Below are 54,794 nucleotides of genomic sequence, written 5' to 3' on the forward strand. Positions count from 1 at the left end.
CTGGGGCTTCAAGCTGCCGAAGGCGGCGCTCCACCTTGCCGAATTTGCCGGCCTTGCCCGCGATCCGGTCGGCGTCATCATCTACCGCAATCCGCTCGCCGTCGGCCGCTCGATCGTCAATCGCGGGCCGAAATTCCCGCAAGGCTCGGAAGGGCTCCTGAAAGGTGTGGTCGTCGCGGCGGAGCGGATGCGGTCCGTGTCGGATCAGCTCCTCGCCGCGCGGCTGCCGGCGGTGCTGATCGATTTCGACCGGTTCCGGGACGATGCGCGCGGCAATCTCGCCGCGCTCATGGAGCTTCTGGCGCTCAAGGCCGATGCCGCCGATATCGATGCGATCGCCGCCGATATTGCCGAGCCGGGCTACAAGAAGATGCCGGGACAGCGCGAAAGCGCGGTTTAGCCTACCGGGCCCTTGGCGATCGGCGGCTGGAAGGCGAGGCCCATGTCCCAGGGGAAGTAGATCCAGGTGTCCTGGGAGACCTCGGTGATGAAGGTGTCGACCAGCGGCCGGCCCTTCGGCTTGGCGTAGACGGTGGCGAAATGGGCGTCCGGCAGGATCTCGCGGACGACGCCCGCGGTCTTGCCGGTATCGACCAGGTCGTCGACGACGAGAACGCCCGCGCCCTTGCCGCCGGCCTTGTCGACGACGTCCTTGGCGACCTGTTTCAGGATCATCAGTTCACCCTGGTCACGGTAATTGTGCCGCGAGGCGATGCAGATGGTCTCGATCAGGCGGATGCCGAGCTCGCGCGAGACGACGGCTGCGGGAACGAGCCCGCCGCGGGTGATGCAGACGATGGCCTCGAACGGTCCGTCGGCGGATATCCGCCAGGCGAGCGCGCGCGCGTCGCGGTGGAACTGGTCCCAGGATACCGGAAAGATCTTTTCGGGGCTCGTCGGTTCGGACATCGCTCAACTCGTCTTGTCGTTTTTCGCGAGCCCTTCCAGCATCTTTTGAACGTCTGCGGCGGCTTCCTCCAGGAGGTCGGCGTCGCGCGCGCGGATGACGATGCGGGTGGAGAAGATCTCGCCGTCGAAATAGGGGTAGGAGCCGATGGCGGTGCCGGGATGGGCATCCTGGATTTCGCCGAGCGGCGTGGCGACAATGCCTTCCGGGCGATGCGCCTCGATGGTTTTAGACAGCATCTTGCGGCCGGTGGCAAGGCGCGGCGCAAGGCCGTCGAACATCGCCTGCATGACGGAGGGCACGCCGGCCATGACGAAGACGTTGCCGATGTGAAAGCCGGGCAGGCCGGAGACGGGATTGTCGATGAGATCGGCGCCCTTCGGCACCCTCGCCATGCGCCGGCGGCCGGGGGTCAGGTCGCCCTCGGCGTAGCGCTCCTTCATCATGGCAAGGATGCGCTCGTCCTCCACGACGGGGGCCTCGAAGGCCGCCGCGACGGCGTCGGCGGTGACGTCGTCATGGGTCGGGCCGATGCCGCCGGTGGTGAAGACGTAGTCGCAGCGCAGGCGCAGGACGTTGATCGCCTCGACGATGCGCGGCAACTCGTCCGGCACGATGCGCACCTCGCGCAAATCGATGCCGATCGCCGTCATATAGTCGGCGAGGAAGCCGATGTTCTTGTCCTTGGTGCGGCCGGAGAGAATCTCATCGCCGATGACGATGACGGCCGCGGTGACGATCTCTTGTGCTGGCGAGGCAGACATGGTCCGCGTTCAGCCCCCGTTGTCGCAAGATTCGTGTCCGCGCGGCCCCTCCGGCAGTCTCGCCGAACGCGCAAGGGAAGGGTAAATCAGGCGGGCTGAGCGCTCAAGCGGGCATCTCGCGCATCTCATACATCTCATGCGGGGGCCGGGTGCGGCGGCTGCCAGCTATAGATCCAGTCGAAGCGCGACAGCAGCCTTTCGGAGGGAATGAGCTGCAGGGCGGTGTCGCGGGCGGCGGCCGAAAATCCGCGCAGGTGATAGATGCGGTCGTTCTTCAGGGCCGTTGCGATCACCCGTTCGACGCGCTTGCGGCGCAGGCCCTGGTATCGCTTCAGGACGTCGGCGATATCGTCGGAGCGGGACAGAAGGTCGCCGAGGACGGCGCCGTCCTCGATCGCCATCGCCGCGCCCTGGGCCATGAAGGGCAGCATGGCATGGGCCGAATCGCCGAGCAGGGCGATGCGGCCGCTGTACCACGGGCTGCCGGTCGGCATGCCGCAGAGCGCCCATTTCAGCCAAGTCTCCGGCAGCGACAGCAGATTGAGGACGCGGTCCGGCCAGCCGGAAAAGCGCGACAGCAGCACCTCGCGGTCGCCTTCGGCGTTCCAGCCTTCCTCGTTCCAGTCGTCGTTGACGATGGCGACGAGGTTGAATTCGTTGCCGGCGTGGATCGGGTAGTGGACGAGGTGGACGCCGTCGCCGAACCAGACGACGGAATCGCGCAGGAAATCGGCCGGGATGTCGCTTGCCGGAACGATGGCGCGCCAGGCGGTGCGGCCGGTAAATGCGGCGCCAGGCAGGCCGAGGCCGAGCCGGCGGACGCTCGACCAGACGCCGTCGGCACCGATCAGAAGGTCGCCCCGGTAGGTCTCCTCGTGATCGCCGACGGCGACCGTTGCCGAGGCGCCGGTGTCGTCCTGGTCGACGCCTTTAAGCGTGGCGCCGAGGTGGATCTCGATGCGGGGGTCGCGCTGGGCGGCCTGGTGGAGGGCGTCCTGCAGGTCGGCCCGGTGCACCACCCAGTAAGGCGATCCGTAGCGCGGCATCGCCCGCGTACCGAACTCGATGCGGTTCAGCTCGCCGCCGGTGCGGGCAGAACAGATGCGCAGCCGTTCCACGGCGACGGCATCGGAATGGAGCGGATTGCCGAGGCCGAGGTCAAGGAGAACGCGGCTGGCATTGGGCGAGATCTGCAGGCCGGCACCGACCTCGCGGACGATGCTGGCGCGTTCCAGGAGGGTGACGGAAAGCCCGGCACGGGCGATGCACAACGCAGCCGTCAGCCCGCCGATGCCGGCGCCGACGACAATGGCACTCTTTTCGGACATGGATTCTTGCGGTCTATTCCGCTGCTTCGGCGTGCCACACGCAGTCGGCCGGCTCGGCGCTGTCGGAGGCAACATCGGGATCATAGACGTAGCGGGCGCCGCAATAGGGGCAGAGCGCTTCTGAGTCGCCGCCCATGTCGAGGAAGACATGGGGATGGTCGAAGGGCGGCGAGGCCCCGATGCACATGAACTCCTTGACGCCGATGCGGATCGTCTCGACCCCGTGGTCGTTGCGGAAATGGGGGGTTACATGCTGCGCCATGGTGCCGTGTCCGACTTGTTGGATATCGGCGGGACACTAGAGCATTTGCGCCCCATATTGAAGTCATTCCGGGAAACGGATGAACGGGCGGTGCGGTCCGGAGCGACGCGGCGTTGAAAAGCCGCCGCCAGGGGCTATGTTGAGGCAGCCTCGGGGCCGCGCCCGTCCGGTGTGCCGGCCCGTTCCCAGAACCTGCAACGAGCCTCCATGACCCATTTCGATTCCGACGGCGTTTCCATCGCCTATTACGAAGAAGGCGAGGGGACGCCGATCCTCCTCATCCACGGCTTTGCCTCCAACGCCCACGTCAACTGGGTCTATCCCGGCTGGGTGCGCGATCTTTCGCGTGCCGGCCGGCGGGTGATCGCCGTCGACAATCGCGGCCACGGCGACAGCGAGAAGCTCTACGACACGGAGGCCTACGGCGCGCCGACCATGGCGGAGGACGCGAAGCGGCTGCTCGATCACCTCGACATCGAGCGGGCCGACGTCATGGGCTATTCCATGGGCGCGCGGATCACCGCGTTCCTCGGCCTCAACCATCCGGACCGGGTGCGCAGCGTCATCTTCGGCGGCCTCGGCTACGGCATGGTCACCGGGGTCGGGACGCCCGAGCCGATCGCCGCAGCGCTGGAGGCGCCGTCCCTCGACGATGTTCGCCACGCCACCGGGCGCACCTTCCGCCAGTTCGCCGAGCAGACCGGCTCGGATCTGAAGGCGCTCGCCGCCTGCATGCGCTCCTCGCGCCAGAAGATCGCGCCGGAGATGCTGTCGGAGCTGCAGCCGCCGGCGCTGGTTGCGGTCGGCACGCGCGACGCAATTGCCGGCTCGCCCCAGGCGCTCGCCGACCTCATCCCGAACGCCGAGGTGCTGCACATCCCCGACCGCGACCACATGCTTTCGGTCGGCGACAAGGTCTACAAGGCCGGCGTGATGGACTTTTTGGCGCGGCTGGACTGAGGCTTCTACCGGCCGGTGAATTGCGGCCGGCGCTTTTCCAGGAAGGCGGCGCGGCCTTCGGCAAAGTCGGCGCTATCGAAGCAGGCGTCGGTCATGGCGCGGATCGCCGCCATGTCGACGCTGCCCGGCTCGGCCGTCACCGCGTCGATGGCGGCCTTGGCCGCCTTCAGGGTCAGCGGCGCGTTTTCGGCGATGGTGGCGGCGAGCTTGCGGGTCCCGGCCTCCAGGTCGGCGGCGGCAAAGACGCCTTCCACGAGGCCGATCGCCAGCGCCTCGTCGTGGCCAACGCGGCGGGCGGTGAAGAACAGGTCCTTGGCGCGGGCTGGGCCCGTCAGCTTGACGACGTCGCGAACCGCATCGGGCGGGTAGCCGACGCCGAGCCGGCCGGCGGGGATCGAGAACAGGGCATCATCAGAAGCGATGCGCATGTCGGTGGCGACCGCAAGGCCGACGCCGCCGCCGAAGCAGAAGCCGCGGATCATGGCGAGCGTCGGTTTCGTTGCCTCGCGCAGCGCCGCGAACGCCTCGGCATTGGCCTCCTCATAGGCGCGGGCGGTGTCGGCGTCGCGCCGCACGGTCTCGAATTCGGAGATGTCGGCGCCGGAGACGAAGGCGGCCTCGCCGGCGCCGGCAACGACGATGAGGCGGACGTCGTCGTCGGCCTCCAGGGTGCGCACGGCGTCCGGGATCGCCTGCCACATGGCGAGGTTCACGGCGTTGCGGCGGCGGGCGTTGTCGACGATCAGCCAGCCGATCGGCGCCTCCACCCGGCAGACGATGCGCCCTTCGGCCTCGCCGTTTTCTTCCGCTTCCGTTGCCGTCGTCGTTGTGTCCTCGGTCATTTCCGTTGCCCTGTTCTTCCGTGTGCCGGTCCGGCCCGTCGCGCCCGCCATTGCGGTTTCGCAATCTAATGTGATGGGCCGGTGATGGTATGCTTTGTTTAAAGCTCTATGTTATGGGGAAGAAAATTCCAACGGGGACCGTCGACCATGGCGCAACCAAATGTCCGCATAGAGAACACGCTTGCCACCCACGATCCGGTCTGGACGCGGATTCGCGAAGAGGCCGAGGAGATCGTCGGGCGCGAGCCGCAGCTTGCCGGCTTTCTCTATGAAAGCATCCTCAACCATCCGACGCTCGAGGACGCGATCATCGCCCGTCTTGCCGCCCGGCTCGACCACGGTGCGGTTCCGGCCAGCCACATCCGCTCGGCCTATGACGACGCCCTTGGCGACGATCCGTCGCTGCGCGATGCGTTCCGCGTCGACATCGCGGCCGTCTTCGACCGCGATCCGGCCTGCAACCGCTATATCGACCCGGTGCTCTACTTCAAGGGCTTCCATGCCCTGCAGACCCAGCGGCTCGGCCACTGGCTGTGGAAGCACAATCGCGAGGACTTCGCGCTCTACCTGCAGAGCCGGTCCTCGGAGATTTTCCAGGTCGACATCCATCCGGCCGTGCCGATCGGGCGCAGCATCTTCCTCGACCACGCCACCGGCCTCGTCGTCGGCGGCACGGCTGTGATCGAGGACGAGGTGTCGATCCTGCAAGGGGTAACGCTCGGCGGCACCGGCAAGGAGACCGGTGACCGGCATCCGAAGATCCGCACGGGCGTCCTGATCGGCGCCGGCGCCAAGATCCTCGGCAACATCGAAATCGGCTGCTGCTCGCGGATTGCCGCGGGCTCCGTGGTCCTGCGCGACGTGCCTGCCGCTGTGACGGTCGCTGGCGTTCCTGCCAAAATCGTCGGCCGGGCGGGTTGCGCCGAGCCGTCAATCATGATGGACCAGACCCTTGCCGAGCGCGACGAGGCCGGCGATTCGGACTGAACCGCCGGAACCTTGCCTTCGCGCCAATCGTTTCACCGATACGTCCGTCCCAAGGGGCGTTCTTTTCAAAAGACCAGGGAGACGGCGCATTGAAGCGCGACGAAATCACCAAGCTTGAAGCCTATCTGCGGAAAAAATTCGAACTGCCGAAAATCGGCGTGCGGGCGCGGCCGCAAAAGGACGATTCCGCCGAGGTCTATATCGGCGACGAATTCATTGGCGTCCTGTTCCGCGACGAGGAGGACGGCGATCTGTCCTGGAACTTCCAGATGGCGATCCTGGAGTTCGACCTGGAGGAGTAGGGCGTCCGCCGCTACTTTCTTATCCGCATCCTGTCGATGAGCATCCGGATGGCCGGGTCGAGCCTTGCCCAATCCTTCAGCATCGGCTTGCGGAACCGGTAGGAGACCGCCAGCGCCTCGCCGATATGGATGGCGCGCAGGCAGGTCACCGGGACGATCCGCTCGCCGGTCTTGGAACAGCGGGCCGAGAACGGATCAGTCGAGCCGGGCTCGAAGAACACCTCTTCGGAATCGTAGCCGGAGCCGGGCTGCAGGTCGCGCGAGACGAGGCCTGCCGGCCCCGGCTTGTCGCCTTCCTCAAAGAACCGGGCGTAGAGCCCGATGAGCCGGGTCGTGGAATCGACCTGGTCGCGGCGCGGCTGCAGCGCCAGGAAGAGGAGCGGTGCGTTCGGCGTGACGTCGTCGAAGGCGCTGGCGTTCTTCGCCGAATAGCCGGTAAGGCTCGGCCAGTGGACGACGAGGTCGAGCCGGTCCCATCGGCCGTCCTGGCGCTGGTCGGCAAAGCGGATCATGTTGCCCGGAATGGCGAGTTTTTCGCCGGCGATCTCCACGGTCACCGGCGTCGGGTCGGCGGTGAAGCCGGCCATCTGGGCCTCGCCGCCGAGCCAGTAGACCGCGAAATTGGCAATGCCGATGAAGGCTGCGACGACGCCGGCGATGACGGCGGCGGGCAGCCAGACGCTGCGGGAAGAGGCCGGTTCTGATGCTGTGGCGGTGGTCACGTTGCCCCCGATTGCGGCGAGACGGGCCGGTTCGGCCGTCCCGATGCCGAAAAAATCCCCGGCCAGACGCTCCAAAACGGCACAGGCCGCATCATGATTTTCCCGACGATTGTCCCATTATGGTTAACGATCGCTTAAGGATTGGCGGAAAGGCGCCGATCCGGGGCGTCCGGTACGGCCCTTGCGAGTCCTTGTGCGAACGCCGGAACCTGTCCGGAATCGACACGCATGGTGAAGAAAGCGTGAAAGGGACCCCGATGATCGCCGGAGAACTCCTCGTCGTTGGCTATGCAATCGCCACCGGCTTCGTCGCCGCCGGAATGCTCGGCAGCTTCTACCAGCTCCTGACCCGGCGTCCGCCGAGCTTCGTGCTTTCGGTCGACACCTGGTGGACGATCATCTCCTCCACGGTGATGTGTGCGTTCGCCGGACCCTTCATCATCATGCGCAACGCCCTGCGCGGCCGGCGCATCGAGCATCGCCCGCTCGGCTGGCTGGCCGCCTCCACGGCGATTGCCGCCGGCTGGAGCCTGTGCTCGGGCATCGTCGTCCTGGAGATGACGCTGTCCGTGGTCTCGTAGGACCCTGCATTCCGTCAATGACGTCGGGCCGGATTTTTCCTAGGCTTTGCCCGCGAATCCCACCCGATGTCCGAGGAGTTTTCGATGCCCCTTTATGCGCTTGGAACCACCGGGCCGACGTTGCCGGAAGAGGGCGCCTACTGGGTCGCGCCCGATGCCCAGGTGATCGGCGCCGTGATCCTTGCCAAAGACGCCAGCGTCTGGTGGGGCGCGGTCCTGAGGGGCGACAACGAGCCGATCACGGTCGGCGAAGGCTCCAACATCCAGGATGGCTCGATCCTGCACACAGACATGGGCTATCCGTTGACGATCGGCCGCGACTGCACCGTCGGCCACGGGGTCATCCTGCACGGCTGCACCATCGGCAACAACAGCCTGATCGGCATGGGCGCGACGATCCTCAACGGCGCCGTCATCGGCGACAACTGCCTGATCGGTGCCAATGCGCTGGTCACCGAAGGCAAGGTGATCCCCGACAATTCGCTGGTGGTCGGGGCGCCGGCCAAGGTCGTGCGCGAACTCGACGACAAGGCGATCGCCGGCCTCAGCGAGTCCGCCCGCAGCTATGTGCGCAACTGGCAACGCTTTGCCGGCGAACTCCGCGAACTCTGATTTTTCCTGAACAAACCGCCGCTTGACACACGGCAAAAAAGTGAGCCGGCCCGGGGGTAACGGGCCGGCTCTTCAAGACCCGGTCTGGGTGGGGACGGGGAGGGTGGGGACACGACCGGGCCTGAAACTGTCGCTCACCAATTCCCGTTGTCGCGTCAGCGTTTGGCGAGACTGCCGACGGCTGTGACGCGGTTGTCCGTTATGCGCTTCCAGCGGGCACTGTCGGTCTCCGACTGGCGTTTCACGTAACGGTATTCGGTCTCGTTCCACGGCAGCACCGCGCCGACCTGATTGTCGAGCACGAAGTCGCCGCGGTCGGTGCGCACCGTCAGGACGGCGTGTCCGTCGCCGGCCGTATCGCGCACCACGGTGATCAGGAGGGCGCTTTTCGGCCACCCGCGATCGGCGAGAATCCGCGCCTTCAGCAGCACGTAGTCCTCGCAATCGCCCTCGGTCGTCGGATAGGTCCAGTATTCGGCGACCTTGTAGAGTTCCTGGTCCGTCACCGGCTTGATGCGGCCGTTGACGTAGTCGTTGATCTCGATCATCTCGTTCCAGCGCGACCGGGTGAGCTGCACGACCTTGGCCGTTTTCGACCGGCTGCTGCATTCACCCCGGTTGGCCTTGCAGAACTGCACATGACCGATGGGCGCGGTGGTGTTGCCCGCGGTTGGCATGAACCGTTCTGCGTGGAGCCGTGCGGCGGATGCAGTGCTTGTACCCAGAAGCAATGCCCCCACTGCCGCAAGAATAACTAAGTGTCCCTGTTGCCTGCTCGCCATGATGTTACCCTCCCTCATGGTGGTCACACTATGGCAGAGACGTTTTTATCTTGAGATAAGTTTTGTAATACTATTTGAGTTAAACTGTAATTGCATTTATATTAGATTTTTGTCTTGTTTTACGAAAATTAGAACTGCATTTGAGTCAACTTTGAACGATTTCCGAAAGGCTTTGGGAATGCTTCGATGCGCTTGGGTTTTTGGGCGATCGGCGGCTCAGACAGGCCGGTCCGATGCGTCGGCGGTGGCGCACCGAGGGCGGGGGACGGGAAGGGGAGCCTGAGGACATATGCGCGCTTTATTGCGCGCCTCCCGGCAGGCGGGGCCGGGCGCAGGTCGCCGCTCCGGTTCGCCGATCCGGCTCCCATTCGGCAGGCGCAAACGAAAAACGCCCGCGCGGCTCAGCCGGCGGGCGGTGTCGTCAGGCGCAGATCAAGGGCGCGCTGCAGCGCTACATGTTCTTTCGGAGGGAATCTTCGCTCTGCACGGAGGCGAATTCGACCGCGATGCCCTTTTCCAGGTGGCGCACGACGCGGGCGCGCATCTTGCCGAGGGTCACCGGGGTGCCGATGGCCGGCTTGACGCCGATCACCACGGCAGCGCCGGACAGCGACACGTCGATCGCCTGGCAGCGATAGGTGCGGCCGTCGTCGAGGGTGAGGTCGGTGATCGGATTGTCCGGGATGATGCGCTCGTGGCGGCGGTCTTCCGGCAGGTTGAGGATGTAGCGGTTGGCGAGCCAGGTGAGCTGGTCGGCGAGCTTTTCGCGCTTGCGCGGCGTCGCGTCGACGCTCATGGCAAACCCGCCCTCGGTGTAGCGGGTGATGTTGCCCTCGATGCGGCCGATATGGTCGATATAGGCGATCACGCGTTCGCCGATATTGCCGATGATCGGGGTGACGAGGCTGGCGCCGCCGGGCGACATGTCTGTCACCTGGCAGGGATATTCGGTGCGGTTCTCCAGCATGAAACGGCCGAGAAGGCTGACCTGAACCCGCTGGAACTGGCGGCGTTCGGCCTTGCGCATCGCTTCCAGGCGCTCGTGCGTTTCTATGGAGGCGATCTTCATTGACTGTCCGCGAACCCAACTGCCTCGTTGCGCGGCACGGGATCGGCCCCTGTCGCGTCGGAGGATGTTAGTGGCAAGAGGGTTAACAAGCGGTAAGACCGCCGCAGGATTCCGCCTTTTTGGGTTAAATGAATACGATGCTTACAACAAAGCGCTGTTCAATCTGGGATTATTGCCGGCCACCCTGGTAGAGCGTGAGATGTCCGAAGCGTCCGAGCATGCCGCCGACGGCCGGATTGATCACGATGTCGTTATCGTCGATGGCATCGGCCGCGCGCAGGAAATACGGCTTCTCGTCCGGCCAGATCAGGCGCACCGACACGATCTCCTGGGTCATGATCGGCTGGATGCCGAGCCAGTAGGGCTGCTCCACCGGCGTGCAGGTGCCGAGCACGCGGCTGTAGGTCCCCGTCTGCTCGCCGAAGCGCAGCGGCAGAAGCAAGAGCTCGAAATTGAGCGACTTGCCGGTCTCGGTAGACCCCTTGAAGCCGAAGACGGCGGCGGCGGCGTCTTCCGTGACGGCGGCCAGCATGGTGGCGACGGCCTCGCGATCGCGGCCCTGCCACAGGCGCAGGAACTCGCGTTCCTTCAATTCGCGGCAGAAGGCGGCGCACATGCGCGTGCCGGCGAGGCGGAACGGGTAGGTCTGGCTGCCGGCCGCCTCCAGGATAAAGGTGTCGCCGAGGATCTCGCGGATGTCGCTCGGCTCGATGTCGCGGCGTTCCGGTGCCGGCTGGTCCCCCCGGAGCCTGCTCCAGTAATCGTAGATCCGTCGTGTTGCGGCGAGTTTCATTTTGCCACCCCTGGTTCTCACTGTCCCAAATGGGCCCGTCGTGTCCCGTGGCGGAACATTGCGGGCGCGATTTCTCTTCCCCGCGGGCCTAGCAGCACGTCGCGTGCCAGTTCGGGCCGTGGAACCGGAATTAAGGATAACGGGGTGTTTTCGTTGAAAAATACCGGCGGCTTTGGCACCTTGCGGATATTCCATTGACGCCGCTCGGGGTGTCATTGCACCGGAATCGTACGATTCCCGAAAGGGAGTTGACCAGGAGGCACTGGTTACAACCCGCGCAATCAAGCGATTGCGCGGGTCTTTTTTTCACCCGGGCAAAGGCCAATGGTTAACGCCGAACGGCTATCTTCCTGATTTTTCGCGGCTTTTTCTACGGACAAACCCGTAGATCCGGGCCTGCGACGCCGTTTTCTCGCCCAACCGGGTTGACAGGGTGGTGGCGACGGGCACGACATGCGGCGCGGTCGCGAAAAGCGGGTCCCACGCCCCGGGACACACGCATCGGCGCGCCCGAGAACAAACTCCTCCGCAGGGCCGTTGAGGCCGCATGCGCAATGAAAGGCAAGACGTGACGCACCGTGAGGACGCGCCGTTCGGCGAGGCGCCGAAAGAGCCGATGTTCAACCTGCCGCCGGTGATCCTCTGGCTCAGCGGATTTATGGTCGTCATCCATGCGATCCGCGCCTTCCTGCTCGACCAGGTGCAGGATGTCGACGTCATGGTGCTGTTTGCCTTCCTGCCGATGCGCTACGACCCGGAGATCGCCGCGCGCACCATCTTCCCCGGCGGCGTTGCCGCCGACGTCTGGACCTTCGTCACCTATGGCCTCCTGCACGGCGACTTCATGCATCTCGCCGTCAACGTGTTCTGGCTGGCGGCCTTCGGCAGCGCCGTCGCCTGGCGCTTCGGCGTGGTGCGGTTCCTCCTGTTCTGTGCCGTGACGACGGTGTTCGGCGCGCTCGTCCATCTCGGTGCCCATTTCGGCGAGGCGGTGCCGATGATCGGCGCATCGGCCGCGGTCTCCGGTCTGATGGCGGCAGCGGCGCGGTTCGCCTTTTCCGGTCAGGGCAACATCGCCGGCGGGCGCGGCGACCGGCGCCGCTGGCATCGGCCGGCGCCGTCGCTGATGACGGCGCTCAGCGACCGGCGGGTGTTCGTGTTCCTGGCCGTCTGGTTCGGCCTCAACATCGTTATCGGGCTCAGCTCCGGCTCGTTCTTCGGCGACGGCACGACGATCGCCTGGGAGGCCCATATCGGCGGCTTCCTCGCCGGGCTCCTCCTGTTCCCGCTGTTCGACCCGGTGCCACGGGCGTCCGTGGTGTCCTGACCGCCGGCCGGCCCTGCATCTCCTGTATTCCACCGACGTTGCGGACGGCGGCTTGCGTTCGCCCATCGTTATGACATCATTGTGCGATATGCGTCCGTTTGCCGCACTCTGCCGTGCGCGATCGGGCGGGGCGTGCGCGACACACAATGAAAAACGGCGTCGGGGACCACATCGCGCGCAGCCTTCTTGCCACCGGCGCAAAGGAGGAAGGACTCAATGACCGTAGCCGCCATTCTATCGGACAAGGGACGCGAGGTGATCACCGCTTCGCCGGAGGCGACGCTGTCGGAGGTCTGCGAAACGCTCGCGGCGCGCAAGATCGGCGCCATCGTGCTGACGGGAGAGGGCGGCAGCATCGCCGGCATCGTCTCCGAACGCGACGTCGTGCGCGCCGTCGCCAACGGTGGTGCCGGGGCGCTGGAGACCGCGGCCGCCGACCACATGACGCGGTCGGTCGTCACCTGCAGCCCGCAGGAGACCATCAACGAGGTGATGGAGCGCATGACGCAAGGCCGGTTCCGGCACCTGCCGGTGATGGAGGGCGGCGCGCTCGTCGGCGTCATCTCGATCGGCGACGTGGTCAAGATCCGCATCGCCATGGCCGAGCAGGAAGCGGCCGAGATGCGCAGCTACATCACCACGGTCTGACGGGGCGAGGGACCGGAGGACGTCTGTCGGGCGTCCTCAGGATTTGTCCTTGTTGCCGTAGACGACGTCCGGATCGAACAGGGGCCCGTCCTCCACGACGGTGAGTTCGGTTGCGGGCGTCGGCGCGGTGCCGACAGGCACGGCGCGGAAAAAGCACGACCGGTAGCCGAGGTGGCAGGAGGCGCCGGAGCCTTCCACGTGGACGCGGACCAGGATGACGTCCTGATCGCAGTCGGTGCGCATCTCGACAAGCTTCTGGACCGAGCCGGAGGTGGCGCCCTTGTGCCAGCGCTCGGCGCGCGAGCGGCTCCAGTAGACCGCCTCGCCGATCTCAATCGTCTCGGCCAGGGTTTCCCGGCTCATATGCGCGAACATCAGCACCGCACCGCTGTCGGCATCGACTGTGATGCAGGGGATGAGGCCGTCGGCGTCGAATTTCGGCGCGAAGGTCGTTCCCTTTTCCACCGCGTCTTTCGAGGCTCTTTCGGCGAACGGGCTGGAGGTCTCGGTCATGTCGGATCCATCGGTTCTGCAATGCCGGGACCATAGAGGACACGGCCAAGGATTTGAATCACCTTCCGTGGGTATCCCGTTGGCGGCGAATCGGTTTCTGGCGGTGCGCTTAAGGGCGCGGGTTAGCGGGAAGTTCGGACAGGTCGATTCAATGCTTCGTCGTAACGCCCTCAGGCAGAATCGGAAATCGGGACGGGCAAGGGGGCGGTGGACCGGCCGGTCTTCACAAATCGATTCAAGCCGATTCAGGAAAGCATCCGAACGCCCTCGGCATACAGCGGATTTCCTCCGTGCCTAAAGGTCGGGAGTTGATTCAACGCAGGCGGCGAGCCGGCTGTCTCGGCTGACCTTTTTCCACTGGGGCCCGTGTTGGTCCGCCGTGGCGATCATCGGCGCGTTCCGCCGACCGCCTCCCGGCATGGGTCGTCGCGCGCCGGGCCGATGGCCCGGCGGCGCCTGTCCGCAGTGTCGGTGTTTCGGACGGCCTATTTGCCGGAGCGGACCAGGGTCAGGAACCGCACCTGTTCGGTCGGGTCGTCCTGGAAGACGCCGGTGAACTGGCTGGTGATCGTCGACACGCCCGGCTTCTGCACGCCGCGCAGGGACATGCACTGGTGCTCGGCCTCCAGCATCACGGCGACGCCGCGCGGCTTCAGGGTCTCGTCGATGGCGCCGATGATCTGGGCGGTGAGGTTTTCCTGGGTCTGCATGCGCCGGGCAAAGACGTCGACGACGCGGGCGAGCTTGGAGAGCCCGACGACCCCTTCGCTCGGATAGTAGGCGATGTGGGCCTTGCCGACGAAGGGCACCAGGTGGTGCTCGCAATGGGAATAGAACGGGATGTCGCGCACGAGGATGATGTCCTCGTAGCCGCCGACCTCGTCGAAGGTGCGCTCAAGGGCGTCTTCGGCATGCTCGTTGTAGCCGCGATAGAATTCCTCGAAGGCCTTGGCGACGCGCTTGGGCGTATCCACAAGACCCTCGCGGTCCGGGTTGTCGCCGGCCCAGGCAATGAGGGTGCGAACGGCGGCTTCGGCTTCCTCGCGGGTCGGGCGCCGGACCGGCTCCAGCGCGACTTCCTTCTCGTCCGCGGGGCGAAGCGACTTAACGATGGCGTCCATGGGCATGTCTCTGGGCTGACCTATCAGAACCTAGCTACGGGAGATGACGTCCATTGGACCTGTCGACGGCAGCGGTTTCATTGATATCGCTCCTTCCTCCCACATTTATATGGTCGGTGACCGGAGCGGCAACGACCACTATATTATGTTTCGGCATCGATGACGAATGCGCAATCCCGTCCGTCACCCCGAAACCGCTTCCGTTATATAGGACTTGCTAAAATAATTGGAAGCGCCGAACCGCTGCGAAACGGCATGCTTGATACTGTCTACAACGAAAAGATCCTCGAATTCGCCGGCAATATCCCGCGATTGGGGCGGCTTGACGACCCCGACGCCACGGCGACCGCCCATTCGCGCCTGTGCGGCTCGACCGTGACCGTCGATATCCGCATGACCGACGGCGCGGTCAGCGATTTCGCCCATGACGTGAAGGCCTGCGCGCTCGGCCAGGCCTCCAGCTCGATCATGGCGCGGCACGTGATCGGCGCCACCGGCGACGAGTTGCGCCAGGTGCGCGATGAGATGAAAGCGATGCTGAAGGAGAACGGCGCGCCGCCGTCCGGCAAATGGGCCGATCTCGCCTATCTGGAGCCGGTCCGCGACTACCGCGCCCGGCACACCTCCACGATGCTGACGTTCAATGCCGTCGTCGATGCGGTGGAGCAGATCGAGGCGGCAGAAGAAGCCAAAAAATCGTGATCGGAACGCTGCCGCGGCGCGGCGCGCGCGCGCTCATCCGCGTCTACCAGGTGACGCTTTCGGCGCTGATGGGCCGGCAATGCCGGCACCTGCCGACCTGCTCGTCCTATGCGGATACCGCGATCGACCGCTACGGCCTGTGGGCCGGCGGCTGGATGGCGCTCGCCCGCATCCTCAGGTGCAATCCCTGGGGCTCCAGCGGCTTCGATCCGGTGCCCGAACGCCTGCCGAATGCCGGGCGCTGGTACGCGCCCTGGCGCTATGCGCAGTGGACGGGAAAACATATCGACCCGGCGACGCGGCTTTGACCCGCTCGATTGCGGCTCCCGGCTAGATAAGCACGATGTCGTTGGGCAGGTGGGAGATTTTCGCGTCCTCGATGGTCAGCACGTTGCCGTCGCCGAAATCGATGGTGACGTCGCCACCGGACTCCGCCGCCATCGCGATGACGTCGTCGATGGTGGTGCCGTCGGCAACGTCGATGGCGATCGTGTCGGTGTTGTTCTGGAAGTCCCTGATGATGTCGCTGTCGCCGGTCTCGCTGTCATAGACGAAGCGGTCCGCGCCCCAGCCGCCCCACAGCGCATCGTCGCCGGCGCCGCCGTTGAGAACGTCGCTGTGGGCGCCGCCGGACAGCTTGTCGTCGCCGGTGCCGCCATAGAGCGTATCGGCGCCATTGTTGCCATCGAGGCGGTCGTTACCCTTGTTGCCGCTGAGGAAATCGCTGCCGCGGTGGCCGGCCAGCCGGTCGGCGCCGCCATGGCCGCGGATGTCGTCGTCGCCGCGAAGCCCGAAGAGGCGGTTGCGGCCGCTGTTGCCGATGAGGAGGTCGTCGCCGTCGGAGCCGGTGGCGTTCTCGATCGAGTGCAGGTCGTCATGGCCGCCCCAGCCGTCGATCGCCTCGCGGGACGACAGGTTCACGGTGACGCCGTCGGCCGAGGGATCGTCGCGGTAGCTGGCCATATCGAGGCCGAAGCCGCCATAGAGGTCGTCGTTGCCGGCACCGCCTTCCAGCCGGTCGGCGCCGGGGCCGCCGAAGAGGTCGTCCGAGGCGCCGAAGCCGAACAGCTTATCGTCGCCGAAAAGCCCGAACAGCCTGTCGGAATGGCTGGTGCCGTTGAGGGTGTTGTTGCCGAGATTGCCGACTTTGATGGTCACGGTCATCTCCTTGCGGTCGCCACGGTCAGGATCGGGACTCTAGCCCCGCCATGCGGCCGCACGATGGCGGCCGCGGGAGCGCGGGATCAGACCAGCACCAGATCGTTGGAGAGGTGCGAGATTTTGGTGTCCTCGATGGTCAGCACATTGCCGCTGCCGAAATCGATGACGACATCGCCGCCGGATTCCGTCGCCATCGCGATCACGTCGTCGATCGTGGTGCCGGCGTTGACATTGATCTCGATGGTGTCGGTGTTGTTCTGGAAGTCGTGAATGTCGTCGCGATCGCCGGAAAAGCTGTTGTAGACGAAGCGGTCGTTGCCGCTGCCGCCCCACATGTCGTCATTGCCGGTGCCGCCGTTCACGGTGTCCTTGTGGGCGCCGCCAAAGAGCGAGTCCTTGCCGTTGCCGCCATAGAGGGTGTCGCTGCCGCGTTCGCCTTCGAGGCGGTCGTTGCCCTTGTTGCCGTTGAGGAAGTCGTTGCCGCGGTCGCCGAACAGGCGGTCGCTGCCGTCATTGCCGTAGATGTCGTCGTCGCCGCGGGCGCCGTCGAGGGTGTCGCCCCGGCCGTTGCCGCGGATCAGGTCGTCGCCGCCGAGGCCGGTGATGACGTTGCGGACATTGTTGCCGATGAGGTTGTCGTCACCCCAGGAGCCGGCGATGTCCTCGATGGAAAACAGCTTGTCGCGGGTGCCCCAGCCGTCCGTGGCAGTGCCGGAGGCGAGATTGACGGTGACGCCGTCGGCGGTCGGGTCGTCCCGGTAGCTGGCAAGGTCCGCGCCGCGGTCGCCATACAGGTAGTCGTGGCCGTAGCCGCCTTCCAGGTGGTCATTGCCGCGGCCGCCATAGAGATTGTCGGCGCCGCCATTGCCGTAGAGCGTGTCGCTGGCCCAGTAGCCGTAGATGTCGTCGGCCTGCCAGGTGCCCTCGATGATGTCGCTGGCGTTCGTCCCTAAGATGATCGGCATCGATCCTGTCCTTTCAAATGTCCAACCAATGCCCCTTGGGGATGGTGCTATCGGCGCAATATGCGGCCCTATGATGGCAAGGATAGCGGGCGCCGCTGAACCTGCGGTGAACGGTGTATCCGCTGGCGACAAGAGCCGGGACCGGCGCTGGCGGCCATGTCCGGAACCCGGGAGCCTTGCGAAAACGGGTCCGATTCATTAGGTGATTGGGTCGCAAGAACCGGGCCTTTCTCCCGCCCGCCGCGATTCGTCTCGGATCCGCCGCCGGCACCAAGGGCCCCGACAGACGACCCCCAATCCGCTTACCTGCAATCGTAGGCAGCGAGTGAGCAGGAGAATGCTATGATTTCCCTGACCTTTCCGGACGAGTCCCAGCGCGCGTTCCAGCCCGGCATTTCCGGGCTCGAGATCGCCGAGGGCATTTCCAAGTCTCTGGCCAAGAAGGCGGTCGCCGTCGCGCTCGACGGCAGGCTCGCCGATCTGTCCGAGCCCATCACCGAAGACGCCAGGATCGAGATCGTCACCCGCGACGACGACCGGGCGCTGGAGATGATCCGCCACGACGCCGCCCATGTGATGGCCGAGGCCGTGCAGGAGCTCTATCCGGGCACCCAGGTCACCATCGGCCCGGTGATCGAGAACGGCTTCTATTACGACTTCCACCGCAACGAGCCGTTCACCCCGGAGGACCTGCCGAAGATCGAGGCAAAGATGCGCGAGATTATCCAGCGCGATGCCCCGTTCACCAAGGAGGTCTGGAGCCGCGACAAGGCCAAGGCCTATTTCCGCGACCAGGGCGAGAACTTCAAGGTCGAACTCATCGATGCGATCCCGGACGGCGAGGACGTCAAGATCTACCGCCAGGGCGAGTGGCTGGACCTTTGCCGCGGCCCGCACCTGCCGTCGACCGGCAAGGTCGGTCCGGCCTTCAAGCTGATGAAGGTGGCCGGCGCCTATTGGCGCGGCGATTCCAACAACCAGATGCTGTCGCGCATCTACGGCACCGCCTGGACCAACGAGAAGGACCTGAAGGCCTATCTGCATCTCCTGGAAGAAGCCGAGAAGCGCGACCATCGCCGGCTCGGCCGGGAGATGGACCTGTTCCATTTCCAGGAGGAGGGGCCGGGCGTCGTGTTCTGGCACGCCAAGGGCTGGCAGCTGTTCCAGAGCCTCGTCTCCTATATGCGCCGGCGGTTGGAAGAGGACTATGACGAGGTCAACGCGCCGCAGATCCTGAACAAGGAGCTGTGGGAGATTTCCGGCCACTGGGAATGGTACCGGGAGAACATGTTCCAGGTGCAGTCGGCCGGCGACGATGCCGAGGACAAGCGCATCTTCGCGCTGAAGCCGATGAACTGTCCGGGCCACGTGCAAATCTTCAAGCATGGGTTGAAGAGTTACCGCGATCTGCCTTTAAGGCTTGCAGAATTCGGCGTCGTCCACCGCTACGAGCCGTCCGGTGCCATGCACGGGCTGATGCGCGTGCGCGGCTTTACCCAGGACGACGCCCATGTCTTTTGCACCGAGGACCAACTCGCCGACGAGTGCATGAAGATCAACGACCTGATCCTCACCACCTACGCCGATTTCGGCTTCGACGAGATCGTCGTCAAGCTGTCGACACGGCCGGAGAAACGCGTCGGCTCGGACGAGAGCTGGGACCACGCCGAAGAGGTGATGACCGAGGTCCTGGAGCGGATCGCGGCGCAGTCGGACGGGCGCATCAAGACCGGCATCAATCCGGGCGAGGGTGCGTTCTACGGGCCGAAGTTCGAATACACCCTGCGCGATGCCATCGGCCGGGAATGGCAGTGCGGCACCACCCAGGTCGACTTCAACCTGCCGGAGCGCTTCGGCGCCTTCTACATCGATTCCGACGGCGAGAAGAAATATCCGGTCATGGTGCACCGGGCGATCTGCGGCTCCATGGAGCGCTTCCTCGGCATTTTGATCGAGAACCATGCGGGCCACTTTCCGCTGTGGCTGGCGCCGAAGCAGGTGGTGGTCACCACCATCACCTCCGATGCCGACGATTACGCGCGCGAGGTGTACCAGCGGGCCCGCGCCGCCGGGCTCCGGGCCGAGCTCGATCTCCGCAACGAGAAGATCAACTACAAGGTCCGCGAGCACAGCCTTGCCAAGGTGCCGGTGATCCTCGTCTGCGGTAAGCGCGAGGCGGAGGAGCACACCGTCAACATCCGCCGGCTCGGCTCCAAGGACCAGACGGCGCTGCCGCTCGCCGAGGCGCTGGAGGTGCTCGGCGAGGAGGCCGTGCCGCCGGACCAGCGCATGGAGCGCAAACTGGCCGCAGAGTAAGGCGAAATGTCACGCTGCGCAGCTGTGCGACTGACATGAGGCTGTCGCACAGCCAGCGTTAGTTTGCCGTTTTGTCCTTACCTTTCGAATCGTCCCGGCAGTCGGTTTTCGCCGGGGCGGTTTGCGGGAGTGCGCAGGTGAAATTCAAGGAATTGAGCTACGCCTCGCCGTCCGATCCGCGGCTGAAGCGCGGGGTGATCCATGCGGTGGAGGGGCTGTCCGGCCGCGGGCGGCTCGCCGCGCTCTACGAGACCTGGCGCCGCGACATCGTCGGCACGTCGAGCCGGGTGATGGGCGATCTCCTGCAGCTTATCGGCGTCGAGTTGGAGATTTCCGGTGCCCCGTGGCCGCCGCAGGATCTGCCGGCCTCGCCGCTTGTCATCGTCGCCAACCATCCCTTCGGCATCGGCGACGGCATCGCGGTGCTGTCGCTCGCCGAACAGCTCGGCCGGCCGTTCCGGGTGCTGATCCACAACGATCTTTTGAAGGTGCCGGAGATCCGGCCCTATTCGCTGCCGATCGATTTTTCCGAGACCCGCGAGGCGATGCTCCTCAACCTTGCCACCCGCAAGGAGGCGCTGCGGCTGCTGAAGGAGGGCGTCACCATCGTCATCTTTCCGGCCGGCGGGGTGGCGACGGCCCGCTCGCCCTTCGGCAGGGCGGTGGAACTGCCGTGGAAGACGTTTACCGCGCGGATGATCCTCGATGCCCGCGCCGCCGTGCTGCCGGTCTATTTCGAGGGCCAGAACAGCCGGCTCTTCCACCTCGTCAGCCGGATCAGCCAGACGCTCCGGCTGTCGCTGCTGGTTCGCGAGTTCAAGCGCTTCATCGGCTCGCGGCTGCCGGTGCGGGTCGGCGAGGTCATCGACCATGCCGAGCTTTCGCACCTGAAAAACAGGCAGGAACTGATGGAGCGGCTGCACGACGAGGTGCACGCACTCGGCCGCAACGAACTGCAGCCGCGCCCGCGCTTCGATTTCGTAAGGGCGGCTTAAGTTAAAGCGTTCAAGCGCCACGCAGGCTTTTCGGCGCAACGGCGCCGGCGCGCGTTTGCGCTTGCGACGCCTTGCGGCGTCGAATGAGCAAGCCCGCGTGCCTCTCCGCAAGTCGTGTCAGTTGCGCTTCAGCGCGAGAACCTCGACCTCGCGGTCGATACCGCTTTCCACGGAGAATTCGCGATTGAATATCTGGTCGTGGTTCTTGGCGACGACCGCATAGTCGCCTTCCGCCAGGATGAAGGAAGGGAAGGCGCCGACGCTTTCGGCGAGCTGGTCGCCGCCGGGCGTCAGCAGCGACCATTCGGTGTTGGCAAGGGCCTCGCCGCCGGGCTCGTTGACCAGCTTCAGCGTGATGCGGGCGGCCTTGTGGTAGACGGTCGCCTCGGTCAGCTTGCCGGGCTGCACCCTGATGTCGGCGCGCACCACCGCATTGACCGCGCCATATTTGCTGACGACGTAGTAGCTGCCGGCGTTGAGCCGCAGCATGGTGCCGATGCCGGCTTTCGACGCGACCAGGCGCCGGGCGCCGGCCGCTCCGGTCTCGCCCCGCGTCTCGTTGGCATAGACGTCGAATTTGACCTCGTCGGCATCGAGCGGGCGGTTCTCGGCGAGTTCGGCATCGAGCTTCAGGCCGCCGGCATCGAGCACGATGGTCCGCGTGTTGACGCGGCCGGGCTCGACCCGGATCCGGGTCGTGGAGCCGGCATAGCCGAAGCCGGCATGGACGAGGTAGGTGCCGGGGTCGAGGCGGAATTCGGCATCGCCGCCGGTGGCGTTGGCGACCAGCGTCAGCTTTCCTTCCGCGTCGCGCTTTTCGGAATAGACCCGCCACATCATGCCGCGGTCGAGGGGATCGCCGTCCTTGACGAGGCGCGAGACCAGATAGACCGTGCCTTCATTGTCGTCGGCCGGCGTGCCGGTGTCGGCATCGAGCGCGGGCGCATAGGGCGTGGCGCTTTCCGGCACTTCCGGCTCGGGCGAAAAGCCCGGCGGCAGGGCCGCTTCTTCGTCGGGCGAGGGTTTCGGCATCGGTACGGGCGGGCGCTGCAGCGCGCCGCCGGTCATCGCCGCGGCATCGCTCTGGGCAAGGGCCGGCGGGGCGGCGACAAGGCAAAGGGCGAGGGCGGCGCACAGACCGGCAAGGGCGCCGAGACGGGCGGCCCCGCGGCGTCCTGTTGAGCTCAAAACGGCGTTTCGCCCGGGCATGATCGCGCGCCCCTGCATGCTGACCTATCCTCGGCGGAATCCGGTTGTCGTTGTTCCTACCAGCGATCCCCGAAAACCGTGGCGATTTCAAGTCCGAAACGGCGCGACATGCGAACGCTGCGTTCGAAATTGAGCCCGCCGCGCGTTATTGACAGGACCGGCCGGCTTCTGTCCTCTTGGCGCCAAACCATTTCGAAAGTCCAAACCGTCCAAATTCCGACGAAAGCAAGAACATGCCCGACGCACTCGATCTCCTGACCACCCGCCGCTCCGTTCCGGCCGTCAACCTCGCCGACCCGGCGCCCGACGCCAAGACCCTGAAGGCGCTTCTCACCATCGCCAGCCGGGTGCCCGACCACGGCAAGCTCTCGCCCTGGCGCTTCATCATCTATGCCGGCGACGCGCGGGCCAAGGCCGGCGAACGACTCGCCAAGATCGTCGAGACCCGCGACGACGTCGTCGATGCCGAACGGCTCGCCCATGAGCGCAGCCGGTTCACCCGCGCGCCGCTGGTCGTCGGCGTCGTCAGCCGCGCCGCGCCGCACGAGAAGATCCCGGTCTGGGAGCAGGAACTTGCCGTCGGCGCCGTCTGCATGAACCTCCTCCACGCCGCCCACGCCTACGGTTTCGCCGGCCAGTGGCTGACCGAGTGGTGCGCCTTCGATGCCGATGCCGGTAAGGCGCTCGGCCTCAAGGACGGCGAGAAATTCGCCGGTTTCGTCCATATCGGTACGCCGACCGAGAAGCCGGAAGACCGGCGCCGACCGGACATCGACCGCCTGATGACCTACTGGACCGGAGCCTGAGCCATCATGTTCTACGAGACGGAAGGCGGCGAGCACGGGCTTGCCCGGGATCCCTTCAAGGCGTTGATCGCGCCGCGTCCGATCGGCTGGATCTCCTCGGTCGACGGCAAGGGCCGGGCGAACCTTGCGCCCTACAGCTTCTTCAACGCGGTCTCCTCCAATCCGCCGGTGGTGATGTTCTCCAGCGACGGCAAGAAGGACTCCATGACCAATATCGAGGAAACCGGCTGCTTCGTCTGCAATCTCGCGGTCTATGGCCTGCGCGACCAGATGAACAAGAGCTCCGCGACGGTCGCCCACGGCGTCTCGGAATTCGAGCTTGCCGAGCTGACGCCGGCGCCGAGCCGGCTGGTGGCTGCGCCGCGGGTCGGCGAGGCGCCGGCGGCGCTGGAATGCCAGTACCTGAAGACCATCCCGGTGCCGACGCTGGACGGCGGCGAGACCGGCAATTTCATGATCCTCGGCCAGGTCGTCGGCATCCATATCGACGACAGCCTGATCGTCGACGGGCGCATCGACATGATCCGGCTCGCCCAGCTCTCGCGGCTCGGCTACATGGACTATTCCGTCGTCGGCCAGGTGTTCGCGATGGACCGGCCCGAAGTCTGAGCGTATTCCCGAAAAGTGGGAACCGGTTTTCGCTGTCGCGGACCTGCGGTTCGGACAAGAATACGCGGAAAATAAAGAGTCAGGCTTTTCCGGCGAGGCGGGCGCGGTCCAGCAGCTTTTCGGCGCGCCGCAGGTGCGGGCGATCGACCATCTCGCCGTCGATGCCGACGACCCCGACGTCGCCAGCCCCGGCGAACGCCGCGACGATCTTCTGCGCTGCCGCGATGTCGTCGTCCGACGGCGTGAAGGCCGCGTTGATCACCGGCACCTGGGCCGGGTGGATCGCCATCTTGCCGGTGAAGCCGTCGCGGGCGGCTGCCTGGCATTCCGCTTCCAGGCCTTCCATATCGCGAAATGCTGTGAAGACCGTGTCGATGGGCGGGACCTCTGCCGCTACGGCGGCAAAGAGCGCCAGGCTGCGGGCGATGCGGAACGGCTCCAGATAGGCGCCCGTCTCGTCGCGGTTGGCGGCAGCACCGATATCGGCGGAAAGGTCCTCCGCGCCCCAGGTGAGGCCGGCAAGCCGCTGGCTGCACTGGCGGTAGGTTCCCATGTGAAAGAGCGAGGCGGCAGTCTCGGTGGCAACGACGACGATCCGCGTTGCGCCGTCGTCCATCCCGAAGGTCGCCTCGCGGACGGCGAGCTTGGCATCGAGATGGGAGACGTCGCGGCCGGAGATCGCCTTCGGCAGCATGATGCCGTCGGGCGTCGCAGTCATGACCGCATCGAGATCGGCATCGGTGAGGCCTGTGTCGAGCGCATTGACCCGAACATAGAGCAGCGGGCGGCCGTCGTCGCCGCGGTGGGCGGTGAGGAACTCCGCGACGGTCTTGCGGGCCTCCTCCTTGGCCGACAGCGCGACGGAATCCTCAAGGTCGAGCAACAGGACGTCGGCGCCGGAACCCAGCGCCTTGTCCATCTTTTTCGGGCTGTCGCCGGGAACGAAAAGCAGCGAGCGCATTGGCTAGACCTCTATCTGATCCGGAGCGTCGCGCTTCTGCATCAATGCCTGACGCCTGCATATGGCGACCAGCTCGCCGGTCTCTTTGAACGCCTTGTGCTCGAATTCCACAATGCCGGCATTGGGCCGCGATCGGGACTCCCGCGCGGCGACGATCTTGGTCGTGCATGACACCGTGTCGCCGTGGAAGAGGGGGGCGGGGAAGCGCACGTCGGTGAGGCCGAGATTGGCGATCAGCGTGCCGATGGTGGTGTCGTTGACGGAAATGCCGATCATCAGGCCGAGGGTGAACATGGAATTGACCAGCGGCTGGCCCCACTCCGTCTCGGTCCGGCAATAGTGGTGGTCGATGTGCAGCGGCTGCGGGTTCAGCGTCATATTGGAGAACAGCATGTTGTCGCTCTCCGTCACCGTGCGCCGGAGCTCATGGGCGATGACCCGGCCGACCTCGCAGTCCTCGAAATAAAGCCCCGGCATGGCGCCGCTCCCTCCGTCGTCGCTTTTGCAAGTGGTAGCGCCAAGGACGCCGCCGCGGCAACTGCGGCATCGTCCCCGTGCAATCGCAGGGCGCCGCTTTACCCTTCATTAACCACGATTTGTGAGGCTAAACGACCAGACATGCGGCGTCCTGCGCCGTCGACGCGACTCCAAGGAGGGCGCGAGAGATGAAGCCCATCCAACCGCCGATGATCAGCGATCGTATCGAGCGCGCCTTCCAGGTGGCGAGCCGGGCGACGGGCACCCCGTTCGACTATCTCCTGCAGACGGCAGGCACCGAATCCAGTTTCGACACCGAGGCCAAGGCACCGACCTCTTCGGCGACCGGCCTCTTCCAGTTCATCGAGTCCACCTGGCTGGAGACCATGAAGGAATCCGGTCCGGCCCTCGGCTACGGCAATTACGCGGAACACATCGAGCGCACGCCGTCCGGCGACTACAGGGTCGCCGACCGGCGGATGCGGGCGAAAATCCTCGACCTGCGCAACGATCCGAAGGCCTCGGCGCTGATGGCCGGCGCCTATACGGAGAAGAACCAAGCGCAACTGAGTTCTTCGCTCGGGCGCGAGCCAACCTCCGGCGAGCTCTACATCGCCCATTTCCTCGGCGCGAACGGCGCGAGCAAGCTGATCTCGCTTGCCGAGGCGCGGCCGGACAAGAGCGCGGCCTCCGTGTTCCCGGTGCAGGCGCGCGCAAACCGCTCGATCTTCTACAATGCCGCCGGCCGGACGCGCAGCGTCTCCGAGGTCTACGACACGCTGGTCAGCCGCCATGGCGCGACCGCCATCGCCAGCGTCCGTCCGCCGGCGGCGACGGCGCAAGAGCAGACGACACAGCTTGCCGCGAATGGCACCCGGTCCGTCGATGCGGCCTTCGAGATGACCTCGGCGAACCTCGTCACGTCCTTTGCGCCGACCGTAGATACCAACGACCGGGTTCAGCAGGGCTGGCGGGCCGCGGAATCGAACGCGCCGTTCAGCGTGCTTTTCCGCGACAACCCGAACGCCTCGACCGATCCGGTCGGGCCGACCTTCTGGGGCGCCTTTGCCGCCGCGCCCGATTTCTTCGGCAACCGCGACGCCGCACCGGCGGCGACCCCGGCCGTGCCGGCCCAACCCGTCACGCGGACGCCCGCGGCGGCGACCGAGACCGACAGGACCGAACGCACCGAAGCGCGGGCCGAACAGAGTGCGCGCGATGCCGCACGCCTTCGCAGCCGGGCGCGGCGCTCGCGCGGGCCGCTGAACCTCACAAGCTTCCTCGACACCCAGTCGGGGCGCGGTCCGAAGAACCTGCTGCCGCCATCCTGAACGGCCCGCTCCCGCTGCCGGGAAACACCCCCCGGAGCGTCCGCCGGTCGCTCCCCAAGGGCCGTTTCGAGGGCAAATTGAGGGTCCTTTCTGGACCGCCGAACTCCTTAAAATCGTTAATAAAATCCTGCCAAACAGGGTGAACCGATCGTTAAGCACTTCATGCGAGGCTTGACCGATCGGACGAAGGCGGCATGCGCCGCCCGACGCTCCGACAAGTCTTTTCCCGCGTGGAGTTCAGTCATGGTCGTCAGAGCGTTTCTTCACTGGATGCAGACCGCTCCGGTCGAACAGCGGGTCGCTGCCGCAAGCGCGCTCGCCCGGGCATGGCTGCAGTCGGAGCTGAAGGGCGCGGAGCGCGAGGATGCGGAAGCTGCCCTATGCGTTCTCCTCGACGATCCGGCGCCGCGGGTGCGCGCGGCAATGGCCGAGCATCTGGCGCCGAGCCTCGATGCGCCGCGCCAGGTCGTGCTGGGGCTCGCCAACGACCTGCCGGACATTGCCGAGGCGGTGCTCAGCCAGTCCGCGGTGCTGCTCGACGCCGAACTGATCGACATCGCTTCTACCAACGAGGTGCGCTACCAGGCGGCGATCGCCGCGCGGCCGCATGTCTCCGGCGCCGTCGCGTCGGCGATCGCGGAGAGCGGCGAGGCGGCGGCCTGCGTCGCCCTTGTTCAGAACGAGGGCGCCGACCTTTCGCCGGCCGCGATGCGCCGGATCGCCGACCGGCTCGGCGACGAGCCCGCCGTGCGCGAGGCGCTGCTGGCGCGGCCCGACCTGCCGGTCCCGACCCGCCAGGTGCTGATTGCCCGACTCGGCTCCGTGCTCGGCGGCTTCGTTACCGAACGCTCCTGGATGCGGCGGGAGCGGGCAGACCGGATCGTGCGGGAGGCCTGCGACAAGGCGACGGTGGAACTTGTCATGGGAACGGGTGCGGGCGAGCTGCGCCCGCTTGCCGAGCACCTGCGCGACAGCGGCCAGCTCACCGCGGCGCTGCTGCTGCGCATGGTGTGTTCGGGCAACATGGCGTTCTTTGAGGCCGCGCTCTCCGTGCTCTCCGGCGTGCGGGCGGCGCGGGTCGCCTCGCTGATCGCGGAGGGGAGGGTGTCCGGCCTCAGCGCGCTCTACCAGAAGGCCGGCCTGCCGAAGGCGGCGTTCCCGGCCTTCTCGATCGCGCTCGATGTCTTCCGGGAGATGGATTTCGACGGCGAGCGCGGCGATATCCACCGCTTCTCGCAGACCATGATCAACCGCATCCTCGATGAAAGCAGCCGTTTCGGTCCCGGCCAGTCGGACCACCTGATCGTGCTTTTGAGGCGGTTTTCCAGCGAGGCCGCGCGGGACGCGGCGCGCGAATTCGTGGCAACGACGATCGCCGCCTGACGCGCTGCGCCGCTCGGAGGCGGATTAACGGGACTTGCCGGCGAACCTTGCGGCGCGTTCGCCGCCGAGCTTGCGCAGTTCCGCGACGAGCTGGCGGCCGACTGGGTCCTCGGCGTTCTGGACCTTTTCCTTGACGATCGCCTTGATGGCGTAGACGTGCTGCTCGACGAAGGGCAGCGGTGCCGATCCGGGATCGCGGGCGAAGTCGTCGAGCAGGAGGCAGAGGGAATCGGCAATGTCGCCGATCAGCGGGTAGCCGAAGGTGGCGGCCTCGCCCTTCAGGTCGTGGGAGACCGAATAGAGCTGCTCGTAGGTGGTCTTGTCCATGCCGTCGTCGGCCGAGATCGTCTTCCAGACCCGGTTGAGCCGGCTGATCTCGTCGGTCATCCAGTATTCGAAGGTCTTCGACAGCTTGCCGAGCGCCTGTTCGGCGCGCGACACGGGGTCGAACGCCGAGCCACGCGGCAGATCCGGCACCTTGCGATTGAGGTTGACGGGGTTCTGTATTTTCACCCCGGGCGCGTTCGCCATGTTCGTCCTCTTGCCTCGAACACATTCAGCAGCACTGTGTGCTGCAACCGGTTAAACCATTCCAAATCCGACTACACGCGTGCCTGTTTTTTCCGCGCCGGCGGCTACGACGCTAGGGACGGCCTGACGACGTGGTCGGTCGGCTCCTGCTGGCGGCGCTCCTCGCCCTGGTAGTTGCTGCTTTCGGCGCGGCGGCGGTCCGGCCCGAAATAGGTTCTTGTCTCGATGAACGGGCGCGGATTGACGATGGTGTTGGCGATCCGGAGATAGAGCGATTTCGCCGAAATCGGCTTGCACAGGAACTCCGTGATGCCGGCGTCGCGCGCTTCCACCACCCGCTTCTTTTCCGAATGGCCGGTCAGCATGATGATCGGCACGAAGGGGTTGGTGCTGGTCTCGCGATTGCGCAGCATCCGCGACAACTCCAGCCCGTCGATGATCGGCATCACCCAGTCGGTGATGACGATGTCCGGCGAGGTCGCCTGGAACGCCTCGAGGCCGGCGGCGCCGTCCTCGGTCTCGACCACGTCGCGGGCGCCGAAACCGGTCAGCAGCATGCGGATGATGCGGCGCATGTGCGTGTTGTCCTCGACAACAAGGAACCTCAAATTCGAGAGGTCCAGCTTCATGATGTCTCGGGTCGCTGCCAACGGTCTTTCCCATGCGCAGATCACAAGATCGCTGTGGCCACGGCATCACGCGCAGCGGTCAGCGAACCGCATCCTAAAACACGTGCAGTCGATTCGACCGACACCACATGCCCTAGCCGCTTGTTTTTGCACGTATCTTGCCCCGAAAACGGTACCTGCCTCCGGGGGACACGCTTAAGCGGCAATAATCCCTGAGTCTTGCCGAAAGGGGCAAGACGTAATTGGCAGTCATCCAAAGGCTTATGGGGAGGCTCGGCGGGAAATCGTTAACGAAAGCTTGCCGGTCAGTAGCGGAACTGCTCGGTCAGGATGCGCTCGTCCCAGCTATGGTCGGGGTCAAACATGATGATGCCTTCCGATTTCCGGTCCTGCTGGATGGTGACGCTGGCGACGTCCCGGATCTCGTTGTGGTCGGCGGCGGCGCTGACGGTGCGGGCCTCGGCCTCCAGCACGTCGATGGTGACGCGCGCATGGTCGGGGAGCAGGGCGCCGCGCCAGCGCCGGGGCCGGAAGGCGCTGATCGGGGTGAGCGCCATCAGCGGCGCGTAGATCGGCAGGATCGGGCCGTGGGCGGAGAGGTTATAGGCGGTGCTGCCGGCGGGGGTGGCGAGGAGGATTCCGTCGCAGATCAGCTCTTCCAGCCGCACCTTGCCGTCGATGGAGATGCGCAGCTTGGCGGCCTGGTAGGTCTGGCGCAGCAGCGAGACCTCGTTGATGGCGCGGGCGACGTGCGCGGTGCCGGAGGTGTCGGTCACCGTCATCTTCAGCGGATGGATGGTGGTGCGGACGGCGTCGCGCAGGCGCTCCTGCAGGCCGTCCTCGCGGAACTCGTTCATCAGGAAGCCGACCGAGCCGCGGTTCATGCCGTAGATCGGCTTGCCGCTGTCCATGAACTCGTGCAGCGTGCGCAGCATCAGCCCGTCGCCGCCAAGGGCGACGATGACGTCGGCCGCATCGGGCGCAACGTCGCCATATTCCTCTATCAGGTGCTGCCGTGCCGTGCGGGCCTCGTCGGTCGGGCTGGCGGCAAAGGCGATGGCAAGTGTCGGCGCAGGGAATGTCGCCATGGCTGGTTCGATCTGTCCCGGAATCCGCTCTGGAAAGACGTCGGCAGGTGGCGTAGCACGAAGACCGTCACCGCACCAATACGGGAGCGCCCGAATGCGGCTTATCCGCAATCCGGCATGTGCCCGGCGGCAGGTCGAAAAAGGAGGGACGCCATGACGGAACCGGTTTTCATCTACGCGACGTTTCCCGATGTCGCCAGTGCCCGCAAGACCGGGCGGATGCTGGTGGAGAACCGGCTGGCGGCCTGCGTCAACATCCTCGACGGCATGGTCTCGGTCTATCGCTGGGACGGCGAGATCGCCGAGGACGACGAGGTGGTGATGATCGCCAAGACGCGCAGCGACCGGGTCGCGGCGGTAACCTCGGCGATCACCGACGAGCACCCCTATGACGAGCCTGCCGTGGTGGCGCTGCCGATCGTCGGCGGCAGCGACAGCTTCTGCAGGTGGATCGTCGAGGAGAGCAACGCCCAGGGCTGACGGCGATCACCGCGACTCGGAGTGGTCTGTGCCGAACGCCTGCCGGCGTCCGAGACGAGCCAGACCGCATGCCCTCGTGGGTCATTCCGAGCCGGCCTTTTGCCTTCGCCCGTTCCCGGGCAACGCCTCAGAAGAGGATCACTTCCAGGGCGACAATGCCCCAGAGCGCGGCCGCAAAGACGAGGCCGGCGCAGACGCTCCTGGCAAATCCGCCGTCGATCGGGGCGACGCGGCCCGCGGGCCGGCCGGATTCGAATGTGCACGCCATCTTTCCGCTTCCCTTTCGTCGCAGCCGATGGGTGACGCAGACACTGGATAAAGCCTAGCATAAACGCGTATATCGGGGGAGCGCGACGCAATGCATTGACCGACACATTGTCGTGAGGGCGCGATCGGCCGTTGCCTCATGCCGGAGCCTATTTCTTTTCCACCCGGTAGGCGTCGTGGCAGGACTTGCAGTTCTCCGCGACGGATCCGAAGGCGGCCTTGAACTCGTCAAAGCCGTCGTCGGCGGTCTTGATGGCGCTGGCCGCGTCGGCGCGCATCCCCATCGCCTTGGCCTTGAAGCCGTCCATGTCCTGCCAGATCTTCGGTCCGGCCTCGGTGTCGGGATCGGCGGAATCGTCGTCGCCGAAGAATTGCGGAAAGCCGGTGATGGCGGCGTAGAAGACGTTCATGGCGAGCTGCGCCCGCGCCGGGTCGTAGTCCATCTTGCCCTTGGCCATAGCGCCAGCGACCTTGGCCGCGTCGCGCATCGATTGCATCAGCGACTGGCGGGTCTTGATGTCCTCGCTGATCGCCAGCGCGCTCGTTGCCGCGACCATCGTCAGGGCGCCTGCCATCAGCGCCGTCCGCAACGGTTTCATCGTCCTTCCTCCCGGTCGGTGTCGTTCCTGGAACGTATCGTTGGCGGCCCGTTTCCCGGGCGCGGCAAGATCATATTCAGGAAATCGATAGCGTCACAATCGCGGGTGCCAACACGCCTTCGTGAGGCGGCGCCTCTGCGGGGTCTCGTCCGGGCGCCTGGCGCCGGCGATTTCTCCGCCCGTGCCCTTTCGTTCCGGGCTGCGGGGGGGTACAAATTTTCCAGCCCGCTGCGCGCCATGCGCGGCGGGCGCGTTGCATGAAGAAACGTATCAGGGAGAGAAAAAATGACCGCAGAGATCGGGCATTTCATCGGCGGCAAGACCGTATCCGGTCAGTCGGGGCGGTTCGGGGACGTTTTCGACCCCAATCTGGGGACGGTTCAGGCCAAGGTCGCGCTGGCCTCCAAGGCGGAAATGGAGGCGGCGATCGCCAATGCCGAGGCGGCCCAGGTCGACTGGGCGGCGCAGAACCCGCAGCGGCGCGCGCGGGTGTTCTTCAAGTTCCTCGAACTTGCCGAGAAGGAAAAGCCGGAACTCGCCAAGCTGCTCTCCAAGGAGCACGGCAAGACGGTCCCTGACGCCATGGGCGACGTGCAGCGCGGGCTGGAAGTGGTCGAGTTCGCCTGCGGCATCCCGCATCTCCTGAAGGGCGAGTTCACCGACGGCGCAGGGCCGGGCATCGACATGTACTCCATGCGCCAGCCGCTCGGCGTCGTTGCCGGCATCACGCCGTTCAACTTCCCGGCGATGATCCCGATGTGGAAATTCGCGCCGGCGATCGCCTGCGGCAATGCGATGATCCTGAAGCCGTCGGAGCGCGATCCGTCGGTGCCGATGCGGCTTGCCGAGCTGATGCTCGCCGCCGGCCTGCCGGAGGGCGTCCTCAACGTCGTCAACGGCGACAAGGAGGCGGTCGACACGCTGCTCACCGACCCGCGCGTCAAGGGCGTCGGCTTCGTCGGCTCCTCGGCGATCGCCCAGTACATCTATTCGACCTGCGCGGCCAACGGAAAGCGCGCCCAGTGCTTCGGCGGCGCCAAGAACCACATGATCGTGATGCCGGATGCGGACCTCGACCAGACGGTCGATGCGCTGATCGGCGCCGGCTACGGCTCGGCCGGCGAGCGCTGCATGGCGATCTCGGTCGCCGTGCCGGTGGGCGAGGGCACCGCCAATGCGCTGATGGAAAAGCTGGTGCCGCGGGTGGAGGCCCTGAAGATCGGCCCGTCGCACGACCCGGACGCCGACTACGGTCCGCTGGTGACGCGCCAGGCGCTCGACCGGGTGCGCGGCTATGTGGATCTCGGCGTCAAGGAGGGCGCGGAGCTCGTTGTCGACGGCCGCGACTTCGTCATGCAGGGCTATGAGGACGGCTACTTCATGGGCGGCTGCCTGTTCGACAAGGTGACGCCGGACATGCAGATCTACAAGGACGAGATCTTCGGCCCGGTGCTGTCGGTGGTCCGCGCCCACGACTACGACGAGGCCCTGAAGCTCCCGAGCACCCACGAATACGGCAACGGTGTCGCCATCTTCACCCGCGATGGCGATGCCGCCCGCGATTTCGCGGCCAAGGTCAATGTCGGCATGGTCGGCATCAACGTGCCGATCCCGGTGCCGCTCGCCTACCACACCTTCGGGGGCTGGAAGGCGTCGGGCTTCAACGACCTCAACCAACACGGCCCGGATTCGATCCGCTTCTACACCCGCACCAAGACGGTCACCTCGCGCTGGCCGTCGGGCGTCAAGGAAGGGGCCGAATTCGTCATCCCGACGATGTCCTGATCGGCACCTGCCCGCATTTCCGCCCCGCGCGGCGGCCGTCTTGCCGCGGCCGCCGCGATTGTTGATCACACGGGGCCTTGCCGCACTGCAAAAAAACAGTAGTTTTAGAGGCGTTCGATCGGCGAAGTCCCTGACGCTGCAGCGCAGCACTCGTTGTGCCGCAACGCGGGGGGCGTCGGGGAACCCAAGGGAAAGGCAGGTCCGATGTTTCTGGCAATGAACCGTTTTCAGGTAATCAAGGACAAGGCGGGCGACTTCGAGGCGATGTGGCTCGGCCGCGACAGCGACCTGCCGAACAATCCGGGCTTCGTGGAGTTCCGCCTCCTGCGCGGGCCGGAACACGAGGACTACATCCTCTATGCCTCGCACACCTTCTGGGAGAGCGAGGACGACTTCGTTGCCTGGACCAAGTCGGAAAGCTTCCGCAAGGCGCACAAGAACGCCGGCAAATCCTCCGATCCGGTGACCCTCGGCCATCCGAATTTCGAGAGCTTCGAGACGCTGCAAACGATCGGCAAGTCCGACGGATAGGGGAGGCTTCTCCAAAAATTCGGCGGCGCAGCGTCAGGAGGGTTTCGCACCGGCTGCTTTCATTTTATAACCGTTCTCAACTGTCTGCCTCCCGGACTGTTGTGTCTTCGGACAATCTCATCTTCGCCCTTTCGCCGGATCGTTCGATCCGGTTTCAAACGATCAAGTCCCAACCCTGTCAAGGAGTGAACCCATGCCTGTGGTCAACACTGTACCCCAGACCGTTTTCAAGACCCGCGTGCGCAACGAGGCGCTCGGCGGCCCGAATCCGTTCGAGTGGAAGGACGTCACCTCCGAGGATCTCTTCAAGGGCAAGCGCGTCGTCATCTTCTCGCTGCCGGGCGCCTTCACGCCGACCTGCTCGACCAGCCACCTGCCGCGCTATGAGGAGCTCTACGACGAGTTCAAGGCCCAGGGCATCGACGAGATCATCTGCATCTCGGTCAACGACGCCTTCGTCATGTACCAGTGGGGCAAGCACCAGGGCGCCGAGAAGGTGTTCCTGCTGCCGGACGGCAATGGCGAGTTCACCCGCAAGATGGGCATGCTGGTTGACAAGTCGAACCTCGGCTTCGGCATGCGCTCCTGGCGCTACGCTGCGGTGGTCAACGACGGCACCATCGAGAAGATGTTCATCGAGCCGGATTACAGCGACAACTGCCCGTCCGACCCGTTCGAGGTCAGCGACGCCGACACGGTCCTCGCCTGGCTGAAGAGCAGCACCCACTAATTCTGGGTGTTCGGCGCAAAGGCGCCGGCGCCGTCGACACGGATTTTCCGTACTGACTACGGAAGATCGACAAGTCGGATAGCCAACTTATAGGTGTGCTTGCCGCGACCTCTCGCACGATGGGTCATGGAGGAGCGCGCACGACAAGCTCGAAAAAGAGGCCCGCGCCGACACCGGTGCGGGCCTTTTCTTGTCCGGACCTTTTGAGGAATCCGGCGGGAGAATTCAGTCGTCTTTCAACAGGTGCTCGTAGCGCTTGTCGGTCAGCGTTTTCAGGAACGCGACGAGGGCGTCGATGCGCTTGTCTTCGAGGGCAGGCCCCGATTCCAGCTCCTTCAGCGAGATGTTTTCGGCGACCTCCGGCTGGCGCCAGGGCTGGCCGGTCTCGGGGTTGACCTGGCGCTCCGGGTTCTTGGAATTGTACTTGTTGTAGAACAGGATCGCGGTCCGCAGCTTGGTGAAGACGCCGTTGTGCATATAGGGGCCGGTGACGGCGACGTTGCGCAGGGTCGGCACCTTGAACTTGCCGGCCTCGGCCGGATCGTCGACGGCCGGATTGTCCAACAGGCCGCGGTCCACATGGTCCTTGGCGACGCCGTTGAGGACGCGCACGGCCGTGTTCGCCGGGATTCCGATGTTGTGGTACTCGTAGTTGGAGAAGGTCTCCTGCTTCTGGCCCGGCAGCCGGCGCAACTGGTGGCACTGGTTGCAGTTGGTGAACTGCTGGGAGAAGAACAGCAGCCGGCCGAGTTCCTCCTGGTCGGTCAGCTTGACCTCGCCGCGCAGGAACCGGTCGTATTTGGAATCGAACGGGGCGAAGGTGTCGGTCCCCTCGAAGGCGGCGATCGCCGCGGCCATTGCGCCATAGGCGGCCTCGTCGGTCGCAAAGACGTCCTTGCCGAACAGCCGCGGAAAGGCCTCCGCATAGGCCGGATTGTCCTTCAGGCGTTCCACCACGGCCGCCTTGTGGGGCATGCCCATCTCGATCGGATTGAGCGGCGGGCCGCCGGCCTGGCCGGCAAGGTCCTTCTCGCGACCGTCGAGGAACTGGCCGCCGACATATTTGCCGTCCTCGCGCCTATGAAAGGGCGGCGAGAAGACGGCATAGGAGGCGGTCGGGGCGTTGCGGTCGCCGAGCGACGATCCGTCGTCGCCGAGCGAGACGGCGCGGCCGGCATCGGTCTCGCGCGGGTCCGTGAAGCCGTTGTCCGGACTGTGGCAGGTGGCGCAGGCCTGGGTGCCGTTCTTAGACAGGTTGGTGTCGAAGAACAGCGCTTCGCCCAGATCTTCCATGGTGGCGTATTGCGGCTCCGCCGCCCATAGCGGCGCGGGGCCAAGGCCGGCGGCGGCAAGGCCTGCTGCCAGAAGGAGGGCCGGAAAGGTCGCTTTTCGTCCAGTCATCGCGGTCTCGTGCTTCTTGCAGCGTTCTTGCGGTCGCCCGCGCACTCTTGCGGCGCCGCGGCGGGAGGGCTCCCAAGCGCCATAGCATCATGTGCGATTGCGAGTGAATAGCGAATCCGGCCCTTAAGGCCATGATCGAGGTCAAAGGCGTAAAAAAACCTGCTTGGGGCGTTGGTGTTTTCGTCGCCCGGCCGGCCGCGGCTTCAGGGATCCCGGCCTGCCGCTCGCGGTCCTTGCCGGGAAAAGCGGCATCGGAACGCCGCTTTCAGCAATAGCCGTGCGCCCTGGCGAAGGCGGCCACGCTTTCGATCGCCAGTCTGACGTAATCGCGGTTGCCGTGATGGACGTCGGTGGCGATCCCGGCGCCGAATTTGTCCTTCATGAAACGGCCGTCATTGGTCTCGGGCGGCGTTGCGATGACCGGAACGCCGGCCGCGGCGAGGCGGGCGCGGACCGTGTCGCGATAGCGCCGGTCGGTGTCGACCAGCACCTCTTCCTCGATACCGCGGAGCGTCGCCTCGGTCAGACGGATGAGCGGCGCCTCGATGACGACGATGGGGATGTCTTTCTCCTTGCAGGCCTTGATGAGCCGGAACATCGCGGCGAGCCGGTCGTCGACGACGGCGTCCATGACGGCGTCGGACACGGGAGACAGTTTCGGGAAAGCCTTGTGCAGCGTCCAGTGGCAATGGCGCTGCCAGGTGTCGTTGCGCGAAATCGGGCTGGAATGGAACGGTCCGGACAGGACGTTGAGGTCGGACGGCAGGAGGGTGACGTCGAGGGGCGGCACGCCCTCCCAATTGTCGGCGAAAATATGCAGGCCGCGATCTTCCTCGGTCAGGCGGAAGGACAGGACGTTCTGGCCATGGGAGCCGAAGACCTCAATGCCCTCCGGGATCGTCCCGAGCTTGCGGATGCGGTTGGCGTGGGAATCCCCGAAGATCTTGATCATTCGCCGGCCGCCTCGGCGAGGAGGCCTTCCTCGCAATGCTCGTATCCGACGTCCGCCTCATCGGCGTAGAGCTTGCGGCGCTTGCCTTTCGCCTTTTGCGGGCGCTGCGGGAGCGCATCTTCCGGAAGCAGGTGGCGCATGACCTCGGCAACGCCGGCAGCGGCAACGCTCCTCAGGTCCGGCTCGTAGAAGGCGTGACGGGTCGGCTGGCCGGTGATCACCTCAAAGGACGGGAAGTAGTGGACGTCGTCGAATTCGTCGGTCATCTCGCCGGCGACGGCGCGCAGCACCGATTTGGAATAGGTGGTGGCGACGAGCACATGGTTGTCGGTCGCGGTGGCGGCGAGCGGGACCGGCGATACCGTGAAGAGGAGGCGGGCCTCAGGGTTGACCTCCTTCAGGGCGACGCGGAACCGGACGAGGTCGTCCATGATATCGCGGTGGCGAAGGTTGAGGAATTCATAGTCCTGCGGCGTATAGGTGCCGGCGATGACGCCGGGCGCGATCGGATAGGCGGTGCCGTCGCGGGTCGACACCCAGCATTCCGTCAGGCCGAGGGTGAAGACGAAGATGTCGAGCTTGCGGAACATCCGCCGCACCTTCGACAGGTGCGACTGGCGCAGCATGCGCACCGCCTCGGGGCTGACGAAGCCGTCCGGCTCGATGCCCGGGCGCAGGGCGTCGTAATACCGCTCGCCCTTTTGCCAAATGGCATCCACCGGCTCGCGCTTGCGGAACGCCTCGTCGAAGAGCTGCACCAGTTGCCGGCTCGTATAGATGTTGCCGTAGCGGCAGGAATAGACGCCGTAGCCGAGGCGGTCGGCGGATTTCGGCGACAGGATCGCCGGTGCCGGCTCCAGATCCATATAGTTGAGGCCGTTGTTGCGAAGGTAGCGGCCGATATGCTGGGCAAAGCAGCTGCCGGCGGTGGCGATCCTGGCGTCCAGGAAGCCGTCGATCGGCTCGGCGAGGTCGCTGAGCTGGCTGTAATGGCGGCTGGAAACCGCCCGTTTCCAGAAGGCGCGGTCGGGTTTGCCGGTATAGGGATTTGCCAAGGTCCGAATTCCCGTCGTCTCGTTCCGTCAGCGGTCGCCCGCTTTCCGGCAGTGTGCCCTCTACCCGGTCCGACCGCAATCGGCACGCGCCCCTTGCAGGCGCAGGGCCGGAACGTCCCGATGATTGCACGGCCGGGATATATCGCGCCGCGCTCCGGCGCTCAAGGCTGGTGGGAAAGGGCGACGGGTTTTGCGCGGCCTCAAGCCGCAGGGCGCAAAGGAGCCGTCAATCCCCTGGTGCGAGGCGGATGTCGGCGGTGCGGGCGTGGCCTTCCATGCCTTCCAGGCGCGAGATGCGGGCGGTGACCTCCGCGACCGGGCGGGCGGCCTCGGCCGTGGTGCGCTGCCAGGTGACGGTCTTCAGGAATTTGTGGACCGAGAGGCCGCCGGTGTAGCGGGCGGCGCCCGACGTCGGCAGCACGTGGTTGGGGCCCGACGCCTTGTCGCCGAAGGCAACGGTGGTCTCTGCACCGAGGAAGAGGGAGCCGTAGGCGGCGAGCCGGGCGAGCCAGAAGTCGAGGTCATCGGCCTGGACGTGGAGATGCTCCGGGGCGATGCGGTTGGCGGTCTCGACCATTTCCTCGGCCGTGTCGCAGAGGATGACCTCGGCGCGGTCGGCCCAGGCGGCGCGGGCGCTGTCGGCGTTGGTCTGGGGTAGGGTTTCGACGAGGTCGGGGATACGCGCGATCACGGCTTCGGCGAGGGCCTTGTCGGTGGTCACCAGCCAGACCGGCGAATCCGCGCCGTGCTCCATCTGGCCGACGAGGTCCCAGGCGACGGTTTCCGCCTCGGCCGTGCTATCGGCAATGATGAGGGAATCCGTCGGGCCGGCGATCATGTCGATGCCGACACGGCCGAAAAGCTGGCGCTTGGCTTCCGCGACGAAGGCGTTGCCCGGGCCGGCGAGGACGTCCGCCTCCGGCAGGCCGAAAAAGCCGAAGGTCATGGCGGCAACCGCCTGGACGCCGCCCATGCAGAGGATCGCATCGGCGCCGGCAAGGTCCATGGCAAAGACCATCTCGTCGGCAAGGCCCTTGTCGCCGCGCGGCGGGGAGGCGGCAGTCACATGGGTGACGCCGGCGGCCTTGGCCGTCGTGATGGTCATCAAGGCCGAGGCGATGTGGCTGTAGCGCCCGCCCGGCGCATAGCAGCCGGCGGCATGGACCGGGATCGACTTCTGGCCGGCCCAGAAGCCCGGTGCCATCTCGATCTCCATGTCGGTGATGGTGCCGCGCTGGGCGTCGGCAAAGCGGCGGATCCTGTCGCGGGCAAAGGCGATGTCGTCCTTGACCGTGCCGCTCAGCCGCGCCGCGGCGGTATCGATCGCCGCCTGGTCGAGCACCACCGGGCCCTGCCAGCCGTCGAGCTCGCGGGCGTAAGACAAGGCGCGCTCCTCGCCGCCGTCGCGGAGTTCCGCGAGCATTTCGGAGACCCGGTCGGGGACGGCGCGGTTTTCCGCGACGGTGCGGGGCTTCGATTGCTTCAGGTGGCGGACGGTCATGGGCGCGCTCCCGTGGCGTTCTTTTGGGTGTCGTCGAGGGCGAAGGCGACGCAGGCCTCCGTCAGGACGTCGAGGCTGTCGGTCAGCGGCAGGGCATGGTCGATGCGCCGGCCGATGAGCGAGAACTCCGTGCAGCCGACAATCGCGGCCGTTGCACCCTTGGCAACGAGGTCATCGCAGGCAGCAACGAGTGTGGGCAGCGCTTCGTCGCGGTGACCGGCCTTGACGGCGCGGATGGCGGCGAGGAGGGCGCCGCGGTCGTCCGGATAGACCGCCTCGCGGCCTTCCTTTTCGAGTGCACGGGCGAGGACGCCGGTAATCTCGACGGCCGGCGAGGCGAGGATGCCGATGGGGCCGGGGGCCGCAATCGCCGCGACGCGCGCTGCCGTCAGTCCGGCCATGTCGAAGAACGGCACGGCAACCGCGCCGACGATCGCCGGCAGGTAGCTGTGTGCCGTGTTGCAGGGCATGGCGAGGGCCTCGGCGCCGCCGGCCGCCAGGCGCTCGGCCATGGCGATCAGCACCGGCGTCGGGTCGGTGCCGGTCTTTTCGATTAGGTGTTTTATCCGGGACGGCACCTCGGTGTTGCTGTCGACGAGGAGGGGGATGTGGTCGGCGTCGTCCGCTGCCGGGGTCGCCTCCAGGATGCGGGTCATGAAGAGGACCGTCGCCTCCGGCCCCATGCCCCCCAATATGCCGAGCCTGCGCGGCATGCCTCGTCGCTCCGTTCCGTTGCGCCTTTAAGCGGAAAAGCCGAAGGCGCCGCGATAGCCGAAGAGGCCCGCCGAGCCGCCGGTGTGCAGGAAGACGATGGTCTCGTCCTTGCCGTAGGCGCCCTTGCGGATGAGGTCGATCATGCCGGCCGCGCCCTTACCGGAATAGACCGGATCGAGCAAAATGGCCTCGTAGCGCGCGAACATCTCGATCGCCTCGATGGTGGTCTCGTGCGGGATGCCGTAGCCTTCGCCCACATAGTCGCTGTTGGCGACGACGTCGTCGCGCTTGACGACGCCGGCGCAGCCGAGCCGCTCGGCCGTCGCCTCGGCGAGCGCGAAGACGTTGGCCTCCTGCTTTTCCTTCGGGGCGCGCACGCCGATGCCGAGCAGCGGAATGTTGGCGTTCAGCGCTTTCAGGCCGGTGATGAGGCCGGCCTGTGTGCCGGCGCTGCCGGTGGCGTGCAGGATGTGCGAGATCTCAAGGTCGCGGTCGTTGGCCTGATTGACCAGTTCCAGCGCGCAATTGGCATAGCCGAGGGCGCCGGTGGTGTTGGAGCCGCCGCCCGGGATGATGTAGGGCTTCTTGCCCTTGGAGCGCAGCTTTTCCGCCGTTTCCTCGCAAAGTGCGACCATGTCGGAATCGGCCGGGACGTGTTCCAGCGTGGCATTGTGGAGGTTGTCGAGGAGGACGTTGCCGTTTTCCCGGTAGTCCGGGTCCTTGGAGCCGGTGCGGTCCTCCAGGAGGGCGTAGCAGTCGAGGCCGAGCTTGGCCGAAAAGGCGGCCGTCTGGCGCACATGGTTCGACTGGGTGGCTCCTTGCGTGATCACCGTATCGGCGCCCTGCTGCAATGCCTCGGCCATCAGGAATTCCAGCTTGCGGGTCTTGTTGCCGCCGGTCGACAGGCCGGTGCAGTCGTCGCGCTTGATCCAGATCTGCGGCCCGCCGAGCGCCTCTGTAAGGCGCGGCATCGGCTCCAGCGGCGTCGGCAGATGGGCGAGGTGAAGCCGCGGAAAACGCGCGAAATGCATGGGAGAACTCCTTGGGTTGATACCTTCGGCGAATTTTGCCGCAGCAAAGCCCGGGCTTCAAATGCGAAATCGCCCCGCTAATATGCAACTCTTGCATTTTAGGCGGGAGACGCGACCATGCGACTGGAATGGCTGGAAGATCTGGTGGCGGTGCTGGAGGCCGGCTCGCTGAACGAGGCGGCGGGAAAGCGCTTCCTGTCCCAGCCGGCGTTCTCGCGCCGCATCCGCGCCATCGAGGCCCATCTCGGCGTCGACCTCCTCGACCGCAGCCGCAAGCCGGTGCGGCCGGCGCCGGCCCTCCTGGGCCGCCAGGAGGAACTGCGCCGGGTCGCCGGCGACCTCGGCGCGCTGATCCGCACGCTGCGCCAGGCCGAGGAGGATGCGGGATCGCGGGTGGTGATCGCCAGCCAGCACGCGATCGCCACCTCCGTGCTGCCGGAGCTGATCGCCGGGCCGCTATCCCCCCTCGACCTCAAGATCCGGCTGCGCTCGGCCAACCGGTCGGACTGTGCGGCGATGCTCATCAACAAGGAGGCGGACCTGACGGTCACCTATCGCTCCAGGGCCGAGGTGGCGGCGGGGCCGGAGGCCTATCTCGAAGAATGCGTTCTCGGCACCGAGGCGCTGCTCCCCGTTGCGGCACCGAACTTTGCCGGCGAACTGTCGGGCGAAACGCTCCCCCTCATTGCCTACCCGCCGGATGTTTTTCTTGGAAAATGGATGGCCGAAGAGATCCTGCCGGCGATCGCGGAGTTCTCGCGCCCGGACATTCGGGTCGAGACGGCGCTGACGCTCGCGGCCCTGAGGCTCGCCGAGACCGGCGTCGGCGTCGCCTGGCTGCCGGGGTCGATGGCCGCAGACGCCATCGATGCCGGGCGGCTTGCCAACCTCTCCGGCCGCCTGCCGGCGGGGGAGGTGGCCGTCGTCGCCACGCGGCTGATCGGCGCCCGCTCGGCGCTGGAGCAGCGCATCTGGTCGGTCCTTGCCGACGCCGCGAAGGCCTGAGCCGGACATTTCCGGCAAGGTTCCGTCCTTGTCCGGGCACCACTGAAATGTTTCTGTCGCACAGAAGGGATTATGTCACCGGACGGCGAGTCGGCGATCACACGGGGCCGTTGCAGAACGCCCGATGCAAACACTCGGGGACGGCTGCTCGACAGTCCTTGTCAGGACGGTGGTTAGCTGGGAAAAAAGTGGGCTATTGTGAGGCCACGCCGCAACGAGAGAGACAGGAGACACGACAAATGCTGAAAACGAAACTGATGTCCGGGCTTGCCGGTCTTGCCGCCGGCGCGCTGCTTCTGGCGCCTTCTGCCGAGGCCGACACCCTGCGCCTTCTGACCTGGGGCGGCTATGCGCCGGAGAACCTGATCGAGAAGTTCGAGGCCGAGACCGGCCACACCGTCGAAGTGACGCTGTCGAACAACGAGGAAATGATCGCCAAGCTGCGCGCCACCGACGGCGGCGGCTTCGACCTCGCCCAGCCGAGCCAGGACCGCATCGCCGGCGCCCAGGCCGAGTTCGGCATCTACAAGCCGATCGACCTTTCCAAGGTCGACGCCGCCCTGTTCATCCCGTCGATGCTGGAAGCGACCAAGGGCAACACCACCTATGACGGTGAGGTCTATGGCGTGCCGCATGTCTGGGGCACCAGCGGGCTCGTCGTCAACACGGCCGCGGCCCCCGGCGTCAAGGACTATGTGGACCTCTGCTCCGACGACGTCGCCGGCAAGGTTTCCTACCGCCTGAAGCGCCCGACGCTGATCGGCTTTGCCTTCTCCATGGGCCTCGACCCGTTCGCCGCCTACAATGACGAGGCCGCCTACAAGGACATCCTGTCCAAGGTCGAGGAGAAGCTGATCTCCTGCAAGCCCAACGTGAAGACCTACTGGACCGGCGGCGACGAGATCACCAATCTCCTGCGCTCCGGCGAAGTGGTTGCCGCGATGGCCTGGGACACCGGCGGCTGGAAGCTGAATGCGGAGAATGCCGACATCACCTTCGTTGCCCCGACCTCCGGCGCGCTCGGCTGGATCGACACCTTCGCGCTGCCGAAGCGCGGCCGCGCCGATCAGGCCGCCTATGACTGGATCAACTTCGTCATGAAGCCGGAAAACGCCGCGCTGGTGACGGAATCGGCCGGCAACTTTACCGCCTCCAAGGGCGGCGATGCTGACGTCAACGCCGAGCTGAAGGCGCGCTACCAGAAGAGCTTCCCGCAGGAAGCCATCGACAACATCAAGTGGTATCCGCCGGTGCCGGCAGGTCTGGAAGCGCTGGAAGGCGCCGTCCTCGACCGCGTCAACGCCGCCAACTGATCCCGTTTGCGGGGTAACGAGGGAGGCGGTGCTTTTCGCACCGCCTCCCGTCCTTTCCTTCACGACCGAGAATTCCGGGGGCCGCCCGTCCATGGCCGAAGCCGTCAACGACCTCGACTGCCGCGACATCTCCAAGAACTTCGCGGCCTTCAAGGCGGTTCGCGATGTCAGTTTTTCGGTCCCCCCGGGAACCTTTTTTTCCATCCTCGGCCCGTCCGGTTGCGGCAAGACCACGCTGCTTCGGATGATCGCCGGCTTCCTTGAGCCGACCAGCGGCGACCTCCTCATCAAGGGCCGCTCGATGCTCGACGTGCCGCCGAACAAGCGGCCGGTCAGCATGGTGTTCCAGCACCTGGCGCTGTTCCCGATGATGAACGTCGCCGCCAATATCGGCTTCGGCCTCCGGCGCCGCGGCGTTGCCAAGGCCGAAATTTCCAAGCGCGTCGAGGCCGTTCTTGAGCGGGTGGGCCTGCCGGGCGCGGGCCCGCGCGGCGTCGACGAACTCTCCGGCGGCCAGAAGCAGCGCGTGGCGATCGCCCGCTGCATGGTGCTGGAGCCGGATGTGCTGCTGCTCGACGAGCCGCTCGGCGCGCTCGACCTGAAGCTGCGCGAGCACATGAAGATCGAGCTGAAGCAGCTCCAGTGGGAGTTCAACACCACCTTCGTCTACATCACCCACGACCAGTCCGAGGCGCTGGTGATGAGCGACCAGATCGCCGTCATGAACCACGGCGTCTTCGAGCAGGTAGGCACCGCGCGCGACCTCTATTACAATCCCGAGACCGCCTTCGTTGCCGGCTTCGTGGGCGAAAGCAACCGCTTTGCCGGCAAAGTGGAGGAGGCGAACGGCACGGCGCTGAAGGTGCGCACGCCGGGTGGGTTCGCGCTTTCCGGCACGGCCGCGGCGGGCAGCCTCGGCGTCGGCGATGCGGTGGAGGTTTTTGTCCGCCCGGAAGCGGTGCGCCTGTCGCACGCCGCCGACGGCGTGGCCGGCCAGCCGAACGTCTCGTCGGGCGTCGTCGACAGCGTGCTCTTCAACGGCGCCAACAGCCGCGTCCTGATCCGCGATGCGGCGACCGGCGGCGAGATCGACGTGGCGCTGCCGCAGACCGGCGAGTTCCATTCCCTGAAGCGCGACGATACCGTCCATGTGGGCTGGGATGCCGGCCAGACGCTCTGCTTTGCGGCGGCGGAGCAGGGGCGATGAACGCTAGCGGCAAGCGACTGACGCTCATTCTCCTGATGGCGCCGCTCTTCATCTGGCTCGTCGCCCTCATCGTCATCCCGCATATCGAGATCCTCTATGTCTCGCTGAGGGAAAAGGTCGGGGTCCGCGAGTACGAGTTCGGCCTTGCCAACTACATGGTGTTCTTCAACGAGCCGCTCTACTGGAACACCTTCATGCGCACGGCCGTGATGTCGATCCTGGCCACCGCGCTGACCCTCCTCATCGGCTTTCCGGTCTCCTACTACATCGCCAAATTGACCCGCGGCCGCTCCAAGACGATCCTCTTCCTGCTCTGCCTGATTCCGTTCTGGGTCAGCGAACTGGTGCGCACCTATGGCTGGATGATCCTTTTGCGCGAGAGCGGCCTCGTCTCCGGCTTCCTGCAATATATCGGGCTCGCCTCGGAGCCGATCGAGTTCCTCTATAACGACGCGGCGATCATGGTCGGCCTCGTCTACACCTCGATGCTGTTCATGGTGGTGCCGCTGGTCACCACCCTCGACAGCCTCGACGACAGCATGATCGAGGCCGCCTACGACCTCGGCGGCGGCGGCGTCTCGGTGTGGCGCGAGATCGTCATTCCGCATGCCATGCCCGGCATCGTGTCGGGCTGCATCATCGTCTTCATGCTGTCGCTCGGAAATTACCTGACGCCGATCCTCCTCGGCGGCAAGGACAGCCTGTGGTTCACCGGGCTGATCTATTCCCAGTTCATCACCCGCTTCAACTGGGAGCTCGGCGCCGCCTTCGGCATGCTGCTGCTGGTGCTGTCCTCGACCATCGTCTGGGCCGGCCTGAAGCTCTCCGGCCAGACGCTGACCAGAACCATGGGGCGCTGACGATGATCCCGACCATCCGCCAGAGCCCGCTGTTCCGCTGGACCTACCGGGCCTATGTGCTGGCCTTCTTCATCTATCTGGCGCTGCCGCTCGCCGTCGTCTGCGTCTTTGCCTTCAATGACAGCCTCTTCCCGTCGCTGCCCTGGCAGGGCTTCACCTGGGACTGGTTCATCGGCACGGAGCGCCCGCGCCTCGGCGTCTTCAACGAGCGGCCGATCATCCGTTCGATCTGGACGTCGGCCTTCGTCGCGGTCTGGGTGGCGGTGCTGTCCGTTGCTGTCGGCACCACCAACGCGTTCCTGTTCGTGCGCCACCAGTTCCGCTTCAAGAACGGGCTCTACGTCCTGATGCTCCTGCCGCTGGTCATTCCCGGCATTATCCTCGGCATCTCGATCCTCGTTGCCTCCAACACGCTCGCCAACACTCTGGAAGACGCCACCGGCATGTGGTTCGACAGCCTGCGCCCCGGCCTGCCGCTGGTGATCCTCGGCCAGTTCTCGTTCATTGCCACCTTCGCGACGCTGGTGATCTCGGCAAGGCTCGAAAAATTCGACCGCTCGCTGGAGGAGGCCGCGCTCAACCTCGGGGCAACGCCGCTCGGCGCGGTCTGGGCGATCACCATCCCGTTCCTGTTCCCGGCGATCGCGGGGGCGACCGTCGTCGCCATCCTGATGAGTTTCGAGAACTTCAACACGACGTTGATGCTGGTCGGGTCGGACGCGCCGCTGACGATCACCATGTTCGACCGGCTGAAGGAAGGCTCGACGCCGGTCCTCAACGCCGTCTCGCTGCTGCTGATGGTCGCCTCGGCCGCCCTTGGCCTCGTCTCGCTACTGTTGCAGGGGCGCAAGGACTGAGCGGCGACTCGTCCGGCATCCGCTGAGCGGCTTCCGCTCCGCCTTCCTCCCATCGACGATTTTTCGGAAAACCGCCGGAGCGCGCCCGTTCGAGGCGGGTGCGCGCCTGTGTAGCATCGTGTGCGGGCAGGGCCCGGATTTCCGCGCGTTCGCCGCCATCGGCCGTCCTGGGGATCGAATTGGTCTGCGAAAATGCCCTTGAATGGTCAGACCAATTGGCGTAGGGCTTCCTGACCAATAAAGAAAAGTCCTCGCATGCAAACGTCGGAAAAATCCCGCGCCAACCTCCAGACTCAGACCGCGATGCCGGTTGGCGCGGGGCCGACGGGACGTTCCGGCAACAGCGCTGACATCGTGTTCCATTACCTGCGCGGACGGATCGAGGATGGTACCCTTGCCGCCGGCGATCGGCTGCCGCCGGAGCGCGACCTTGCGGCGCTCCTCGGCATGAGCCGGCCGGTGCTCCGGGAAGCCCTTCGCGCATTGGAAATGATTGGCGTCGTCGCCATCCGCCAGGGATCGGGCACCGTGCTGTGCCGCCCGGATGCCTCGTCGTTGGCCGAATTCTTCACCTTCGCCCTGCTTCAGGACGTCCCGGTCACCGAGGACGTGATGGAGGCCCGCATCGCCGTCGAGTGCCAGGCGGGACGGCTCGCCTGCGAGCGCGCGACGATCAGCGACATCAACGCCCTTCGCGCCGCGGTCGAGGAGATCGAGCGCACCATCGACGATCCGGAAGCCGGCGCGCGCGCCGACCACGCCTTCCACTCCGAACTGGTCGCCGCCGCCCATTCGCCCGTGCTCACCGCCCTTTATGCAACGCTCGCCGACCTCCTGCAGCGCAACCACGTCGATCGCCGGCGCAGCATCCCCGCGACCGATGCGTTCCGCGCCTATGTGGTCGACGACCACCGCCGCATCCTGACCACGCTCGTGGACCGCAAGGCCAAGAATGTCGACGCCGTGCTGCGGCGCCATTTCGCCATCGGCAACGAGTTCCGCGACGCGGCGGCGCGCCAGGAAATCCTCGGCCTCTGGTCCGTCTGAGGCTGCCCGCCCAACAGTGCCGCCCGATGGTTCGTTCCCCCGACGGCCTCCGCACGAAAGGACTTCTTTCCATGACCGATACCGCCACGTCTTCCGCGACCGGGGTCTCGCGCCTTCTGTTCGTCGGCGCCGGGGTGATGGGCGCGCCGATGATCCGTAATCTCAAGAAGGCCGGCGTTCCCGTCGTTGCCTTCGACACCCGCCAGGAGGTCCTCGACGGCCTTGCGGCGGAGGGTATTGAGGTCACGGCTGATGCCCACGCCGCGGCGCGGGAAGCCGACGTCGTCGTCACCATGCTGCCCGACACGCCCGACGTGAAAGCCGTGCTGATGGGCGAGGAGGGGCTCGGCGCGGCGATGACGCCCGGTAGCCTCGTCATCGACATGAGCACGATCTCGGCGACGGCCGTCAAGGAAATGGCCGGGGTGCTCGCTGGGCGCGACATCGCGATGCTCGATGCGCCGGTCAGCGGCGGCATGAAGGGCGCGGTTGCCGGCACGCTTTCGATCATGGTTGGCGGCGCGGCGGAGGCGTTCGCGCGCGGCCGTCCGGTGCTGGAGGCGATGGGCAGCACGATCCGTCACGTCGGCGAGATCGGCACCGGCCAGGTGTTCAAGATGTGCAACCAGTTGATGGCCGCCAGCCACATCCAGGCAATGTGCGAGGCGTTCGCGCTGTGCCGCAGCTTCGACGGCGATCTCGGCCTGCTGCGCGAGGTGCTGATGGGCGGTGCCGCCGGGTCGTGGATGCTGGACAATCTCGGTCCCCAGGTGCTTGCCGGCGACACCAGCGCCGGGTTCCGCATCGATCTCCACCTGAAAGACCTGAGGCTTGCCAACGAGGCGGCCTTCGACAAGGGGCTGCCGCTGCCCGGCCTTGCCATGGCGACGACGCTGTACCTGGAAACCCGCGCCCACGGCGAGGGCGGCAACGGCAACCAGGCCCTGTTCCGGACCATCGATCGCATGACCAACCAGGCCGGCTGACGCCGGCGAACACCCGGTCCCGCCGATCCGTGCGGGCCCCCGAGAGGACGACCAGAACATGGCGGCAGACAAGAAGACCATCGTCATCGGGTCCGACCACGCCGGATTTCCGATGAAGGGCCTTGCCCTGGAGGTCATTCGCGACCTCGGCTACGCGATCACCGATGTCGGGTCCTATGACGACAAGCCGGTCGACTTCCCGGACGTTGCCCGCGCCCTTTGCAAGGAGATCCTGGAGGGCAGGGCGGAGCGCGGCATCATGGTCTGCGGCACCGGCGTCGGCGCGGCGATCGCCACCAACAAGGTGCGGGGCATCCGCGCCGCCGTCTGCCACGACGTCCATTCCGCGCACCAGGGCGTCGAGCACGACAACGTCAACGTGATGTGCATCGGCGCGCAGATCGTCGGGGCTTGGCTGGCGCGCGACCTCTTCACCGCGTTCCTCAAGGCCGAATTCGACCCGCGCGAGGAGCATGTGCGCCGGGTCTGCAAGCTTTCCGACCTGGAAGGCGATCTCTAGAGCGTTTCACGCGATTACGGAATCGCCTGAAACGCTCTGACCGTTTGTTTTAACGCGTATTCTTATCCGAAAACCGGTCTCCACGTTTCGGGAATACGCTTTAGACGGAGGCTCCTCCGGTGGCTGCCAACATTCTCGTCTTCGGGTCGCTCAACGCCGATCTGGTGTTTGCGGTCGACAGGCTGCCGGCGCCGGGCGAGACCGTCATCGGCCCCGGCTACACGGTCATTCCCGGCGGCAAGGGCGCCAACCAGGCGGTGGCGGCGGCAGGCGCGCGGGTTCCCGTGCAGATGGCCGGCTGCGTCGGCGCCGACAGCTTCGGCGATCTCCTGCTGAGGTCACTGGAAGGCGCGCGGGTGGGTACCAGCTTCGTGCACCGCATCGCGGCGCCGACGGGATGCGCAGCGATCGGTGTCGATGCGGCCGGCGCCAACCAGATCATGGTCGCCGGCGGCGCCAATCTCGAAGCGCGTGCCGCCGACGTCGCCGACGCGATGCTGACGCCGCAGACGACGCTGGTCCTGCAGATGGAGGTCACCGCGGCGGAAAACTGGGCGCTGATCCGGCGCGCCCGCGACCGCGGCACCCGGACCGTCCTCAATGTGGCACCGGCCGCGCCGTTGCCGGAAGAGATCCTGCCGCTCATCGATGTCCTCGTCGTCAACGAGGGCGAGGCCGTTGCCGTCGCCCGCGGGCTCGATACCGATAGGGGCGATCCGCTCGACTGCGGCCGCTTCCTTGCTGGGCGCACCGGCGGGACCTGCGTGGTGACGCTCGGCGAGGCCGGCTCGATCGGCTTTTCGCCCGAAGGCGCCTGGCGCGTCGGGGCGCTGCCGGTCAAGCCGGTCGACACGACTGCGGCCGGCGACGGCTTCGTCGGCTGGCTGGCGGCGCGGCTCGGCTTCGGTGATGCCCTGCCGGCGGCGATGCGCTGGGCTGCCGTGGCGGCCGGGCTTGCCTGCGAGACGGCCGGCGCCCAGCCGAGCCTGCCGGGCCTCGATGCGGTCGCCGGCCGGCTGTCCGAACTTGCCGAACCGGAGCGCGTCTGAGGTCCCGGATCAGGCCTGTCGTCGGCTCGGGGCGACTTTTGAGAACAAGTGGTAAGACCAGTGTTGTTATCCCCGGAAAATAGCCAATTAAACTCGATACCTGCGACCATTTTGGCGCCGGTTTCCAGGTTGCCATTTGGGCGTTTTTCCGATAGTGGTCAGACCATGGACAGGTCAGATGACGATACGGCCGCCACGGCCAGGGGTTCCGACATTTCGGGCGCGGCGAAGGTCATCGCCTATGTCCGCGAAAAGCTCATTTCCGGGGAGTTCAAGCCGGGCGACCGGCTGCCCGGCGAGCGCGATCTCTGCGCCCGGCTCGGCATCAGCCGGCCGCTGCTGCGCGAGGGGCTCCGGGCGCTTTCCGTCCTTGGCCTCGTCGACGTCCGGCAGGGGCGGGGAACGACCATCGGCCGGGCCGATATCAGCGCGCTGGGCGATGCCCTGGTGTTCTGCCTGGCGCAGGAGCCGAACGTCGTCGACGACGTGCTGCAGGTGCGCACCGCCATCGAATGCCAGGCCATCCGGCTCGCCTGCACCACGGCCAGCGATGCGGATCTCGCCGAAATCAACGGCAAGCTGGCAACGCTGGTGGAATCGCTGCAGGACCCGGAGCGCGGCGGCATTGCCGACCATGCGTTCCACCTGGCGATCGTCAAGGCCAGCCGCAGCCCCAGCCTCATCACCATGTACCGGGCGATAGAGCCCTTGCTGATGCGCTCGCATGTGGAGCGCCGGCGCCTCGTCATTCCCGACCAGGAGGTGACGCTGCACCTGGTGGAGTCCCACCGCGAGGTGTTCGTTGCCATCGTCAACGGCGATCCGGACGACGCGGAACGAAAGATGAGGGAGCATTTCCAGATCAGCGCCCGCCTGCACCGCGCCCGGTTCCTCAGAATGGTCCGGGGCGATGCCGATCGCGCGGGCGCGCGAACCACCTAGGGACTTGGCGACCGAGGGAGGTCGAGGGGGCACGCCCGCTCCCGCCCGGCCGCGCCGCATGACGGCCGCGGCAGCGTCGCGGACAAAAAGAAACGTCGGTCGGAGCCCCGTGCCGGCCGAAACCCAGCAGCGAAGAAAGACGGGAGGAGAGGAAATATGTACGACAAGAACGCATTCGCACTCACGCGCAAGGACTTTCTGAGAGGGACCCTCGTCGGCGCCGTCAGCCTGGCGCTCGGCTCGCGCGTTGCCCTGGCCGCAGAGCCGGTCAAGGTCGGCTTCATCGTCCCCGACTACGAAGAGATGCGCTGGAAGGCCGCCGACCAGCGGTTTTTCGAGGAAGAAGCCAAGAAGCTCAATCTGGACATTGTCGTCCAGTCCTCGAACAACTCCGAATCCCAGCAGGCCAACCAGGTTGAGAACATGCTGACGCTCGGCGTCCAGGTGCTCGTCCTGACGCCGGTCAACGCCAATGCCGCGGCGGCCCTCGTCGTCAAGGCCAAGCGCGCCGGCGTGCCGGTCATCGACTACAACTTCCTGATCCCGAAGTCGGACGTTGCCGTCTTCATCGGCCGCGACGCCGTGGAGATCGGCGAGAGCATCGGCTCCGCCGCCCTTAAGGCAAGGCCGAAGGGCAACTACATCCTGTGCTTCGGCGACCAGGGCATGAGCGTTGCCGTCGATACTGCCAAGGGCAACCTGAACGCCCTGCAGCCGGCGATCGATGCCGGCGACATCACCGTCATCTCGCAGCAATACAACAAGGCATGGTCGACCAATTCGGCAAGGGCCCAGGTCGAGAACGCCCTGACCCAGGCCAATAACGACGTCGCCGCCGTCGTCTGCAGCAATGACGGCATGGCCTATGGCGCCATCCAGGCCCTGCAGGCCCAGGGACTTGCCGGCAAGGTGTTCGTCACCGGCGTCGACTGCGAGCCGCACGCCCAGGAACTGATCCGCGAAGGCCTCCTCAGCGTCTCCAACTTCAGCGAGTTCGACGGCATGGGCCGGCAGGCCGCGCAGTCGGCGCTGGCCCTGGCGACCGGCAAGGAGGTCGATGCGGCCGGCACGATCGACAACGGATCGGGCAAGCCGGTGCCGTGGATCAAGGTGCCGAACGTCAACGTGACCAAGGACAACATCGACGAGATGACGTCCGATCATGCCTGGTGGTTCGCGAAGGCCTGACGGTCATGTCGCTTGCCCCTGCCCAGACGGCCGAGGTCGCCATCGAGGCGATCGACGTCAGCAAACGCTATGGCGCGGCCTATGCGCTTGCCGACGTCAACGTCTCGTGGCTTGCCGGCGACGTTCACGCCATTGCCGGCGAGAACGGGGCGGGCAAGTCGACGCTTGTCAAAATCATCTCCGGCGTCATCGGCGCCGGAGACTACGACGGCACCATCCGGATCGACGGCGAGCCGGTGCGCTTTGCCGGCGTGCGCGACGCGGAGCGCGCGGGGGTGTTCCTGGTTCCCCAGGAACTCAACATCGTCCCGGAGATCAGCGTCGCCGACTACCTGTATCTCAACCGCGAGCCGCAGCACCGCGGTGTCATCGACCTGCGCCAGCTTCTCGCCGATACGGCGCGCTGGCTGGAGACCTTCCGGCTACCGATATCGCCGCTCACCAAGATGGGCGAGTTGCGCTCCCACGAGCAGCAACTCGTCAGCATCGCCCGGGCGATGACGCAAGGCGTGCGGATCCTGATCCTCGACGAGCCGACGGCGAGCCTGACGGCGCAGGAGACCGAGCTTCTGTTCGAGCGCGTGCGCGCGTTCCGCGATCTCGGCGTGACGACGCTCTACATCTCCCATCGGTTGGCCGAATTCGAGGCCATCGCCGATGCCGTCACCGTCATGCGCGACGGGCGCATCGTCGATAATTTCCGCATTGCGGAGGAACCGCATCCGCCACAGCGGGTGGTGCGGGCGATGGTCGGGCGCGATCTCAGCGAGCTCTATCCGAAGGACACCCGCACGCCCGGCGATGTGCGTCTGTCGCTGGAGAACTGGACCGTCGGCAGCCCGGCGGCAAAGCGCCGGGACCCGGTGCGCGACGTCACGCTCTCGGTGCGCGGCGGCGAGGTCCTCGGCATCTTCGGGCTGGTCGGCTCCGGATCGTCGGACCTGGCCCGCTCGCTGTTCGGTGCCCACAAGGGCAAGGTGTCGGGCACGGTGAAGATCGGCGGCGATCCGGTGTTTCTGCGCACGCCGCGCGAGGCGATGGCCGTCGGCATCGCTTACCTGCCGAGCGACCGCAAGCGCGACGGCCTCGTCCAAGGCATGTCGGTGGCGGCGAACCTGACGCTCGCGTCCCTCGGCAACCTCGTCGACGGCGGCATGATCGACCGGCGCAGCGAGCTCACCTCGGTGCGCCAGTATGTCGATGCCCTGCGCATCAAGGTCGCCTCCGTGGAGCAGCCGGTCGGTGACCTCAGCGGCGGCAACCAGCAGAAGGTCGTTGCCGCGAAGTGGCTGCGGTCGAACCCGGACATCATCGTATTCGAAGAGCCGACGCGCGGCGTCGATGTCGGGGCGCGCGTCGAAATCTATAATCTCATCAATGATATAGCGCGGCAGGGCAAGGCCGTGATCATCGTCTCCACGGACCTGCCGGAGATCATCGGCATGTCCGACCGCGTGATCGCCATGCGCGACGGCACGGTCGCCGGCGAGTGGTCGTCCGGTCCGTTCCGGGAGGCCGATATCATGCTTGCCGCCGCCGGGTCCTCTGGGGTGTGAATGCCATGAGCCAAACGCAAATGTCGGTGGAAACCGGGAAGACGCCGGGTCCCGCGCGCGGCCTGATCGGGGCGCTGTCCGGGGCGCAGATGCGCTCGTTCAGCATGATCGCCATTCTCATCCTGGTCTGGCTCATCTTCCAGGTGCTGACCAACGGCATCTTCCTGACGCCGCGCAACCTGACCAATCTCAGCGGTCAGGTGGCGATCACCGCGATGCTGGCGGCCGGCGTCGTGCTGGTGATGGTACCCGCCAATATCGACCTGTCGGTCGGGGCCACGGTCTCGTTCTGCGCCGTCATCGCGGCGATGGCGTCCTCGCGCTACGGCCTGTCGGTGCCGGCGACGATCCTGGTGACGCTGGTCGTCGGTCTCATGATGGGTATCTGGCATGCCTTCTGGATCGCCATATTGAAGGTGCCCGCCTTCATCGTCACGCTGGCGAGCCTCCTTGCCGTCCGCGGCCTTGCCCTCGTCATCACGTCGAGCGAGACGATGGCGCCGGACGCCGATCTGCTGTTCATTTCCGATGCGATGCTGCCCGGCTGGATCAGCGCCATCGTCCTCGGCCTCCTGTGGGCCGGGCTCGCCGCGCTGCAGGTGAGGGAATACAACGCCCAGCGCGCGGCGGGCATTGCCGCTTCGGCGCTCTCCGTCATCGTCATTCCCGCCGTCTTCACCGGCATCCTCGCCGCGGCGACGGCCGCCGTTGCCATTGCCTATCGCGGGCTGCCGCTGCCGGTGCTGATCCTCCTCGGCGTCGTCATCGTTGCCGGCGCGATCCTCAGGCTGACGGCGTTCGGGCGGCGGCTCTATGCCATCGGCGGCAACCGCCAGGCGGCGGCGCTTGCCGGGATCAACATCACCGCCCAGACATTCCTGGTTTTCATGGGGATGGGACTTCTTTACGGTATCGCCGGCCTCGTCCTCGTCACCCGGCTCGCCAGCGCGCCTCCGAACGCCGGCACCGGCATGGAACTCAACGTCATTGCGGCTGCCGTGATCGGCGGGACGAGCCTCCTCGGCGGGCGCGGCACGGTGGCGGGCGCCGTCATCGGCGCGGTGCTCATGGAAAGCCTCAGCAACGGAATGGGACTGATGAACCTTCCCTCCGCCTACCAGTCGATCGCCGTCGGCCTCGTCCTCCTGGCAGCCGTCTATGCGGATATCCGCAGCCGCGGCAGGAGTGCGCTCGATGGCTGACAGCACCTGCCTGCTCGCCGTCGGCGGCGTCAACCGGCCGATCGACTATTTCGAACGGGCCGAAGGCACCGGCATTTCGATCTTCAGCCTCGACGAAGACACCGGGGCCTGGGCCTGCCTGTCGCAGACCGGCGACATCGACAACCCGACCTTCCTTGCGGTCGACCCTGCAGCCGGACGGGTCTTTGCGTCGAGTGAGGTGTGGGAGTGGAACGAGGGGCTGGTCTCGGCCTACAAGCTCGATCCGGCGACGGGCGCGCTCACCTACATCAACAAGCAGGTCGTGCCCGGCAGCCTGACGGCGCATCTGTGGCTCGACCGCTCCGGCCGCTA

The 54,794-nt window shown here is 66.1% G+C and carries 61 protein-coding genes (2 of these 61 running past the window's edge); 34 read left to right on the plus strand and 27 right to left on the minus strand.

Annotated features, from left to right (window positions below):
* On the plus strand, positions 1–400 hold the 3' portion of the coding sequence (locus M2319_RS13845) for a hypothetical protein (RefSeq protein ID WP_264602055.1). It extends 290 nt beyond the left edge of the window; only the last 400 of its 690 coding nucleotides appear in the window; its start codon lies beyond the left edge, outside the window; its stop codon occupies positions 398–400.
* Here the strand turns inward: M2319_RS13845 and gpt are convergent.
* The 4 genes from gpt to M2319_RS13865 form a co-directional block, all read right to left on the minus strand.
* Complete coding sequence (gene gpt, locus M2319_RS13850) at positions 397–909, minus strand: xanthine phosphoribosyltransferase (protein ID WP_264602056.1); 513 nt, start codon at positions 907–909, stop codon at positions 397–399. The two genes, M2319_RS13845 and gpt, sit on opposite strands and share 4 nt — an antisense overlap.
* A 3-nt stretch (positions 910–912) precedes the next feature.
* A complete protein-coding gene (locus M2319_RS13855) occupies positions 913–1,671 on the minus strand; it encodes a competence/damage-inducible protein A (RefSeq protein ID WP_264602057.1) in 759 nt (252 codons plus the stop codon).
* A gap of 134 nt (positions 1,672–1,805) precedes the next feature.
* A complete protein-coding gene (locus M2319_RS13860; RefSeq protein WP_264602058.1) occupies positions 1,806–2,999 on the minus strand; it encodes an FAD-dependent monooxygenase in 1,194 nt (397 codons plus the stop codon).
* Between the two features lie 13 nt (positions 3,000–3,012).
* On the minus strand, positions 3,013–3,261 hold the full coding sequence (locus M2319_RS13865) for a zinc-finger domain-containing protein (protein WP_264602059.1): 249 nt from the start codon (positions 3,259–3,261) through the stop codon (positions 3,013–3,015).
* Between the two features lie 207 nt (positions 3,262–3,468).
* Between M2319_RS13865 and M2319_RS13870 the strand changes: the two genes are divergently transcribed.
* Positions 3,469–4,221 (plus strand): alpha/beta fold hydrolase, encoded by a 753-nt coding sequence (locus tag M2319_RS13870; protein WP_264602060.1) that lies wholly within the window; start codon positions 3,469–3,471, stop codon positions 4,219–4,221.
* A 5-nt stretch (positions 4,222–4,226) separates the two neighbouring features.
* Here the strand turns inward: M2319_RS13870 and M2319_RS13875 are convergent, their stop codons facing one another.
* Positions 4,227–5,063 carry an enoyl-CoA hydratase gene (locus tag M2319_RS13875; protein ID WP_264602061.1) on the minus strand — a complete coding sequence of 279 codons (837 nt, stop codon included), beginning with the start codon at positions 5,061–5,063 and terminating at the stop codon, positions 4,227–4,229.
* Positions 5,064–5,210: 147 nt separating this feature from the next.
* Between M2319_RS13875 and cysE the strand changes: the two genes are divergently transcribed.
* Together cysE and M2319_RS13885 are read left to right on the plus strand one after the other, a co-directional pair.
* Positions 5,211–6,050, plus strand: coding sequence for a serine O-acetyltransferase (gene cysE, locus M2319_RS13880; protein WP_264602062.1), 840 nt, complete (start codon positions 5,211–5,213; stop codon positions 6,048–6,050).
* 89 nt (positions 6,051–6,139) lie between these two features.
* Complete coding sequence (locus M2319_RS13885) at positions 6,140–6,352, plus strand: DUF3126 family protein (RefSeq protein ID WP_264602063.1); 213 nt, start codon at positions 6,140–6,142, stop codon at positions 6,350–6,352.
* Positions 6,353–6,363: 11 nt separating this feature from the next.
* On the opposite strand, the gene M2319_RS13890 is transcribed toward M2319_RS13885, so the two are convergent.
* The gene (locus M2319_RS13890; RefSeq protein ID WP_264602064.1) at positions 6,364–7,074 is read right to left on the minus strand and encodes a hypothetical protein; all 711 of its coding nucleotides are present in this window, start codon (positions 7,072–7,074) and stop codon (positions 6,364–6,366) included.
* A gap of 242 nt (positions 7,075–7,316) precedes the next feature.
* On the opposite strand from M2319_RS13890, the gene M2319_RS13895 reads away from it, so the two are divergent.
* Together M2319_RS13895 and M2319_RS13900 are read left to right on the plus strand one after the other, a co-directional pair.
* On the plus strand, positions 7,317–7,655 hold the full coding sequence (locus M2319_RS13895; RefSeq protein WP_264602065.1) for a DUF6949 family protein: 339 nt from the start codon (positions 7,317–7,319) through the stop codon (positions 7,653–7,655).
* Between the two features lie 84 nt (positions 7,656–7,739).
* Entirely contained in the window at positions 7,740–8,267 is a 528-nt protein-coding gene (locus tag M2319_RS13900) for a gamma carbonic anhydrase family protein (protein WP_264602066.1), read from the plus strand.
* A gap of 155 nt (positions 8,268–8,422) precedes the next feature.
* Here M2319_RS13900 and M2319_RS13905 read toward each other — a convergent pair whose 3' ends face one another.
* The 3 genes from M2319_RS13905 to M2319_RS13915 all read right to left on the minus strand — a co-directional run bounded on the left by M2319_RS13905 (position 8,423) and on the right by M2319_RS13915 (position 10,911).
* Positions 8,423–9,049: a transglutaminase-like cysteine peptidase gene (locus M2319_RS13905; protein ID WP_406682126.1), complete on the minus strand. Its 627-nt coding sequence runs from the start codon at positions 9,047–9,049 to the stop codon at positions 8,423–8,425.
* 451 nt (positions 9,050–9,500) lie between these two features.
* The gene (locus M2319_RS13910; protein WP_264602068.1) at positions 9,501–10,118 is read right to left on the minus strand and encodes a PilZ domain-containing protein; all 618 of its coding nucleotides are present in this window, start codon (positions 10,116–10,118) and stop codon (positions 9,501–9,503) included.
* A gap of 169 nt (positions 10,119–10,287) precedes the next feature.
* The gene (locus M2319_RS13915; RefSeq protein ID WP_264602069.1) at positions 10,288–10,911 is read right to left on the minus strand and encodes a PAS domain-containing protein; all 624 of its coding nucleotides are present in this window, start codon (positions 10,909–10,911) and stop codon (positions 10,288–10,290) included.
* Between the two features lie 568 nt (positions 10,912–11,479).
* Between M2319_RS13915 and M2319_RS13920 the strand changes: the two genes are divergently transcribed.
* Together M2319_RS13920 and M2319_RS13925 are read left to right on the plus strand one after the other, a co-directional pair.
* Positions 11,480–12,238, plus strand: coding sequence for a rhomboid family intramembrane serine protease (locus M2319_RS13920; protein WP_264602070.1), 759 nt, complete (start codon positions 11,480–11,482; stop codon positions 12,236–12,238).
* Positions 12,239–12,454: 216 nt separating this feature from the next.
* On the plus strand, positions 12,455–12,886 hold the full coding sequence (locus tag M2319_RS13925) for a CBS domain-containing protein (RefSeq protein ID WP_264602071.1): 432 nt from the start codon (positions 12,455–12,457) through the stop codon (positions 12,884–12,886).
* A 36-nt stretch (positions 12,887–12,922) separates the two neighbouring features.
* Here M2319_RS13925 and hisI read toward each other — a convergent pair whose 3' ends face one another.
* The gene (hisI, locus tag M2319_RS13930) at positions 12,923–13,399 is read right to left on the minus strand and encodes a phosphoribosyl-AMP cyclohydrolase (protein WP_264602072.1); all 477 of its coding nucleotides are present in this window, start codon (positions 13,397–13,399) and stop codon (positions 12,923–12,925) included.
* A 485-nt stretch (positions 13,400–13,884) separates the two neighbouring features.
* Complete coding sequence (folE, locus tag M2319_RS13935) at positions 13,885–14,520, minus strand: GTP cyclohydrolase I FolE (RefSeq protein WP_264602073.1); 636 nt, start codon at positions 14,518–14,520, stop codon at positions 13,885–13,887.
* Between the two features lie 255 nt (positions 14,521–14,775).
* Here folE and M2319_RS13940 point away from each other — a divergent pair, with 255 nt between their 5' ends.
* Together M2319_RS13940 and yidD are read left to right on the plus strand one after the other, a co-directional pair.
* Positions 14,776–15,222, plus strand: a complete 447-nt coding sequence (locus M2319_RS13940; RefSeq protein ID WP_264602074.1) for an iron-sulfur cluster assembly scaffold protein — start codon at positions 14,776–14,778, stop codon at positions 15,220–15,222.
* Positions 15,219–15,530 carry a membrane protein insertion efficiency factor YidD gene (gene yidD / locus M2319_RS13945; RefSeq protein WP_264602075.1) on the plus strand — a complete coding sequence of 104 codons (312 nt, stop codon included), beginning with the start codon at positions 15,219–15,221 and terminating at the stop codon, positions 15,528–15,530. Before M2319_RS13940 ends, yidD begins: the two co-directional genes overlap by 4 nt.
* A 22-nt stretch (positions 15,531–15,552) precedes the next feature.
* On the opposite strand, the gene M2319_RS13950 is transcribed toward yidD, so the two are convergent.
* Together M2319_RS13950 and M2319_RS13955 are read right to left on the minus strand one after the other, a co-directional pair.
* Positions 15,553–16,380 (minus strand): calcium-binding protein, encoded by an 828-nt coding sequence (locus M2319_RS13950; protein ID WP_264602076.1) that lies wholly within the window; start codon positions 16,378–16,380, stop codon positions 15,553–15,555.
* Positions 16,381–16,466: 86 nt separating this feature from the next.
* A complete protein-coding gene (locus tag M2319_RS13955) occupies positions 16,467–17,348 on the minus strand; it encodes a calcium-binding protein (RefSeq protein WP_264602077.1) in 882 nt (293 codons plus the stop codon).
* A gap of 342 nt (positions 17,349–17,690) precedes the next feature.
* Here M2319_RS13955 and thrS point away from each other — a divergent pair, with 342 nt between their 5' ends.
* Both thrS and M2319_RS13965 read left to right on the plus strand, forming a co-directional pair.
* Complete coding sequence (gene thrS, locus M2319_RS13960; RefSeq protein WP_264602078.1) at positions 17,691–19,664, plus strand: threonine--tRNA ligase; 1,974 nt, start codon at positions 17,691–17,693, stop codon at positions 19,662–19,664.
* A 137-nt stretch (positions 19,665–19,801) separates the two neighbouring features.
* Positions 19,802–20,659: a lysophospholipid acyltransferase family protein gene (locus tag M2319_RS13965; protein ID WP_264602079.1), complete on the plus strand. Its 858-nt coding sequence runs from the start codon at positions 19,802–19,804 to the stop codon at positions 20,657–20,659.
* Between the two features lie 117 nt (positions 20,660–20,776).
* Here M2319_RS13965 and M2319_RS13970 read toward each other — a convergent pair whose 3' ends face one another.
* The gene (locus tag M2319_RS13970) at positions 20,777–21,847 is read right to left on the minus strand and encodes a hypothetical protein (RefSeq protein WP_264602080.1); all 1,071 of its coding nucleotides are present in this window, start codon (positions 21,845–21,847) and stop codon (positions 20,777–20,779) included.
* 254 nt (positions 21,848–22,101) lie between these two features.
* On the opposite strand from M2319_RS13970, the gene M2319_RS13975 reads away from it, so the two are divergent.
* Together M2319_RS13975 and M2319_RS13980 are read left to right on the plus strand one after the other, a co-directional pair.
* Complete coding sequence (locus M2319_RS13975; RefSeq protein WP_264602081.1) at positions 22,102–22,674, plus strand: nitroreductase family protein; 573 nt, start codon at positions 22,102–22,104, stop codon at positions 22,672–22,674.
* Positions 22,675–22,680: 6 nt separating this feature from the next.
* On the plus strand, positions 22,681–23,283 hold the full coding sequence (locus M2319_RS13980; protein ID WP_264602082.1) for a flavin reductase family protein: 603 nt from the start codon (positions 22,681–22,683) through the stop codon (positions 23,281–23,283).
* Positions 23,284–23,362: 79 nt separating this feature from the next.
* On the opposite strand, the gene M2319_RS13985 is transcribed toward M2319_RS13980, so the two are convergent.
* Together M2319_RS13985 and M2319_RS13990 are read right to left on the minus strand one after the other, a co-directional pair.
* Complete coding sequence (locus M2319_RS13985) at positions 23,363–24,244, minus strand: HpcH/HpaI aldolase/citrate lyase family protein (RefSeq protein WP_264602083.1); 882 nt, start codon at positions 24,242–24,244, stop codon at positions 23,363–23,365.
* A gap of 3 nt (positions 24,245–24,247) precedes the next feature.
* Positions 24,248–24,721 (minus strand): MaoC family dehydratase, encoded by a 474-nt coding sequence (locus tag M2319_RS13990; protein ID WP_264602084.1) that lies wholly within the window; start codon positions 24,719–24,721, stop codon positions 24,248–24,250.
* Between the two features lie 188 nt (positions 24,722–24,909).
* On the opposite strand from M2319_RS13990, the gene M2319_RS13995 reads away from it, so the two are divergent.
* Together M2319_RS13995 and M2319_RS14000 are read left to right on the plus strand one after the other, a co-directional pair.
* Positions 24,910–26,052, plus strand: a complete 1,143-nt coding sequence (locus M2319_RS13995) for a lytic transglycosylase domain-containing protein (RefSeq protein ID WP_264602085.1) — start codon at positions 24,910–24,912, stop codon at positions 26,050–26,052.
* A gap of 243 nt (positions 26,053–26,295) precedes the next feature.
* Entirely contained in the window at positions 26,296–27,435 is a 1,140-nt protein-coding gene (locus M2319_RS14000; RefSeq protein ID WP_264602086.1) for a DUF2336 domain-containing protein, read from the plus strand.
* Positions 27,436–27,459: 24 nt separating this feature from the next.
* On the opposite strand, the gene M2319_RS14005 is transcribed toward M2319_RS14000, so the two are convergent.
* The 3 genes from M2319_RS14005 to M2319_RS14015 form a co-directional block, all read right to left on the minus strand.
* Complete coding sequence (locus M2319_RS14005; protein WP_264602087.1) at positions 27,460–27,966, minus strand: Hpt domain-containing protein; 507 nt, start codon at positions 27,964–27,966, stop codon at positions 27,460–27,462.
* 104 nt (positions 27,967–28,070) lie between these two features.
* Positions 28,071–28,598: a response regulator gene (locus tag M2319_RS14010; RefSeq protein WP_264602145.1), complete on the minus strand. Its 528-nt coding sequence runs from the start codon at positions 28,596–28,598 to the stop codon at positions 28,071–28,073.
* Between the two features lie 302 nt (positions 28,599–28,900).
* Positions 28,901–29,683 (minus strand): NAD kinase, encoded by a 783-nt coding sequence (locus tag M2319_RS14015; protein ID WP_264602088.1) that lies wholly within the window; start codon positions 29,681–29,683, stop codon positions 28,901–28,903.
* Positions 29,684–29,836: 153 nt separating this feature from the next.
* Between M2319_RS14015 and cutA the strand changes: the two genes are divergently transcribed.
* Positions 29,837–30,163 (plus strand): divalent-cation tolerance protein CutA, encoded by a 327-nt coding sequence (gene cutA, locus M2319_RS14020; RefSeq protein ID WP_264602089.1) that lies wholly within the window; start codon positions 29,837–29,839, stop codon positions 30,161–30,163.
* A 127-nt stretch (positions 30,164–30,290) separates the two neighbouring features.
* Here cutA and M2319_RS14025 read toward each other — a convergent pair whose 3' ends face one another.
* Both M2319_RS14025 and M2319_RS14030 read right to left on the minus strand, forming a co-directional pair.
* Positions 30,291–30,431, minus strand: a complete 141-nt coding sequence (locus M2319_RS14025; protein ID WP_264602090.1) for a hypothetical protein — start codon at positions 30,429–30,431, stop codon at positions 30,291–30,293.
* A gap of 148 nt (positions 30,432–30,579) precedes the next feature.
* Positions 30,580–31,029 carry a c-type cytochrome gene (locus M2319_RS14030; protein WP_264602091.1) on the minus strand — a complete coding sequence of 150 codons (450 nt, stop codon included), beginning with the start codon at positions 31,027–31,029 and terminating at the stop codon, positions 30,580–30,582.
* A 285-nt stretch (positions 31,030–31,314) separates the two neighbouring features.
* Here M2319_RS14030 and M2319_RS14035 point away from each other — a divergent pair, with 285 nt between their 5' ends.
* The 3 genes from M2319_RS14035 (at position 31,315) to M2319_RS14045 (ending at position 34,075) form a co-directional block, all read left to right on the plus strand.
* Entirely contained in the window at positions 31,315–32,814 is a 1,500-nt protein-coding gene (locus M2319_RS14035; protein ID WP_264602092.1) for a CoA-acylating methylmalonate-semialdehyde dehydrogenase, read from the plus strand.
* A 204-nt stretch (positions 32,815–33,018) separates the two neighbouring features.
* Complete coding sequence (locus M2319_RS14040; RefSeq protein WP_264602093.1) at positions 33,019–33,345, plus strand: antibiotic biosynthesis monooxygenase family protein; 327 nt, start codon at positions 33,019–33,021, stop codon at positions 33,343–33,345.
* A 193-nt stretch (positions 33,346–33,538) separates the two neighbouring features.
* Positions 33,539–34,075, plus strand: a complete 537-nt coding sequence (locus M2319_RS14045) for a peroxiredoxin (RefSeq protein WP_264602094.1) — start codon at positions 33,539–33,541, stop codon at positions 34,073–34,075.
* Positions 34,076–34,300: 225 nt separating this feature from the next.
* Here the strand turns inward: M2319_RS14045 and M2319_RS14050 are convergent, their stop codons facing one another.
* From M2319_RS14050 to M2319_RS14075, 6 genes are all read right to left on the minus strand, one after another.
* Positions 34,301–35,476 carry a cytochrome-c peroxidase gene (locus tag M2319_RS14050; protein WP_264602095.1) on the minus strand — a complete coding sequence of 392 codons (1,176 nt, stop codon included), beginning with the start codon at positions 35,474–35,476 and terminating at the stop codon, positions 34,301–34,303.
* 265 nt (positions 35,477–35,741) lie between these two features.
* Positions 35,742–36,428, minus strand: a complete 687-nt coding sequence (locus M2319_RS14055) for a hypothetical protein (protein WP_264602096.1) — start codon at positions 36,426–36,428, stop codon at positions 35,742–35,744.
* Positions 36,425–37,483: a GSCFA domain-containing protein gene (locus M2319_RS14060; protein ID WP_264602097.1), complete on the minus strand. Its 1,059-nt coding sequence runs from the start codon at positions 37,481–37,483 to the stop codon at positions 36,425–36,427. The genes M2319_RS14055 and M2319_RS14060 overlap by 4 nt, the downstream gene beginning before the upstream one ends.
* A gap of 226 nt (positions 37,484–37,709) precedes the next feature.
* On the minus strand, positions 37,710–38,984 hold the full coding sequence (hisD, locus tag M2319_RS14065) for a histidinol dehydrogenase (RefSeq protein WP_264602098.1): 1,275 nt from the start codon (positions 38,982–38,984) through the stop codon (positions 37,710–37,712).
* A complete protein-coding gene (locus tag M2319_RS14070; protein ID WP_264602099.1) occupies positions 38,981–39,697 on the minus strand; it encodes a cysteate racemase in 717 nt (238 codons plus the stop codon). Before M2319_RS14070 ends, hisD begins: the two co-directional genes overlap by 4 nt.
* 27 nt (positions 39,698–39,724) lie before the next feature.
* Positions 39,725–40,729 carry a D-cysteate sulfo-lyase gene (locus M2319_RS14075; RefSeq protein WP_264602100.1) on the minus strand — a complete coding sequence of 335 codons (1,005 nt, stop codon included), beginning with the start codon at positions 40,727–40,729 and terminating at the stop codon, positions 39,725–39,727.
* Between the two features lie 117 nt (positions 40,730–40,846).
* Here M2319_RS14075 and M2319_RS14080 point away from each other — a divergent pair, with 117 nt between their 5' ends.
* From M2319_RS14080 to M2319_RS14145, 14 genes are all read left to right on the plus strand, one after another.
* Positions 40,847–41,734, plus strand: coding sequence for a LysR family transcriptional regulator (locus tag M2319_RS14080; RefSeq protein WP_264602101.1), 888 nt, complete (start codon positions 40,847–40,849; stop codon positions 41,732–41,734).
* A 239-nt stretch (positions 41,735–41,973) separates the two neighbouring features.
* On the plus strand, positions 41,974–43,047 hold the full coding sequence (locus tag M2319_RS14085) for an extracellular solute-binding protein (protein ID WP_264602102.1): 1,074 nt from the start codon (positions 41,974–41,976) through the stop codon (positions 43,045–43,047).
* Between the two features lie 91 nt (positions 43,048–43,138).
* Positions 43,139–44,254, plus strand: coding sequence for an ABC transporter ATP-binding protein (locus tag M2319_RS14090; protein WP_264602103.1), 1,116 nt, complete (start codon positions 43,139–43,141; stop codon positions 44,252–44,254).
* The gene (locus M2319_RS14095) at positions 44,251–45,114 is read left to right on the plus strand and encodes an ABC transporter permease (protein ID WP_264602104.1); all 864 of its coding nucleotides are present in this window, start codon (positions 44,251–44,253) and stop codon (positions 45,112–45,114) included. The genes M2319_RS14090 and M2319_RS14095 overlap by 4 nt, the downstream gene beginning before the upstream one ends.
* Before the next feature lie 2 nt (positions 45,115–45,116).
* Positions 45,117–45,971 (plus strand): ABC transporter permease, encoded by an 855-nt coding sequence (locus M2319_RS14100; protein WP_264602105.1) that lies wholly within the window; start codon positions 45,117–45,119, stop codon positions 45,969–45,971.
* A gap of 255 nt (positions 45,972–46,226) precedes the next feature.
* On the plus strand, positions 46,227–47,018 hold the full coding sequence (locus tag M2319_RS14105; protein ID WP_264602106.1) for a FadR/GntR family transcriptional regulator: 792 nt from the start codon (positions 46,227–46,229) through the stop codon (positions 47,016–47,018).
* A gap of 71 nt (positions 47,019–47,089) precedes the next feature.
* Positions 47,090–48,004 (plus strand): NAD(P)-dependent oxidoreductase, encoded by a 915-nt coding sequence (locus tag M2319_RS14110; RefSeq protein WP_264602107.1) that lies wholly within the window; start codon positions 47,090–47,092, stop codon positions 48,002–48,004.
* A 58-nt stretch (positions 48,005–48,062) separates the two neighbouring features.
* Positions 48,063–48,524 (plus strand): RpiB/LacA/LacB family sugar-phosphate isomerase, encoded by a 462-nt coding sequence (locus M2319_RS14115; RefSeq protein WP_264602108.1) that lies wholly within the window; start codon positions 48,063–48,065, stop codon positions 48,522–48,524.
* A gap of 119 nt (positions 48,525–48,643) precedes the next feature.
* Complete coding sequence (locus M2319_RS14120; RefSeq protein WP_264602109.1) at positions 48,644–49,573, plus strand: ribokinase; 930 nt, start codon at positions 48,644–48,646, stop codon at positions 49,571–49,573.
* A 165-nt stretch (positions 49,574–49,738) separates the two neighbouring features.
* Complete coding sequence (locus tag M2319_RS14125) at positions 49,739–50,515, plus strand: FadR/GntR family transcriptional regulator (RefSeq protein WP_264602110.1); 777 nt, start codon at positions 49,739–49,741, stop codon at positions 50,513–50,515.
* 156 nt (positions 50,516–50,671) lie between these two features.
* Entirely contained in the window at positions 50,672–51,703 is a 1,032-nt protein-coding gene (locus M2319_RS14130; protein WP_264602111.1) for a substrate-binding domain-containing protein, read from the plus strand.
* A 5-nt stretch (positions 51,704–51,708) separates the two neighbouring features.
* Positions 51,709–53,259 (plus strand): sugar ABC transporter ATP-binding protein, encoded by a 1,551-nt coding sequence (locus M2319_RS14135; RefSeq protein WP_264602112.1) that lies wholly within the window; start codon positions 51,709–51,711, stop codon positions 53,257–53,259.
* A gap of 5 nt (positions 53,260–53,264) precedes the next feature.
* On the plus strand, positions 53,265–54,461 hold the full coding sequence (locus tag M2319_RS14140) for a sugar ABC transporter permease (RefSeq protein ID WP_264602113.1): 1,197 nt from the start codon (positions 53,265–53,267) through the stop codon (positions 54,459–54,461).
* On the plus strand, positions 54,454–54,794 hold the 5' end (the start) of the coding sequence (locus M2319_RS14145; protein WP_264602114.1) for a lactonase family protein. The gene runs 781 nt beyond the window's last position; the window shows 341 of its 1,122 coding nt (coding positions 1–341); its start codon is at positions 54,454–54,456; the stop codon falls past the right edge of the window. Before M2319_RS14140 ends, M2319_RS14145 begins: the two co-directional genes overlap by 8 nt.

Source organism: Rhodobium gokarnense (assembly GCF_025961475.1).
GTDB lineage: Bacteria > Pseudomonadota > Alphaproteobacteria > Rhizobiales > Rhodobiaceae > Rhodobium > Rhodobium gokarnense.

Bases quoted from the DNA above. Each gene is read 5' to 3' on its own strand.
- gpt (WP_264602056.1), bottom strand. From the start codon at position 909: ATGTCCGAACCGACGAGCCCCGAAAAGATCTTTCCGGTATCCTGGGAC.
- M2319_RS13855 (WP_264602057.1), bottom strand. From the start codon at position 1,671: ATGTCTGCCTCGCCAGCACAAGAGATCGTCACCGCGGCCGTCATCGTC.
- M2319_RS13860 (WP_264602058.1), bottom strand. From the start codon at position 2,999: ATGTCCGAAAAGAGTGCCATTGTCGTCGGCGCCGGCATCGGCGGGCTG.
- M2319_RS13865 (WP_264602059.1), bottom strand. From the start codon at position 3,261: ATGGCGCAGCATGTAACCCCCCATTTCCGCAACGACCACGGGGTCGAG.
- M2319_RS13870 (WP_264602060.1), top strand. From the start codon at position 3,469: ATGACCCATTTCGATTCCGACGGCGTTTCCATCGCCTATTACGAAGAA.
- M2319_RS13875 (WP_264602061.1), bottom strand. From the start codon at position 5,063: ATGACCGAGGACACAACGACGACGGCAACGGAAGCGGAAGAAAACGGC.
- cysE (WP_264602062.1), top strand. From the start codon at position 5,211: ATGGCGCAACCAAATGTCCGCATAGAGAACACGCTTGCCACCCACGAT.
- M2319_RS13900 (WP_264602066.1), top strand. From the start codon at position 7,740: ATGCCCCTTTATGCGCTTGGAACCACCGGGCCGACGTTGCCGGAAGAG.
- M2319_RS13905 (WP_406682126.1), bottom strand. From the start codon at position 9,049: ATGGCGAGCAGGCAACAGGGACACTTAGTTATTCTTGCGGCAGTGGGG.
- M2319_RS13910 (WP_264602068.1), bottom strand. From the start codon at position 10,118: ATGAAGATCGCCTCCATAGAAACGCACGAGCGCCTGGAAGCGATGCGC.
- M2319_RS13915 (WP_264602069.1), bottom strand. From the start codon at position 10,911: ATGAAACTCGCCGCAACACGACGGATCTACGATTACTGGAGCAGGCTC.
- M2319_RS13925 (WP_264602071.1), top strand. From the start codon at position 12,455: ATGACCGTAGCCGCCATTCTATCGGACAAGGGACGCGAGGTGATCACC.
- hisI (WP_264602072.1), bottom strand. From the start codon at position 13,399: ATGACCGAGACCTCCAGCCCGTTCGCCGAAAGAGCCTCGAAAGACGCG.
- folE (WP_264602073.1), bottom strand. From the start codon at position 14,520: ATGGACGCCATCGTTAAGTCGCTTCGCCCCGCGGACGAGAAGGAAGTC.
- M2319_RS13940 (WP_264602074.1), top strand. From the start codon at position 14,776: ATGCTTGATACTGTCTACAACGAAAAGATCCTCGAATTCGCCGGCAAT.
- M2319_RS13955 (WP_264602077.1), bottom strand. From the start codon at position 17,348: ATGCCGATCATCTTAGGGACGAACGCCAGCGACATCATCGAGGGCACC.
- thrS (WP_264602078.1), top strand. From the start codon at position 17,691: ATGATTTCCCTGACCTTTCCGGACGAGTCCCAGCGCGCGTTCCAGCCC.
- M2319_RS13975 (WP_264602081.1), top strand. From the start codon at position 22,102: ATGCCCGACGCACTCGATCTCCTGACCACCCGCCGCTCCGTTCCGGCC.
- M2319_RS13980 (WP_264602082.1), top strand. From the start codon at position 22,681: ATGTTCTACGAGACGGAAGGCGGCGAGCACGGGCTTGCCCGGGATCCC.
- M2319_RS13985 (WP_264602083.1), bottom strand. From the start codon at position 24,244: ATGCGCTCGCTGCTTTTCGTTCCCGGCGACAGCCCGAAAAAGATGGAC.
- M2319_RS13990 (WP_264602084.1), bottom strand. From the start codon at position 24,721: ATGCCGGGGCTTTATTTCGAGGACTGCGAGGTCGGCCGGGTCATCGCC.
- M2319_RS13995 (WP_264602085.1), top strand. From the start codon at position 24,910: ATGAAGCCCATCCAACCGCCGATGATCAGCGATCGTATCGAGCGCGCC.
- M2319_RS14000 (WP_264602086.1), top strand. From the start codon at position 26,296: ATGGTCGTCAGAGCGTTTCTTCACTGGATGCAGACCGCTCCGGTCGAA.
- M2319_RS14005 (WP_264602087.1), bottom strand. From the start codon at position 27,966: ATGGCGAACGCGCCCGGGGTGAAAATACAGAACCCCGTCAACCTCAAT.
- M2319_RS14015 (WP_264602088.1), bottom strand. From the start codon at position 29,683: ATGGCGACATTCCCTGCGCCGACACTTGCCATCGCCTTTGCCGCCAGC.
- cutA (WP_264602089.1), top strand. From the start codon at position 29,837: ATGACGGAACCGGTTTTCATCTACGCGACGTTTCCCGATGTCGCCAGT.
- M2319_RS14025 (WP_264602090.1), bottom strand. From the start codon at position 30,431: ATGGCGTGCACATTCGAATCCGGCCGGCCCGCGGGCCGCGTCGCCCCG.
- M2319_RS14030 (WP_264602091.1), bottom strand. From the start codon at position 31,029: ATGAAACCGTTGCGGACGGCGCTGATGGCAGGCGCCCTGACGATGGTC.
- M2319_RS14035 (WP_264602092.1), top strand. From the start codon at position 31,315: ATGACCGCAGAGATCGGGCATTTCATCGGCGGCAAGACCGTATCCGGT.
- M2319_RS14040 (WP_264602093.1), top strand. From the start codon at position 33,019: ATGTTTCTGGCAATGAACCGTTTTCAGGTAATCAAGGACAAGGCGGGC.
- M2319_RS14045 (WP_264602094.1), top strand. From the start codon at position 33,539: ATGCCTGTGGTCAACACTGTACCCCAGACCGTTTTCAAGACCCGCGTG.
- M2319_RS14050 (WP_264602095.1), bottom strand. From the start codon at position 35,476: ATGACTGGACGAAAAGCGACCTTTCCGGCCCTCCTTCTGGCAGCAGGC.
- M2319_RS14055 (WP_264602096.1), bottom strand. From the start codon at position 36,428: ATGATCAAGATCTTCGGGGATTCCCACGCCAACCGCATCCGCAAGCTC.
- hisD (WP_264602098.1), bottom strand. From the start codon at position 38,984: ATGACCGTCCGCCACCTGAAGCAATCGAAGCCCCGCACCGTCGCGGAA.
- M2319_RS14070 (WP_264602099.1), bottom strand. From the start codon at position 39,697: ATGCCGCGCAGGCTCGGCATATTGGGGGGCATGGGGCCGGAGGCGACG.
- M2319_RS14075 (WP_264602100.1), bottom strand. From the start codon at position 40,729: ATGCATTTCGCGCGTTTTCCGCGGCTTCACCTCGCCCATCTGCCGACG.
- M2319_RS14080 (WP_264602101.1), top strand. From the start codon at position 40,847: ATGCGACTGGAATGGCTGGAAGATCTGGTGGCGGTGCTGGAGGCCGGC.
- M2319_RS14085 (WP_264602102.1), top strand. From the start codon at position 41,974: ATGCTGAAAACGAAACTGATGTCCGGGCTTGCCGGTCTTGCCGCCGGC.
- M2319_RS14090 (WP_264602103.1), top strand. From the start codon at position 43,139: ATGGCCGAAGCCGTCAACGACCTCGACTGCCGCGACATCTCCAAGAAC.
- M2319_RS14095 (WP_264602104.1), top strand. From the start codon at position 44,251: ATGAACGCTAGCGGCAAGCGACTGACGCTCATTCTCCTGATGGCGCCG.
- M2319_RS14100 (WP_264602105.1), top strand. From the start codon at position 45,117: ATGATCCCGACCATCCGCCAGAGCCCGCTGTTCCGCTGGACCTACCGG.
- M2319_RS14105 (WP_264602106.1), top strand. From the start codon at position 46,227: ATGCAAACGTCGGAAAAATCCCGCGCCAACCTCCAGACTCAGACCGCG.
- M2319_RS14110 (WP_264602107.1), top strand. From the start codon at position 47,090: ATGACCGATACCGCCACGTCTTCCGCGACCGGGGTCTCGCGCCTTCTG.
- M2319_RS14115 (WP_264602108.1), top strand. From the start codon at position 48,063: ATGGCGGCAGACAAGAAGACCATCGTCATCGGGTCCGACCACGCCGGA.
- M2319_RS14125 (WP_264602110.1), top strand. From the start codon at position 49,739: ATGGACAGGTCAGATGACGATACGGCCGCCACGGCCAGGGGTTCCGAC.
- M2319_RS14130 (WP_264602111.1), top strand. From the start codon at position 50,672: ATGTACGACAAGAACGCATTCGCACTCACGCGCAAGGACTTTCTGAGA.
- M2319_RS14135 (WP_264602112.1), top strand. From the start codon at position 51,709: ATGTCGCTTGCCCCTGCCCAGACGGCCGAGGTCGCCATCGAGGCGATC.
- M2319_RS14140 (WP_264602113.1), top strand. From the start codon at position 53,265: ATGAGCCAAACGCAAATGTCGGTGGAAACCGGGAAGACGCCGGGTCCC.